A 57,671-nucleotide genomic window follows, 5' to 3' on the forward strand; every position below is an offset into this window, starting at 1 on the left:
CGCAACCAGCACGCCCGACCAAAAACCGGATATGCCACCAACTCCAAGATCCGCCACCCGGATTACCCGTTCAAGGCTGCATGACGAGGCACTAGATCGTCGCCTTGCTGCTCGCCTCGCGTCGGGTCACCTGCTGCGTCGGTCGTCAGGGGCTCCTGCAGGTCGGCGATACCGAGTTGGTGAAGCGCCTCCCGCATCGTCGCGTCGGACACGGTGTCGCCGGTGAGGGTGACAGCGACGAGCGCCCACCGGAACGACCCGGCATCGTCGCCCGGTCCCTCAGCGAGCGGGGTGAGCAGTTCCACGGCCCGTCGCACACTGGCCAACGCCGCGGAGTAGCGGGTCAGGGCGGCGAGTCGGTGAGCCCGCAGGTGCAGAGCCAGGGCGAGTAGCGCGGACGTCTCCGGCGAGGCGGCGGCCACCGCGGCTTCGCCGGCCGCGACGGCCAGGTCGATCTGCTCCAGCGCGGCCTCACGGTCGCCGGCATCGGCCAATCGGCGCCCGTACGCGATGTGCAACCGGGCCCGCTCGACCGGGTCCGGGTCCCGGGTCAGACGGTCAGCGGCGAGGTGAGCCACCAGCTCGCGCGCCACGTTGTCGAAGTTGACGTGACGTCCGGGCGGCAGGAAGGGTTCGATCCGGGCCAGAAGCTCGACGTCCACGTCCGGCAGGTCGATGATCTTCGCGAGCACCGCCCCGCCGGCAGCGGTGGCGAGCGCCGGATCGTCTCGCAGGGCCGGCAGGAGCACTGCGGCGGCCACATGCGGCCAGCCGGCGGCCACCTCGGCGAGCACCGTGAGCGCGCCAGCCCGGACCCGGGCCGCCTGCGCGGTGGGCATGCCCGCACCGCGCAGCAACGCGCGGACGACGCCGACCGCCCACGGCTTCGGAGCGAACGACGACCACCGGTGACCGGGAATTGCCAGCGCCAGGTACGCCTCCCCGAGCCGGTCGGGCTGCAACGGCTCCAACACCCACCCGGCGTTCCGGGGCGGATAGCAGGTCGAGTGGTCGGCCAGGAGTTGGGCCACCCTGCCCAGCTCGCTCAGTCCTACGAGCGGCGGGGAACAACCATGGCGGCGGCGCCGAGTGCCCCGGCCTCAGGGCCGCAGGCGGCGAGGCGAATCTCCGGCGGGTCCACCACGGTGCTGAGTGACCTCACGTTGCGCACTGCACGACGGATCGGTTGGAGCAGCAGGTCGCCCGCCCCGGCCGCCACGCCACCCCCGATTACGACGACGTCGGGGTCAAGCGCCGCGCTTAGCTGGGCGATGCCACGGCCGAGTGCGATACCGGCCGACTCCAGCGCGCTTAGTGCCGCGGGATCGCCCTGGCGAGCCGCCGCCACCGCATCCTGCGCGTTGGTCGTCCCCGCGGATCGCGCGATCGCCAGCCCGCTCGCGTAGCACTCCAGGCAGCCTCGCCCGCCGCAGACGCATGCTGGTCCCTGGTCGTCGAGACTCATGTGGCCTAGCTCTCCCGCGAGGCCATGGCCACCTGCTAGCACGCGGCCGTCGATGACGACACCGCCACCGACGCCGGTCCCGACCGACAACATTATGGACAGACGACTGCCTCGGGCCGCTCCGAAGCGAGCCTCGCCCACCGCAGCGGCGTTACCGTCATTCTCCAGAATGACCGGTACACCGAGCCGCGCGGTTACCGCCTCACCGAGCCGGACGTCACAGAGGCCGAGGTTGACCGCGATGGTCACGGTCGAGCGGTCCGCAGTCAACCAGGCCGCGACGGCGAGGCCGACCGCAGTGACCTCTTGATCGGCGGCGCACTGCAACACAGCCGCGGCGACGAGGTCGACGACCTCCACCTCACCTCGCGCGTGGTGAGTGTCGTAGCACCGTTGCTGCACCGCGCCATCGGGCGTGATCGCGACGGTCAGGACCTTCGTCCCACCGAGGTCGACACCCACGACCACTGGCACGGTCTAAGCCGCCCGGGCCCTTGAGTGCGAGGCCTTGTCGAGAGTCGCACCACGACGGACGGTCGGGCTTGCCCGCCAGAGGAGATGCGCGCGGCCTGCGCTGTCCATCATCCTGTTATACCGGATCCACCGACATTTGAAAGCCCTGCGATCCGTGGTTCTGTCCACCGGGCCGAACGTCCAACTTCTTGGATCGACCTGGACGGACCGTCGACACTCATGTACGCATAGTGGACGCTGGGTGCACACGCACACTTGCGGTATGATCGGCGAGGGAGCAGAGAGTGACCGACCTGGTATCGCGCATCGGATTGGCCGAGGTGCTCGGCGAACTGCGTGACCAGCTCACCCAGGCGCAGGCGCTTGCGATGGGCCGAAGCATGCGGTTCGAGATCCAGGAGGCCGAACTCGAGTTTACTGTCGCGGTCAGCAAGGAAACCAAGCCGGGCGCGAAGGTCAAGATCGATGTCGTCGCCATCGGTGGATTCGAGGCGGGCACCGACGCCACGATTGGAAACAGTACGACCCATCGAATCACACTCAAGCTTGGCGTGGTGGAAGAGCTAACCGGGCAGCGGGCTAAGGTCGCCGAAAGCCGCCAAGAGTCCTGGAATGAATAGTGGAAGCACGTCATCTGGCTGACATCCGCGCCGGCACGGTGGATAAGATGCGCAAAGCGGGCTCGGGATACCGAATCGGGCGCACCCTCGTCCTCACCGCCGACCACGTCGTCACCGATGACGATGGGATAGCCCTCGAACGGATCGAGGTCCGCCTGGGCCACCCCGCGTACGCGTTACCGATCCGCTTCCAGGCGCGACGGGTGTGGTCTGCAACCGACGGTCGGGACGTCGCCTTGTTACGGATCGAACCGGGCCCCAGCGGTCCGCCTCTCCCGCCCTATTCCGGCCGACCGGCGCCCTGGGGACGGCTGACTGGAAATCGTCGCGTGCCTTACACCGGACTCGGCTATCCTACCTTCGCACCACATGAGCAGGATGCCCGCGTCGTCGAGCAGCTCTCAGGCGGCCTAAACCCGCTGTCGGTCAGTCCCGACGGCATCCTGGCAATTGACCAAGATGCGTTTCCCGGATCGAATTCCCGACATCCGGGTGACCGGCGCCGGTGGGCGGGAGTATCGGGAGCAGCCGTCTTCGCAATCGGCGTCGGCGTAGACATGCTCATCGGCGTCGTGGTGGAAGACGACGACCTGTTCGATAATCGGCGCCTGCGGGTACGTGCGGCTACCTCGTTCTGCGAGGATGACGAATTCGCGCTTCATTTGCTCGAGGACGGCCAGCCCGTCCCCCTGGCCCGGCCGGTCGTGCTGCACGAGCAGGACGGGAGCATGGCCAGTGCGACGGTTCCCCGCCAGCTTCCAGCGGACATCCCAGGTCTATTTGTCGGGCGGGATTCGGAACTTTCCACGCTCTCCGACCTTCTCGGCACGACCATCGACGATGCGGACGTTGTCGCGATCTCCGCAATCGGCGGAACCGCCGGCATCGGTAAGAGCGCCCTTGCCATCCGGTGGTCACACCTGAGCAGCGAGGACTTTCCGGACGGCCAGCTGTACGTGAATCTGCGAGGCTTCGATCCGAGCAGCGATCCCCTGACACCGGAGGCGGTGATCCGAAGCTTTCTCGATGCATTCGGCCTTTCACCGGACCGGATCCCGTCCAGCCCCGAGGCGCAGGCGGCGCTCTACCGCACACTGTTGAGTGGACGGAAGATGCTGCTGTTACTTGACAACGCGCGCAACGTGGATCACGTGCGCCCACTGCTGCCCGGATCGCGTACCTGCAAGGTGCTGATCACGAGCCGGGACAATCTAGTCGGCCTCGTGCCGATGGGTGCACGTCTCATCGCACTGGACGTGCTTAGTGTCGCAGAGGCGACCGCTCTGCTGGCCCGGGCCGTCGGCGCGGAGCGCACCGAGATGGAACCAGACGTCGTAGCAGAGATCATCGAGTATTGTGGCCGGCTGCCGCTAGCCCTTGCGGTGGTCGCCGCGCGGGCGACGGAGCGGCCGACGTTCGCGCTGCGTCTGCTCGCCGACGAGCTGCGCGACACGCGCGCGCGGCTGGACGCGCTGGAGATCGGAGACTCGTCAACTAGCGTCCGTTCCGTCTTCTCCTGGTCCGACGGAGTTCTTTCCAACCGTGCCGCATTGATGTTCCGCCTGCTGGCGCTCGCGCCTGGCGTCGACATCGGCCTGAACGGCGCCGCCAGCATCGCCGGATTCGACCTAGCTCAAGCCCGAGCAGCCCTCAGTGAGCTGACGCGCGCTCATTTAATCAACGAAATCCAGCCTGGCCGTTATTCCTTTCACGATCTCCTACGTGCGTACGCAGTAGAGACGGCCGAGCGGGATACCGTACCCGGTCAGCGTGTCGAGGCACGCAAACGAATCCTCGACTTCTACCTGCACACCGCGTTTCGCGCCGAACGCCTTCTGTACCCACAGCGGGACACCATCACGCCGGAACCTGCAGCCGCGGGGGTCAGCCTGCTCGAATTTGAGGATTATTCGCAGGGGATGAACTGGTTCCGGCAAGAACACGCCAACCTGCGCGACGCCGTTCACCAAGCGGCGGCTCTGGGACGCGACAACCACGTCTGGCAGCTCGCATGGTGCATGAGCACCTTCCTCGACCGTCAGGTGAGGTGGAGCGATTACGCCGAAACGCAGCAGGCCGCGCTGGATGCCGCGCTCAGGCTAGATAGTCTTGCCATTCAGGCGCTGACACACCGGCTGCTGGCCACCGCGTACACCTTTCTCGGCGAACATCAAATTGCAGACCGCCACCTTCACTCCGCGCTGTCGCTCTTCATCGACGCCGAGGATGTTCCCGGCCAGGCCCGGACATACTTCAACATCGCCATGTCGCACGAAAAGCAAGGCCAGTTTGCAGAAGCGGCGGAGAACGCCGCGAGGTCGATTCTGATGTACCGATCCGCGGGCCATGCCATGGGGGCGGCACGCGTGCTCAGTTGGCTCGGCTGGTATCAGGCGTTGGACGGGCAACTGGACCATGCGCTGGTTTCCTGCGAGCAGGCGCTGGCTGCGCTGCGTGACCTGGGCAACCGGTGGGAGGAGGCACACGCATACCATCACCTCGGGTACGCACATCATCATCTCGGCAGGCCGGAGGCGGCCACAGAGTTTTACGAACTCGGGGCCAGGCTATTCAAAGATCTCAACGATTCGTACCACCGTGCCCGCGTCCTCATCGATCTCGGCGACGCTCACCTAGCGCGCGGCAACGACACCGCGGCCGCGCTTGCCTGGCACCGGTCGGCGGACATCCTCACCGAGCTCGGGCACCCCGATCTCGGAAAGGTCACCATTCGGATCGGTCGCCTGAACGTTGCGGCTGGTCAGCCGCGCAACTGAGCCGTGCCGTATCGCCCGTCGATCCGCCAGCCGATGTCTTCGGCGGCCAATTGCGAGACCCGCGCGGCCTCCACCCCAACGACCACCTCCGACTTGTGGACGCGCAGGGCCGCGACCGGGCTCGGGAAGTACGAGGTGACCTTCGCAAATTCGATGTCCGGCGGCCAATGACAGTCGCCCACGAGCCGACGATAGTTGAGGTCACCCTTCAGCACGGTCAGGTCTGCGTCGGCGTACTCCCCAATCAGATCCTCCGGCAAATGGTGGAAGGACTGGGGAGAACAGAAAAACCAGTGTGCTGTGATGGTCAGCCGTCCGTCTCGGATGGCCCTAATGAGCCGGCGCCCCACCGCGCCGGCCGGCTCCGGAGGCTGCACTAGCACACGCAGGCAGGTCATCACGTCGGCGGGCACTGCATCCGACACGAAGTGGGGGTATGGCTTGACCTGCAGCGTCACATGGGACGCCAGGTAGTGGCGGAGCAGATGATCAACGAGCGCCAAGTCGGCGAGCAACTCCCGCCCGGCGTTGTCGGCCACGATGCAAATCTGCCCAGGTGCGCCGACATGCAGCAGGTCACAAATCGCACTCGTGTGGTCGACTACGAGCCGGGCGGAGGTGCCGCCCCATCCGGAAACCGCCGCCATTCCCATCCGGAAGCCGAGGTCCAGCTGATTGCCCCACAGCGTCGCCAGAAGCAGCGCCAACGTGCCTTCGGACGCGGGTAGGCGTGTCAACTCCGCCAGCGCCTGCAAGTCGTCGGCCAGGACCGTGCCGCCGAGATCCGCCTCTTTGATCGGCGTGAACGGATCGATGTGATACCAGGTCCCGGGATCGAAGAAGGCCACCGCCTCCAACACTCGACGATGGAAGTAGCTTTCCGCCCACAGCGAAGGAGCGTCCGGCCACGGGAGGCCGTAGCAGCTTGCTCCCCAGGCGTCCCAGGCGGCCCGGTCGTGTGCGTTGTCCGGCAGGTTACCGATCGGACGGTCGACTAGCTCTCGGCACAGCGTCGCGAGCCGGTCCCGAATTGACGGTGGATAGGGATGCAGCTTGATTAGGTGCTCGATCAGCACGGGGTGACGCCGGTGCAGCACCTCCCAGGCAAAGGAGCCCTCAACGTTGGCGAGGATCGCCGGTGCCGCCGGTGTCGTGAAAGCTGCCCTTTCGGGCAGCGGGGAGGGTATCTGCACGAGTTGTCTCCCTACCGGTCAGCGGTCGAACCCTTCCCGCCTCGAACGACCGAGATCGCGAATCCCGAGCTGCCCGGATGCGGGAGGGCACGGACGGTGATGTCTACTATGCTAATCGGCGGCAGGGCATGATAGGCAGATGTCAATGACAGGTGAAGGTTGACGTCGTGCGCCCGCCTCTCCAGCCGATCGGCCGAGCGCAACGGCTCCCGGCCTCGCATGCTCAGGAGGAACGCCTTCTCTCCGGGAGCATGACGCATGTGCAGAACAACATCGTCCCGCTGGGGCTACGGATTTCCGGCCAGGTCCGAGCCAACAGCGTGGGACTGGCTCTCGACCGGCTTGTTGCTCGACATGACGCCCTACGGCTCACGTTCTCGGTGGACAGCAGGGGTGCGCGACTCCACGTCGCGGAAACGCCCGCTTTCGGTCTCGTCGTGCGGTCGGTCGAGCGGATCGCGCCCGCGGAACGCTTCGCCGCCGGGCTCGCCCTACTGGCCCGTGATGCGAGCGATTCGTTCGACATCATCGCTGGCCCGCTCGTGCGCGCGATCATCGTCCGGATGTCCGACACCGATCACCTACTCGGCCTGACGGTCGACCATATGCTCGCAGACGGCCGCTCCTGCGAGATCGTGTTACGGGACCTCTTCGCCCTGCTTTGCGAGGCACAGGCTGGCAATTCCGCAGAGCTGCCCGCGTTGCCGGTGCAGTTCCCCGATTGGACTATCTGGGAACGCCGCTATCTTGAGGGACCGGCTCGGCAGCGCCTCGCCGAATACTGGCGGGCCGCGCTCGCGGGTACCACTGCCCTGCCCGCCTCCGGTCTGCGGGACCCAGCGGCCGACCGGGAGTCCGTAGGGGTTGAGGCGAAGCGGATCACGCTGGACGGCGTCCTGTGGACCCGACTGTCCGCTGTGGCGGCAGACCTCAAGACCTCCCCGTTTACCGCTCTCTCAGCAGTACTCAAGGCGACGGTCTATCGGCGTCGACGCCTTCGGCAGCCCGACGATGTCGCCGCCGACGTAACCGTGTTCGGCGCGCTGGCCAACCGGGCGGTCCAAGCTTTGGACGACGTGGCCGGCTACTTCGCGAACTCGGCAGTGTTGCGGACCGATGTATCCGGCGACCCGACACTCGAGGAACTCATCCAACGGGAGGGCCGGATGCTCTTCGCCGCCATGGCGCACGAGGAGCTACCGCACCCGCTGGTGGCCATGGAGGTGAGTCCGGAACTCTACGGCATCCGGTACCGGCCCGGGGTAGAGATACCGGAGTATCTAAACTTCGACATGCCGCGCTCCCGCCCCCCGGCGCTGTTTTCCAGCCGCGGCCTCCGCGCCGAAGCTGTAAGAGTTCCGGTCGTGGAACTGCCACGCAGCGGTCTGCGGTTGATTGCCCATCCGCTGTCCGATGGCGTCCAGATCGAGGCCCGTTACCGCACAGACCACTTCACCGAGACATGGATGGAGTCCTTTCTGGCCGCCTACCGCCGCCTGCTCAGCGTGTGGCCGGAGGCGCCCGGCGCTCGCCTGTCCCAGGTCACACTGGAATAGGCGCACCTGATCGAGCACCCGTCAGGCCAGCGCATCGAGGATCTTCTCGACCTCTGCGCGCACCGCCCCGCCAGCTGTTCGATGCACCCGCCGCTGGTCGGGTTCCCTCAGGTCACAGTCCTCCCATGCGCGGCGAGCCGCTGTGCACCAGGCCACACGCAACTGTGGTCCGACGTTGAGTTTTCGGACGCCGGCCCCTGCAAGCGTTGCCAGCTGCCCCGGCGCTAAAAAGTCGCAGCCGTGTACCGCGACCGGCACGGGCGAGGACCGGGCCAGTTTTTGAACCCGGGCGTGGTCGACCGGGGGTTTGTCGCGACCGAACCCGTGCAGCGTTCCCAAGTGGGGGGCTACAACCTGACAGCCGGTCTCCGCAACGTACTGCCGTAGGTAGCCCGGCGATGTCAAAGCCGACCGATCCTCCCGGCCCGCTGCCGTGTCCGGGATCGGCGTAGGTGCAGCCTCCACCAGGCACCGGCTCCCGCGCAGGAGCGCCGTGAGCCGGGCGACCCAGGCGATGTTGTCCTCGACGGCGAGATGCGAATAGTCGGCCATGACCAGGTCGAACTTCAGCTCGGCGGCTTGCAGCATCGTAGCCTCGTCCGCACAGTGGTCGAGTTGGATGAAGAGATGCTGCGACGTTCGGCGCCGGTGGAAATTGAAGATCTCGAAGAGAAACTCAAGCCCTCCGAAGGCGATCGCTGTAGTAGAGATCATCAGGATTCCGGGGCGGCCCCTTGCCTCCAGCGCGTCAACGACGGCGGCCAAGTCGAACTGATCGTTGAAGTTGAATGCCGGAATCGCCGGGCCCTCGCGGAGCTGCAACTGAAGGTCCACCCGCGCTCCTCATCGACTAGAATCGAAGATCACCGGATAGCCTACCTAGCAACGTGGCAGCCGAATGTCGTGATATTGACAGACGACAGTTGTCTGGACAGCTGAAGGGGTCATAGAATCACCGTACGATGAGCTTCGGCTGCAGATCCTCATCCCGCAACCCTTCGCACCCCCGACGAAGCGGACAGGGAACATGGACGATGCATCATTCTTCCAATCGATCATCGGTCTACTCGGTGAAATCAACGACGACGCCAGTGCGGTCGCCGCACTGAACGATCCTGTCACCGGTCCGGAGATCAATCTGTTCGACGCCGGCTTACTGCGATCGCTAACCGTGGTCCGACTACTCCGTGCGATGGAGGAGTATTTCAACGTGCAGGTGCCGGTCGAGCAGTACGGCATGGAGGCGTTCTTCACCCTCCGGAGCATCCGACGGATGATGGAACCGCTCCTCGTCGCCGAGGGTCGGGTCGGCGTGACGTGATCGGAGTTCTCGACTTCGCCGACGAGATCTTCCAAACAAATCCCTGGCCGCTGTACGCTCACTACGTCGCACGGGACTCAGTGGCCTGGTCACCGCAAATGAACTGCTACTTCGTGTTCGGGTATCCGAACGTCCGGGCGGCGCTCAACTCGCCGGCGTTCACCACGGCCAACCCGTTTCGGCGCACACGGACAGCGATCGGCCTCTCCGCGCTCGATACCGACGGCGACATGCACAGCCGGATGCGCAGCGCGTTCCTGCCCGCTTTTCGGCCCGCAGCGGTAGCGGACTATGCAACGAGCCTCGTCCTCCCGGCAGTACGGCACCTTCTCGACGACGTGCTCGGCTCGACTGAACCGGGCTGGCTACCGGAGGTCGCCGCGCGCCTACCGGTTAGCGTAGCCGCAGCGATCGTGGGGCTGCCTGCCGACGCACACACGTTCCTGCGGCGGACCATGCGACCACTTGTAGTGTTCATCGACCACGGCCCCGTCGAGTACGCGACGGTCGTCGCCCGACGCGACGAACTGAAGGCGTATCTGCGCGCGGCGATGTCCCGTTCGACGCACACCAGGAGCCTGATTCACCTGCTCGGTGCCGGCGGCTTGTCCGAACCAGAGATCGTCGAGAACGCGCTACTCGCGATCGTCGCCGCCACTGAGACCACAACATCGGCAATAACCAATGTGGCTGCGCGGATATTCGGACAGCCTCAACTGTTCGATCTGCTCCGCCATGTGCCGGAGCTGATCCCTGCGGCCGTCGCCGAGACTCTTCGCCACGAACCGCCGCTACACGTGACACTCCGTTTCACCACGACTGAGGTCAGCATGGGCGAGCACAGACTTCCGGCCGGTTCGCCGGTGCAGGTCTGTCTGGCTAGCGCCAACCGTGATCCGTCCGCGTATCCAGATCCGGACGTCTGGGATTTGCACCGACGGGGCCGCGCTCCTCTGACCTTCGGCGCCGGACCGCACCATTGTCTCGGCTCCGGCCTTGCGCAGGTGGAGATCGAGACGCTAATCCACGAACTGGTGCGCCGCTTCGAGTCCCTACGGGTCCTGTCTCCGGCGACTCCGCGACCACGTGGACGTACCTTCCGCAGCGTCCCCGATCTTGTCCTCGGCTGAAACGGAGGCACCGGCGCGTGTGGGTCTTAGGCATCAACTGGGAATGGCACGACAGCGCCGCAGCCCTCATCGACGGAGATGGACGGGTCTGGGCATGTGTGGAGGAGGAACGGCTGACCCGCGTGAAACACGCATGGAACACGTTCCCATCTCGCGCGGTCGGGGTCTGCCTATCCAGCGCAGGAATCGCCTGGCAGGATCTCGATGTGGTGGCCGTCGGCTGGGATCAACCACATAACCGCCGTTGGTACTATCCCGCCCGCGACCGGGAACGCCTGCTCCAGAACCTGTTCGGCGATTCAGTCGGCGACCGGGCGAAGCCGGAGGTGGTTTTTGTCGAGCACCACCTCGCACACGCCTCGTCCGCTTTCTACGCGTCAGGATTCGACGAGGCCGGAGTTCTCGTCGTCGATGGTAGCGGTGAGTTCTACTCCACCTCGATTTACACAATGACCCGAAGCGCAGCACCACGGGCAATGCGTCACTGGCCCCGCGGCTTCTCCCTCGGTGCTCTCTACGAAGCGACCACCAGGATGTTGGGATTCGGTGAACTCGACTCCGGCAAGACGATGGGCTTGGCGTCCTACCGGGATTCGTCGAACGTCGAGCCACTGCCGCTGGGCGACCTGCTCGGCGACGAGCGACCATTCTTCGCCATGCACGACGCAACCCGATACAAGACCTTCGTCGAGGCATGGATGGGCTACCTGGCCGGGTCTCATGAACCGGTCACGCGGCCGCTTGCCCTGCTACACGAGGACCATGCCGCGATTGCCCTTGCGTCGCGCGCCCAGCAGACGGTCGAGGAGGCAATCTCAACGCTGCACGCCGAGACGGTCCGGCTTAGTGGGTACCAGCAGGTCTGCCTGGCGGGCGGGGTGGCACTCAACTGCGTGGCGAATGGACATCTGCCCGAGCCCGTCTTCATCCCGCCATTCCCGCACGACGCGGGGGTCGCGCTGGGAGCGGCATGGTCGGTTTGCCCACCCGGCAACACGGGCGTGCCGATCTCGCCTTATCTCGGCAGTGAGCTGTCGTCGGTATCGGTGATCCAGCTGCGAGACGCTGGCCTAACGGTGCGTCCCTACTCGCCGGAGGCCGTGATCCGGCTACTGAATCAGCAAAAGATCGGCGCCGTTGCCGAGGGGCGCGCGGAGGTGGGCCCCGGGCTCTGGGGCACCGCTCCATTATCGCGCTGCCCACTGACGAGAACCAGCGTGACGTCATCAACGCGCGCAAGGGACGGGAGCCATGGCGCCCGCTGGCGCCGGTCACCCTGCCGTCGTATGCCTCAGCGCTCTGGGCCGACCAGGGAAACCGCGGGCGGTACATGGTAGGCAACGCCCTCGTATCCGATCACGGCCGACGCGTCATGCCCGCTACTGTGCATATCGATGGCAGCACTCGGCCCCAGGTGCTGCATCCCGGCTCGGCACCGGTTCTCGACAACCTACTCGCCGCTCTCCGCGAGAGCGGAATGCCACCCGTCCTGGTGAACACGTCGTTGAACTCTCGGGGACAGCCGATCGCTGACTCCGTTGACGACGTGATGGCAGCCTTCAAGGCGGTCCACCTCGACTTTGCCGTCATCAACGATCTCATCGTCGAGTGCGACAGTGACTCGCCCACGTAGTCATGATCCGAGGGGGGGACCCGGCCATGCCGTCGGGTCCGTACCGTAGCGACAGACAAAGGCGTAGGTGAAGCGTTCGAGCCCGAAGCCCACGCAGGCGGTGTGGGCTTGTTGCCCGTCCGCAAGCTCGATGCCGAACGCTTCAGAAAACGTCGTACCGTGCAAATTGAAGGAGCCTGCCGCCACCGTCCGCCCGCCGGCCACTGGCAGGTGCAGCTCGTACTTCAGGTGCAGCAGCCGCTGGGAGGTGGCCCGATCGGCGGTCCCAGCATCACCGAAGAATGGATCGTTGGCCACCTCGACGTGGCCGCCCAATCCTAGCTTCTCCACCACCTCCAGAGTGGCGTTTAGGAATGCACGGCGCTGAGCGACTACCCAATCCCGGGGGCCGACAAAAACGGTCTCTCGGATCGTGAAGTCCCAAAGCCGCTCCAGACCTCTGCGGTACCGCGACTCGTGGCGGAACGACTTGCCCCGCGCCGTGTAGACAGCGGTCGCGCCCGGTCTCAACCGGGACCCTCGCAGTTGGTGGTAGACGTGGAAACACATCGTGGGAGGCAGGACGTAGCCGGAGTGCCGGCTGTGCTCCTGGATCGCCCCGGCCAAATCGCCGCCCACGTCCAGTTCTGTCAGGAACTTTCGGTATGACGAGCTGTCCGCGTGTAGTCGGCTGACCGACATAAGGAACTGCGGGAAGGACGTTGGATAACCAGTTCGGCGGATGGCATCGGTGCTGATTAGGGTCGGATATCGATACTCCAGCGCAGAGAATCGACTTAGTGCGACTTCGCTCAGTCGCGCGTCGATATGGGACATCGCGGCAACAAACGGGGGCCCTAGCGCATACTGCCCCTCGCCAGCCTCGAGTACCACGCCTTGGTTCACCAACCTCTCAAATGTGTCTTCTACTACCGCCCCAGGATTGGGGGAGCGCCAGATCAAGGTTTGCTCCGCAGGTCGCGTTCGGAGGATCTCTGTACGCATCAGCTGATTGACGCGCTCGGCCAGGTCAGCGGCGTCCACGGCGGCACTGGTGCGGATCGATACTGCAACGATCTGGTCACCAGACCGCCGAACCACAAAATCCTCGATCTCCTCGGACAGGAAAAAGATCCTCCGGGTTACCTCATCGAGGTACGTCGAAGCGATAGTCTCGGCCAACGGCACGTCGTACTGAGGCATCCTGGACTCCCTCGTCGCAGGTACGAGGTCGCGAGCCAGCCGTCGGTCGCGACCTAGGGCGAAGGGAGAGACGGCCGGTACCGTTCGGTGCGAACGCTACCAGTCCCCCTGCTGGATACGCCGCGGCGTCATTGAGCGGGACGGTCCAGGCAGGTGGGTGCGGGTTTCCAGAATGTTGTCGCGTGCGCTGAGTTGGGTCATTATGGTGTTCGCCCGAGACCACTTCGCTGCGCACCCCCGCAGGTCCGTTGGTCTAGGGCCTGCGAATGGCTGCGAGCCTTGATCTGTTGCGGCTAAGTCCGTGTCCATCTTTGACTGTTCGCGCAAGTTCCCCGACGTCCGGGCAACCACCGAGCGAGGACTTCCCGGCGACCAGGCTCACCGCCCACGGCGTGATCCATCCGCCGCGTTGACCAGCACGCGGGGCGAGCGACGCCACTGCGCGACCGACGCCGTGACCAGCAGCCGAAGCAGCCCGATGCCCTTGAACCGGCGGACCGCGCGGACGGATTCGTCGTACGGCACACCGGTGGGGCGGTCGACGGCCTCGGACAGCGTCACGTGCCGAGCCTGAGCGGAGCGTGGCGTTGCTGAGCCGCGAGGGAGACACAACGCCAGACGCTCAAACTTTAGGTGCGGAGTAGGTGAATTCCTTGCCGCCGCGCTCGGCGACCCCACGCCGCCGGACGAGCGCTCTTGCCGCGACGAGGCGTTTGAGTCGGTTATTCGCATTGGGGGCGCTGATGCCCAGCTGTTCGGCGACCGTCGTCGCGGTGAACGTTCCCAGTGTCCTGGCGAGCTTGAAGGTGTCCGAGAGAACTTCCGACGCCGCGAGCAGCACAAGGTCATCACCGAGTCGCTCCAGTGCGAGAAGTTCGCGGCGTTCGAAGGCGATGACGATCGTTTCGCGGGTGTCGTTGTTGAGTCCGGTGACGAGCACGGAGGTCGGCCCGTCGTCCTGCGTGGCGAGGGTGGAGTAGTACTTGCGGAGGAACTCGTCGGTGAAGCTGACGGTCATCGCCTCCACGTTGGTGAAGTCGATGACGAGAAGGCTGGTGCCAGGCGGGATGTGGTCTTCTAGGTCGTGAAGCACTTTCCTGCCGCGTTCCCTGGTTGACAGGAACGCCCGGTGTTGTCCGACGTCGTAGGTGACGGTCGTAGCGGGATCCGGTTTCACCTGACTGATTGAAACACGTTACGGCCCGTTACGGAACTCGGACGCGGAGCCAGGCCCAGGTGCCGTGCACCGGTTCGGCGACGCGGCTGCAGATCGAGGTGGGTTCCGAGCGGAGCTTCGCGGTGGCGACGGCGTCTCCGCTGCGGAGCATGAGTTCACCTCCCTTGTTGCCGCCTAGGATGGCCTGCCGCCACAGATTCGGTAGTCCGTGGCCTCGCCCTTCGGCGCGTCTAATGCCGCCGTTCAGCGCTAGCTCGAGAGCCGGGGGTCCTTCCAGATCCTGGTTGGTGGCGTCGGAAAGGACCTTTTGGATCCCGGCGCCGGAGTCGCAGACGGCGAACTCGAACCCAGGTGTGCGGCTCAGGGTGCCGCTGTAGAGCTGGGCGGCGGTGAAGGCGCCGGTCTTGCTGAGGCCGTGTGTGGTGGCGTTGCTGAGCAGCTCGGCGAGGCTGCGGAAGGCCGCCCTTCCCGCGTCCGGTCCAAGCTGCGCCTTTACCAATTGGCCGAGTGTCTCGCTGACGTCGTCGATGTTGGTAGGCGTGACCTTGGCAACCTCGAGGAGTTTGTCGGAGTGGTCGCGCCGCCCCTGGGGTGGGACTGACCCGTCGATCTCGGCGAAGGGCTTGAGTAGCTCCACAACGTTCATCCGCACGAGATATGACGCGATCTTCGGATCGTGAGGAACGAGCAGGTGGACGTCGCGGCCGTCGGCAGCGGCGACGGTCCCCATCGAGACGATGGCGGCGAGCTCAAGCGGGCTGACCCACTGCAGTCCTCGCGCGTCGAGCACCAGGTTCCCCGTGTCGCCGTGAAAGTCAGCCCTCAGCTCTCGGCGTCGGAGGGGGTTCCGGCCGGCCAACTCGATACGCACACACCAAGCATGACAGCTGGAACGGGGCCTGCACGCCCTCGGGACGCCGAAGTGGACCAGAGGCCGCTTCGGGGGGTTGCGCCGGACGCGATCACCTGTTTCACTGGTCTCAGTGAAACCGAAAATCTCGGGGACGGCTGGTGCCCTACCGGCGGACTCCGAGACCGCGGAGCCCGTCGACACGGCCCCGCTGACGCAGAGGAGCAAACGTGAGGATCCACAAGTTCACGGCCGGCGAGGCCGTCGCCCAGACCCGCGAGGTCGAGCCCGATGTGCGGCTCGGTGACCTTCTCGTCATCGAGGAGGACGAGAAGGTGTTCGCGGTCGACGACGAGGCCGAGCTCGACGTGACCGTGACGGTCGAGGCGGCTCTGGCCGGGCGGCCGGGTCACCTGGCTACTTCGGCTTGCCGCCAGATCACGGTGACGGTCGGGTACGCCGGAGCCGACAAGGTGGTCAAGGTGCACCCGGCGATCCGGCTGCGTCAGGTCCGCAAGCGGGCGATCGCGGCGTTCGGAATCAGCCAGGCCGCCGCGGCCGATCTGGTCCTGCGGCTCCCTAACGAGACTGAGGACCTGGACCTGAACACGCCCGTCACCACCATCGTTCCGAGGCATACCTGCAGCGCTATGGTCGACCTGGTCCACACGGTCCGGCCGCAGGGATGAGCACGGCGTCCGAGCCCGGCGTCGACCCGAACCTGCGACGTCTGCGCCGGCATCTGTCGGCCGCCGACGTCGAGGCCGGTGTCGACGCCGGGTCCTGGCGCATCGTCGACCTCACCTGGCCGTTCCTGACGGTGGCCATCGCGGTCGGCGAGGACGCGGAGCTGGGCATGCGACTCAACGTCCAGGACTACCCGCTCCAGGCGCCGGCGGGGCAGCCCTGGAACGTCAGCGCGGACACACCGCTGCCCATGTCCGAGTGGCCGGTCTCCAGCCGCGACCCGGAGATCTTCCGCCCGGAGTGGTCGCCGTCGAACAACAACGCGCCGTACCTGGCCTGCGACCGAGCCGGGATCACGAGTCATTCGAACTGGGCCACCGAACGCCCGGAGCGGTCCTGGAACGTGAACCGCACGATCGGGTTCTACCTGCGGGAACTGCATCGGGAGCTGTCCTGCGCGACGATGCCTCAGAGAGGGTTTGCCCGGTGACCGCCCGTCTGACGATCGCACCGGACCTGTTCGACGTCCTGCTCGCCGGGCTGGCCGAGCGGGGGCAGGGACACCGCGAGAGCGGCGCGTTCCTGCTCACCGACCGGTCCCACCCCGAGAACGAGCTGCCCCAGCCGGTCACCGCGATCGTGTTCTACGACGACCTCGATCCGGACTGCCTCACCGGGCGGATCGACTTCCACGCCGCCGGCTACACCAGGCTTCAGGACCTCTGCCGTCGTGACGGGCTGCGCGTGGTCGGCGACATCCACACCCACCCGGCCCACCGCGTTCAGCAGAGCCGCGTTGACGCTGCGCACCCCATGGTCGCCCGGGACGGCCACGTCGCGCTGATCGCCCCGCACTTCGCGGCTGGCGTCACCGACGTGTCCCCGCTCGGGGTCCACCTGCGTGTGAACGGCGACTGGGCGTCCTTCTACGGAGAACAAGCCGGCGAGCTCCTGCTCGTGCCCGAACGGCACATGGCCGCTGAACACAGACCGTGGTGGCGCCGGCTGCTGCCCCGCTTCCGCCGTCGGCAAATTCAGGAGAGACGATGACCATCCCGATCACCGACACCTTCAACCGCACCGCCCTGCTGGCAGTGCACGAGGGAACCCAGGCGACCGTCAACGCCGCGCTCGACGCGCACGTCGCGACGGGAATGGCCATCGTCGCGGACAGCGTGGCCTCGGACGTGCGCGTCCAGGCCGCGCTGTGCACGGCCGTCGCGACGGCGGTCCGCGCGTTCGGCCAGGTCATCGTGATCGCCGACGGCAAGGTGCCACTGACCGCCGGGCCGCACTGCGGGCACACCATCGTGCAGATGACCGGCCGAGAAGGTGCCCGGCACGCCGAGGACCTGACCGACGTCCCGGCTGACTGGCCCGTGCTGTACCTCGGGGACGCTGCGCTTCCGGCGCCCGCAGGCGGCGTCCGGCTCCGGGCCAGGTGGAGCGGTTGGACCGCTCACGTCCACCCGGCCGACACGGGGACCGGCCACGCCGTCGAGGGCAACGTGCTGGCCGCGATCGCCGCCGGGGCCCTCGGTGTGCACGAGGCCTTCGGCGCCCTTCGCAACCGCCCGGGCAGTGACGCCGGCTGGCGCACCATCACCGTCAACCTCTGGCAGCCGGGGACCAACGCCGACGGGCCCGAGCTAACTCACGCACCGGCGGCTTGGTGGATCGTCGGCCTCGGTCACCTCGGCCAGGCCTACGCCTGGGTGATGTCCTGGCTCGCCTACCTCGACCCGTCCCGGGTAGAGGTGGTCCTGCAGGACACCCAGCGCGTCGTGGATGCCAACCACAGCACCGGGCTTCTCACCCCCGTGAAGCCAGAACCGGTCCGCAAGACCCGTCTGGCCGCGGCGGTCCTCGAGCGGGCCGGTTACGACGTCGTCATCCTCGACCGGCGGCTTGATCACACCAGCCGCGTCCAGGACGAGGAGCACCATGTCGCGCTGCTCGGCGTCGACAGTCTCGACGCTCGCAGGCTCATTTCCGGAGTCGGCTGGAAGCTCGCCATAGACGCCGGACTCGGCGTCGGACCGGCCGACTTCAACGCCCTGCTCCTGCGCCGATTCCCCGGTGAGGTCCCCAGCGAGGAGGTCCGCAGCTGGAAGGAGGGCGTTTCGCAGCAACGACGTGCCCCCACGGCCGCCCTCGCCGACCTTGAGCGACGCGATCCCTGCGGATCGGTACAACTCGCCGGGACCGCCGTCGGCGCCGCCTTCGTCGGCGCCGTCACCGCATGTCTCGGAGTCGCTCAAGGCGCCCGCGCCGCCCTATCGGGAGACGGCTTCGACGTGATCAACCTGCACCTGCAGTCCAACGACGTCGATCTCGCACCGGCAACCTGCGATGTCAATGTGTTCGGGGGCCGCCTCTTGCCCATGAGTGACCGGTGACCGGCCATCTCCGGGACGGCGGCGGGAGAAGGCAGTTAGGACATGGTGGCGAGGTGGCGCCCGGCGTCGAGGGCGGCGGCGCAGCCGGTGCCGGCGGCGGTGATCGCTTGGCGGTAGGTGTGGTCGACGAGGTGACAACAATGTGAAGCGCGCCTTAAGAGTGGTTGACGGATGCCGATGACCGAAGTCATCACGCTTCAACGGGCCACGGCGACGATCAGGGAGGGGCCGAAACTGCCGCCAGTCCCACATCACCACACAGCAACGCCGATCAGCATGAGATCGTCTGCACCGTCATCCAGCGGCGCTCCGGCTATCGGCTGCAGGCCCGCCCCGACCACACCGTCGGCATCGCGTCGAAGCCAGAGCCGCCCCACCGCGGCGTCGCCGTCACGGCGGGCGAGGACGACACGGCCTTCGTAGAGGTCGAGTTGCCCGGAGGTGACGGGCTCGAAGACCTCGCCGGGCGCCTCCGTCACCAGGAATCGGCGAGTCGCGGTAAGCGCAGGCCCGACGTCCGAGAGCGAGACCCGCAGCGCCCCGACGGGCGGCTGGTCGTGCTTGCCGAGGAGGCGGCTGAGTACGTCCGCCGCCACGCCGCGACGTAGCTGCTCGTGGTAGCGCTCGTTGCGGAACACCCGCAGGCAGCGGTAGCAGCTGGTCTCCGGGCCGCATTCACAGTCGCGGACCCGCTGCAGCGCCTGGTCGAGTACGTCCCGCAGTCGCTCAGCGATGCGCCGGACGTGGCCAGCTCCTCCGGGCACCGTGTCGTAGAGCATGATCACGCTGCGGCCAGCTTCGGTTCGGTAGACCGTCGCATCGATATCGTCGCGGGAGATCTCGAGCGCGCGTACCGCGCCCTCGACCAGCGCGTAGGCGACCGATCGCCAGGCGTTGTCCTCTACTCCGATCACGACCACACCGTCGAAGTTCAGGTCCAGGACGTCCGTCTGATATTTGTGGGCCAGCGACAGGTTCTCCATGCGGCCACGGCACTCGCGGCCGCTGAGTGGACTCTGGTGGTCAACCCGACCGTCGATGGCCCGGTTGGCGAAGCCACAGGTCGCGCAGACGAGGAAGCCGCGTCCCATCGCGCCGTCGCTGATTGCTACCAGCTCGCCCCGGGCACCGGCCCGGATGGTGATCGCGCCTCCGGCGAGGTCCAACTTGTCCGCGTAGAGCTCGGCGCCGGGAGACACGACATGGGTTGCGCCGTGCCAGGCCCGTCGCGGCGCACTGGTGGGTCGCCGGCCGATACCGCGTGCCGCGACGAATCCGAAGACGGGAATGGCGTACTGACGGGGTACGCCGACGAGGGCGGAGCCGCAGGCCGGGCACTCTTGGTCGAGGCGGTCGATCGAGTCGCGGTAGTGGCCGCATCCGTCGCACACCGCGTAGTAGCGTCGCTCAAGGTCTCGTCCGGGCAGCCGGTACAGGCCAGCCGACTGCCAGACCAGTCCTCCGGCGACGACCTCCGCACCGGGTGCGTACTCGTAGATGGCCGACGAGAGGTCTCGGGAAAGTTCCAGTTGCTTGGCGATGGGGGCGTCCGCGAAGGCCAGTCGCAGCTCGACGGTGTCGACGGGAAATCCGTACTTTGGCAGGACGTTTCGGTTGGCGAGCAACCCGAGCAGTTCGCGGCGAGTGATCGTGTTCATCACGCGGCCGTACCGCGCGGCCTTGTCGTCCTGCCGGGCAGCGAAGGCCTCCTGCCGCTTCTGCTCGTACGTGTCGACATTCTGCTGCAGCTCGGCCCGGACCGACTCCAGCAGGTCGACCAGGTGCTCGACCCACTCTTCGGAGTCGACGCCGATGATGTCGAGCACTTCGGCCGGCAGCACATGCCGCAGCGAGTCGGTGACCTGCGCAGGCACCGGGGCGAGGAAGTCGCGGACCAACGTGACCGGGGCGATCCCGTCGTCTCCTGGCAGGAAGAACTCCCCTGCCGTACGCCAGATGGTGCCGTGGAACCGAAATTGCTGCCGGAAGAACGCGGCGAGCGCGACGGAGTGGGCGTGCCGTCGATCGATTCGCACGTTGGTCAGGGGCACGTACGGTGCCCGGACCTCCCCGGCGATCATCCGGTCGGGCTCCGCGAAACGGGATAGGTCATGCGAGCGGCGCTGAGCATAGGTGAGCACGAGCGCGGCTGAATCGGTTCGGCGGCCGGCCCGACCGGCCCGCTGGACGTAGTTCGCGGTGGTCGGCGGCATGTTGCGCAGCATGACGGCTTGTAGCTCGCCTACGTCGACGCCGAGTTCGAACGTGGTGGAGCAGGAGAGGGCGTTAACTTGGCCGCGGACGAACTGCTGCTGAATTTCGGCGGCTCGCTCGCTGGTCCACTGGGCGGTGTGTTCGAGGACGCGCAGCGGCACTGGGTTCATGTCCCGGTAGACGTTGCGGTAATGGTCCGGGTCGCTGTCCGCAGCAGGGGGCGTCCATGGTTCGAGGTCGCCGGTGCAGGCCATGGTGGGGCAGGTGGCGCGCACGTTGAACGGGGTGAGCTTTCGGCACCTGCTGCACTGCCACATGGTCAGGCCGCCGGCCGTCGGCGTGCAGGTGATCAAGGCGGAGTCGAGCTGGTGGACCTGGCCGATGCCGGCCTCGGTGCCGGCAATCAGCCACTCGGCCTGTGGCCCCCTGGTCAGCAGGCGCCACACGCCCTCCAGCAATTGGATCGGGTCCGCCTGCCGGTCGAGCCGAGCAAGCACGCGGGTCACGAAGTCGGCCCGCCGGTTGGTCCCCTTGGTCGGCAGCCAGCTGAGGACCTTCCGGCGCGCGTCGGAGCCGGTGCCGCGTACGTAGATCGGGCCGAGCCGCGGCTGGAACGCCTCGTCGCGGGGGTCCACGCCGTCGAGGGCAGCGACGGCGCCCTGGAGCCGAATCGACCGAATCAACTCGGAGAGCAACGCCCAGACCTCTTCGTCGCTGAGGCCGAGGGCGAGCAGCGGCTGGGGTGGTAGCCAGGCGGGGTCGCGGGACATGTCCCAGGCGATGAGTCCCCTGCCCTCCAGGGAGTTGCGTTCGTCAACGCCGACGGCCTCGATCTGTGCCCAGAGGGCGACCTGCCTCTCCCGGGCCTGTCGGCTCTGCCGCCGTTCGAAGATGCCGTACCGGTCGGCTACTCGGGAGGTGTGGTAGACGACATCGGTGAGGCGGACCTCGTCGTCGGCGGCCGCTGCGGCGACGGCACCCTCGTGGAGCAGCCGCCGGCGCTGCACCCGCTCGTAGGAGTCTTCGAGGTACGGCGCGAAGTACGCCGCAGACTGCCGGCTGTCGCTGAACAGCAGCAGCTTGCGCCCGCCGCCTCGCAGCCCTCGCTGGATGGGATCGGACGCCACGGGCAGCTTCTGATAGAGGGCGGTCGCCAGGACCGAGGCGGAGGCTTCGTTGCCGCTGGCGAAGAGCCGTATCAGGCCGGCTCCGCGCCCTCCGCAGGAGAGGCATGCGGTGAGCTCGTCGCTGCGCTGCCGTAGGAAACGTACGGCCCGCATGGCGCCGTCCGGGCAGCGCGGGCAGTTGGCCGCCTTACCGATCTGGAACACCCCGCACCGGGTGCACAGCGCGCCCAGCTCGCCGGCCGCCTGCGCAGCACCGCTGAACATCTCCTCGTCCTCGTCGGTCGCCACGTCGTCGACCAGCGCCATCCACACCTGCTGCTCGTCGCGGGAGCGGCGGGACCGGAACACGGTGAAGGTGCCGACCCGCTCCAGCGTGCCCATCAGGTAGACGGTGCCGCAGCGGCGGCAGGTGCCGAACTCGAAGGCGGCGTCGCCGCACCGCCCGCAGCGCTCGTGCCGGGTCAAACTGACGTGCGGCCCATTGGCTCCGAGGCAGGCGAAAGCCCCTTCCGTCGCGCGGGCGAAGAGATGGTAGCGGGCGGAGAGCACCGGGGTGCCGGCCTCATCGTGGATGCTATTGGCGAGAGCGACCATCGACGCGGTCTCGGACGCGCCGCTACCGGGGAACAGGGCCTGGGCGACCTCGTGCAGCGGTATCGGCCCGTGGGCGAGCAGCGCCTTGAGCCGGCGGACGCGCTGCTCGTACGTCAGCGCCTCGGCGGGGTCGTCCCCGGCGTACCCGTGCTCGCGGGCGAGGGCCACGACGGCGCCGGCGGGGTCCGGCGCGTTGAGCAGCTTCTCGTACGCCGTGGCGGGCAGAGGTCCCCACTCGGGCCCGGGCGGCAGCTGGACCCGGTCGGCGGTGATGACGTCCTGCCTCGCCTCATCGGCGGGGTCGTACTCGAAGGGGACGGGGAAGAGGGAGGCAGCGAAGTCGACCACGGCTGACATGTCGCTACCGACGGTCGCGCTCGTCGCGATGCACTGCACCGGCCGGCCCGAATCCACCCGGTCGGCGAGTCTGCGCAGCAGCATCGCCAGCTCGGCCCCGCGAGCCCCGTCGTAGACGTGCGCCTCGTCGACGACAATGAACTGCCAGTGCCCGGCGTACTCACCCTCGAAGAGGTCCATGTCCAAGGGCCGCAACAGCAAATATTCGAGCATGGCGTAGTTGGTCAGCAGGAGGTGCGGCGGTCGCTGCTGCATCTCCTCCCGGCTGAGCAGTTCGTTGGGCAGCGACCGCTCGCCAGGGTTCTGCTGCTCGAAGACCTCCACGGCCTCGCGGCGACTGCGGCGGGTCTCACCCGTGTACCGGCCAAAGGTGATGTCCGGTGCCTCGGCCAGCAAGCCCCGCAGCCGCTTCATCTGATCGTTGGCCAGCGCGTTCATCGGGTACAGCAGCAGCGCCCGCACGCCAGGCCCGAGGGTGCCCGCCGCACGTTCGGCCATCAGCCGGCTCAGGATGGGGATGAGGAAGCTCTCGGTCTTGCCGGATCCGGTGCCGGTGGCGACGACGATGTTGCGCCCTGCGGTTGCCTTCCGGATCGCCCGCTCTTGGTGTTGGTAGAGCGGACGGTCCATGGCCAGCCCGGCACCGAGGCTGGCGATGCCGGGATCGAGCACGTTCGCGTCGATGAGCTGCCGGGGCGTGGCGCTGGTGACGTAGGGCGGGGTCGCCTCGAGCAGTGGCCCCTTGGTGATCTCCTGGTTGATCGCGTCGCCGATCGCAGTTTCGAGCGCGCTCGCGAGCCGGGGATCCTTCGGCTCCACGAGGGAACGCAGATAGCGCCGGTAGGTGGAGACGATCGCGTCGCTGGTGGCGAGGGGGTCGAGGATCATTCGGCTGCTCCGGCTCCGGTCAGGAGGAACTCCGCGAGGAGAAGGTCGATGGCGACGAGACGGGGTGCGCTGCGGGCGAGCGTCGCGTGTAGGGGAAGGATGCGTGGCAGCAGCCCGGCCGGGGCCGCGTGCCCTCGGGCGGCCAGCCGCGCCACGAAGGCGAACGCCAGCGACAGCGCGGGAAGAGCGAGCCACCCTCGAGTCGGGTTGCGGGCCTGCATCGCCGCTACCACCCGCGGCCCACCGCACTCGTCCAAGGGCTTTTGCAAAGCGCGCAGCAGACCCTCCGCGCTGCTGGAGAGCCGTCCCAGGCCGGGCCGCACCCGTACCTCGAAGAGGTGGCGGGCCGCAACCATCCGTTCGTCGGCGTCGAGCAGACCGCCGGGAACGACGCGCATCGCCCGCCACATCCGGTCGCGTTCCTCGGCTGGCAGCAACGCGAACACCTCGGCCGACTTGTCGAACCTGCCGACCGTCTCGTGCGGATCGGGGCCGCCGGCGAGCAGGTGCGCTGCCACCTCCCCGCACACCGCGGCGATCTGTTCGCCAAGATCGGCGTGAGAGGCGATGTCAGGCAGCCGGTGGGCCGAGGCGAGCATTGCGGCCAGCGGGCTCGCCGTCCAGAGCCGCGCCTCGTCGGACTCACTGACGTACCTGTCGGGAGGCAGGGCGATCAGCCCGGAGTGCACCAGGGGCGCGACCACCTGGTCGGCCGACGCGCGGTGCTTGGTGAGCGCGGCCAGCCCGGCGGCGGGATGCGGGCGCAGGAGAGCCGCGGCGCCCCGGATATTGGCCGTGACGCCTCGGGCACGGAGGTCGTCCGCGCGCGGATAAATATCGAACAGCAGCGGCGCGATGTCCGGTCGGTCGGGCAGCGCACCTGCTCCGGCCAGGTACGCCGAGACCGCCTCACCCGCCGGGTCCTGGCCGGTCGGCTGCCACTTCAGCTCGGCGAGGTCGAAGGCGTTGTCGCGGCCGGGCCACTCCGGCCAGTCCGACCGCAACCACGGATCCTCGATGCGCAACAGCGCCACGAGGGGCCCCGCCGTGGTGACACGCGTGGGCAGTGGGTCGCTGACCAGGTCCGCGCTGAGGCGTGCGAAGTATGGCGGCTCCCACGGCGCGTACACCTGGTACAGCGCGGCCGTCAGCCCTTCGGCCCGGACGCCGTCGACCAGCACCAGTCGGTCGTCCTCGAGGTGCACCGCGCTGGCGAGGCGTCGAGGTACGCAGCGCGCTGCCGGGAAGTCCTGCCCGTCAAAGCGGACGTCGAGCTGGGCGAGCCCGTGGGCGCCGACCGTGTCGGCGATGGCCGCGAGCCCAAACCGGGCCATCGGCTGCCCGTAGGTCTCTCCGGACGGAACGGTTTGCAGCTCGCGGCCCCCGGACCGGACGATCAGCCGTGCGTCCGCCGCCCGCGGCAGCCGCACCAGCAGTTCACCCTCGCCGATCGTCTCGGTGTCCAGGCGCAGTGGTTGCAGGGACCATTCGCCGCGGCTGCCGCCGCCGAGCCGTTGGAGCGCCATGTGGGCGGGCGTGACCCGTACTGTGGTCGCGCCGCCCGGGCTGTCGAGCTGCAGTTCGACAGCGGTGTCGGCGGGGCCCAGGTGGGTCATTGGGGGCGTGACCGACAGGTCGGACATGGTGGCGTGGGCTCCTACGGTGGCCGGTTCCAGCCCGTCCGCCGTGATCTCTCGCCAGGCGGGGTGGGAGATGACGGACAGCCCTTCGGCGAACTCCAGCGTGCGGGCCAGGCCGCGGCCGAGCGGACCTCGAACGGTGATCTCGTAGGAGCCGACCAAGGGGCGGGCCAGGTGCCGCCACGGGTCGACCGTCGTGTCGCGGCCGACGGGAAGGCTCTCGGTGTGCAGGAGCTGACCGGAGCCGGGTCGGCGGATCCGGATCGACCAGTCGGTGCTCACGCCGGGCTCGGTCGGCAGGGTCAGCCGTGGGGCCGTCGCGATCACCGGTGCGCCGGCGAGGCTGCTCACTCCGGGCAATGGCTGGGCGAGCTGCAGTTGGGCGCGGCGGGCACCCTTGACCCGGCGGGGCGTTCCGGCACCAAGCCGCAGCTGCGACACCTGGCGAAGGTCGGCGCGGCGCAGCGTCCAGCCGAGCCAGCCGTACGGGGCCGGCACGTCGTACGTGTCGACCAGGTCGCCGTCCACCTGCAGCTCGAGCGGCCCACCGCCGTCGCTCTCGTGCGGGTACAGCAGCCAGACCGGCTCGGGCGGAAGGCCGGTGGTTGCCGGCACCCGTCGGCCGTCCTCGGTGAAGACCAACAGGGGATCCCGCGGGTCGACAGCATCCAGCTCGTACTCCTGGTCGTAGCCGGCCAACTCCACCGTCACCTGGCGGGCAGGGCGCGCGATGGCTACCGCCGTTGCCGGTGTCGTCTCGCTGGTGCCAGGCCAGCGCGATTGGCTGACTACCGACTGGACCTCGCCGTCGAAGCGCAACTGCCACATGACGCGACCGTCCGGTGCGTCGTGGACCGGCGGCAGCCACACCATCAGGCCTCGGCCGAACGGCTCCAGCTCCAGGTGAGGGCGCTGCTGCGCCGCCACCGCAGCCGATTCCATGCGATCTGAGCTGCCCGTCCAGTCGAGCTGCTCCGCCTCTGCGAGCGCCTGAGCTCTTTCGATCAGGTGTGGGGAGAGTCCGAGTCCGTCGGCGGTGAACCCCGGCTGCCGCAGCCGTTCCAACAGATCGAGGCAGCGGTCGACAAGGTCCGCCGCGTAGTCCTCGCCGCGCTGGATGAACCGCTGCACCGGCTTGTCGGTCCCGTTCAGGCGCGACTCACGGCCGGGCGCGAGCGCCCAGGCGAGGAAGCTCTCACCAGTGAGTCCGGGCTCGCGGGCCTGGCGGTGCAGGAGGAGATTCAACAGGTCGCCGAGGCAGTATGCGGGGACCCCGGCATGCATGAGGATCTCACCGACGTAGACCTGCGGTAGACCAGGGAACCGGGCCAGCCGGAAGTAGTCGAGGTTGACGCGGAAGGCCCTCCCCCAGAACGTTTGGTCGATCTGGCCCGGCGCCTCGTTGTGGACGGCGCTCCAGTAGTCGCCGTGCTCGTACCCGACGGCACCGATCCCGGCCAGGCCGACGACCAGGCACGCGGGGTAGTGACGGGTGAGCAGCCGCTGCCGGTCGAGGGGGGACTGAGCCAAAAGACTCGTCCCAGGGCGCGGATGACCTCTTTGGCGTGGTCCTCCAGTGCGTCAATCTCGGCGACCAGCGACACCGCGCGCAGGGCTGGCGCCCACTCGTCTTCCCGGAGCCGAAGTATCTCGGATGCGTGTGACACGGTCTCCCTCTTGTGAATTGGGGTGGTCAGCGCGGTAGGGCGACTATGCAAGCAAGCCAAGGCGTCTTCAAGACCAAACCATCGCCTCGGCGTCCGCCGTGTCCGATCGGTCACTGAGGTGGAACCGGTCGGCGGCAGCGGTGGACAGGTCAGATAAGGCGCCGCCCCACTCAGGGGAGTGAGAAGTGGCGGCGTTGACTTTGCCCGTCTGGCGGGCCGGTCACCTGGCGAGCAGGTGGCCGGCCCCGGCAGTCGGGTCACTGGATGGCAGGCGCGCCAGGCCGTGACGCCTTCGGATCGGCGGGGTCGGCCAGTTCGAGTTGGGGTAGCAGTGCGGTGACGTCCTGGTGCCAGCCGCGGAGCTCCGCGACCGTGGGTGCGAGTTCGTAGGTGTGGTGGTGCATCGCACGGGACAGGCCGTGCCAGGCGGTGCGCGCCGTCGAGGCTGCCTCGGCGCCGGCGAAGGTGGGCAGGACGAGCAGTTGGTTGCGCATGGGTCGGTCGACGACGGAGGGGGCGACCTGGTCCCAGTAGTGCCGCAGCCCCTGTTCGAGGGCGAGGCGGGTCAGGCAGGCGGATCCGCGTTGCCAGCAGCGGCGCATGCTGGATGGCGGGTGGAGCAGCAGCGCACTGGCGGCGTTCAGATACGTGTGTGGGCTCACGGCTGGCTCAGCCTCCCCACCACCGCATGCGCGTCGGACACGAGCCCGGCGAGTTCGCCGGAGCTCCCGCCGTGGGCACCACGGTTGGCGAAGGCGACCACCCGCCGGGCTGCGGGGTGCAGCCGTTCCAGTTGGGCTTTCAATTCGCCCACGCGGCGGTGGTCCGACAGGAGCGTCAGCGCGAGGGTCGGTCGCAGACCATGCGCCTCGCTGATCGCCGCCTCCGTCTCCGCGATCGGCACCCCGGCCCGGAAGTCACGGGTACGGATCCGCTCGTGGCAGGTGAATTCGAGGGCGTCGCGGATCAGGTTGCAGACGACCGGGCGGCGGACCTCGTCGGCCATGTCGTCATCGCGGACGATGGCCGTCGCGTCGTCGAGGTAGCGCCGGGCGGGGTCGCCGTGCGCGTCACCGGTAACGGTGACCTGGGACTGCGCCAGCCTGCTGACGATCCGAATCCGGGCGTCGAGTTGCAGGTGTCGCACCGCGGCCGGCAGGCGGTCGTCGTGGGTGAAGACGATGACCTGCCGGTGCTTCGCCACCTGGTCCAGGACCCTGGCCAGCCCGTAGACCTTGGCCGGGTCCATGGATTGCACCGGGTCGTCGATGACGAGGAACCGGAACGGGCTCTGGGGCATCGTGGCGCGGGGCAGGAAGAGCGCCAGGGCGAGCGAGTGCAGTTCGCCCTGGCTCATCACCCCCAGCGCCGCCCCGGGTACGCCGTCGACGTTGACCTTCAGGTCCACCCGTCGGTTGGTGCCGGTGCCGGCGAGTTGGATCGCGCCGAGGTCGACGTTGCTCTCCTGCCGCAGCGTGTTCCAGATTTCGGTCGCTTCCGCGGCCACCGGTGCGAGCTTGTCGTTGCGGATGCTCCCGCCGACCGTTTGTAGCCAGGTGACCGCGGCCTTCAGGGCCGTGAACATCTGGACGGACTGACGGCTGGCCTGCTCGGTGTCGATCCAGGCGCGGATTTGGTCGGCGAGCGGCTGCCAGGCGGCCTGCCGGCGTTCGAGCGCCTGCCGTGCTGCCGCCTTGACCGGCTGCAGGACGGTGGTGAGCGCGTCGAAGGTGACGAGCGCCGCTTCGACGATCTTGTGCGAGTCGGCCGACCCGATCAGCTCGTCCCAGTGTTGCCATCCGGCCCGGGCGTCGCCGGTGTCCACTCCCTCGGCGGTGAGGTCGACGGCGAGTACGGGCGGCAGCTGGGTCAGCCAGCTCTGCAGCGTGCGGCGCGAACCCCGCTCGATGTCGTGGGCTTCGTCGAGGCGTTCGGCCCGCTCGGTGAGTCGTTGCAGCTGCGCCTGTGCCTGCTCGGCCCACGCCTCGTCCAGGGTGCGACCCCCGCACACTGGACAGGGCTGGCCCGGGTGGCTGTGGTAATGGCGCAGGGCGTCGCTCAGCAGCCGGGCGAGCGCCCGAGCTTCCTCCACCGGCGTACCGGCCAGGTCGTCGATCTGTTGCAGCGCCCCACGGAGTCGCTCCAGCTCGCGTACCAGGGCGTCTCGTTCGGGAAGGTCGAGTACGTCGAGCTGGCGCAGCGGCACGAGGGTCGTGTCACTGGTCGGCTCGTCGGCGGTGGCCAACGCCGCCAGCTCGTCGAGGTCCGCGGCCTTGCCGCTGAGCGCCTGCTCGGCACGGCGGGCGCGCGGGTCGGGGTGGGCGGCAAGCGCGGTCCGCAGCTGCGGCAGCTGAGCGCCGGCCAGCTTGCGCCGGTCGTCCATCTCCTTACGCGCGGTCTTGAGCATGGTCTCGATCTCGACGAGCCGGCCGAGGCCGAGGATGCGGTGCAGCGAGTCGTGCATCTCGCTGGGACGGCCGCTGAGCAGCCCACCGAGTTCGGCGTAGGAGAGGAACGGGCGGTACAGCTCCAACGGCTGCGCCCATCCGAGGTCGGCAACCGACTGCCGGGGCTTACCAGCGATCTGCAGGAACGTCTTGCCATCGTTGAGCCCTGCTTCGGGCTCCCAGTCGCATTCGACGGTAGCGCCGTTGCGGTGGCCTTCGACCCCGAGTCGTACGTGGATGCGAGGGCTTTCGGTGGCGTGCAGGTTGCGCCAGCCCTCCTGCCAGACCGAGCTACGGCCAGCCCACCGCTTGTTCTCACCGGTCAGGGCGAACTCGGCGGCTTCGGCGAAGCTGGACTTACCCGAGCCGTTGCGACCGGTCACGATGGTCAGTCCCGGTCCGGGTACGAGGTTGAGCGTGGCCGTAGGTCCGATGCCGCGGAACCCGGTCACCTCGATGCTGGCGAGGTAGGTCCCGATCGGTTCCGAGGTTTCGGTGTCGGGCGACGGGGGTGTCGGTCGGCGGGGTGTCGCGCCGCCGAGCACCGAGGCGAGCTCTTCACCGCCGAGCAGGGCGGCGATGACGAGGTCCTTGGCGGTCTCGGTCAGGTCGGAAGGGTCGAGGTGGTCGAGGATGAGCTGGTCAACGGTGTCGGCTTGAGGGTCGATGCTCATGTGGTGCCTCCTCTCACGGGAGGGGGCGAGTGGCCGCGCCGGAAGGCGGGGCAACTCGCTGCGTCGGCATGAGGAATCTGACCGGCCGGAAGGGCTGGGCCGGACATGAGGGTGGTGCGCCCGGGCGTCGACACCCGGACAGGAAGCATCGGCGGCAGCCGAGGCAAACCTCGGCCCGCTCACTGAAAACGACACTAGCACACTCGACACTGAAAGCGGTGTCAAATCGTTTACACGCCCCAGGGGTCGTGTAGAGTGATCCGCCAGCAGGACGATGCATGAATTGACAGGACACCGATGCCCAGACATGCCCAGGTGACCGCCGCCGAGATCTCCCGGCTGGCCGGGGTCACGCGCGCCACCGTCAGCAACTGGCGTCGGCGTCACCCAGACTTCCCGGCCCCGACCGGCGGCACGGACACCAGCCCGGCCTACGACCTGGAAGCGGTTCAGGGCTGGCTTGCCGCGCGAGGTCAACTCCCGGCCACCTCGCCCGCCGACGACCTACGCACCGCCATCCGGTCCACCCAGTCGGGCGCCGGCACGCCGACCAGATTGCTACCGCTGGTCCTGGCCGCAGCCCGGATGTCCGACAGCGACCTGAAGCAACTCGTCGACCTCCCTGACAGCCAACTGCCCGAGCGGGCGTTGCGGGCGGTCCAGCCACACGTCGCCGAGATCCCCGGGATTGCCGGCCTGACGTACGACACGGAGGACGTGGCGCTGCTGCGGGCGCTGCTGCGCTGCGTCGCGGACGAGGGAGCATTGCGGGCCGCGGACGTGCTCGCGGAAGGCGACCTGGACGCCACCAGCGCTGGCGGCATGTACGACACCCCCGCCCCTGTAGCCACGCTGATGGCCGATCTACTCGCGGAGCCGGGTGAGCCGTACCCGACGGCCGTCTTCGACCCCGCCTGCGGCGCCGGCGGCCTCCTTCTCGCGGCCGCGGGCCGCGGGGCACGGGAGCTGTACGGCCAGGACATCGTCCCCGCGCAGGCGGCGCAGGCCGCCGTACGCCTCGCCCTTCAGCCCGCGGAGACCACCACTCAGGTGAGCGTGCGTGCCGGCGACAGCATCCGTGCCGACGCGTTCCCGGCCCTGACCGCCGAGGCCGTGTTCTGCGCCCCGCCCTACGGCGACCGCGATTGGGGTCACGAGGAACTGGCGTACGACGCACGGTGGGAGTTCGGCCTGCCGGCGAAGAGCGAGTCGGAGCTCGCCTGGCTACAGCACTGCTTCGCACACCTGGCAGAGGGTGGACGCGCTGTTCTCCTCATGCCGCCAGCCACCGCGGAGCGAGGGTCGGGCCGCCGGATCAGAGCCGAGATCCTTCGCACCGGCGTGCTTCGGGCCGTCATCGCCCTACCGCCCGGGGTCTCCCAACCCCTACACGTCGGCCTGCACCTGTGGGTGATCGAACGCCCGCACCCGCAGGCCACGTTGCCGCTGAGCATCCTGATGGTGGACACCGCCACGCCCGACGTCTCCCGGTCTGACCAGACACCAAGCAAGCGCCAATCGGTGGACTGGCCCGCGCTGCGCGACGACGTACTCAAAGCGTGGAACGACTACGACCGGCATCCAGACAACTTCGATCCCGTTCCGGGCGTCGCTCAAGCCGTCCCCATCATTGACCTGCTCGACGAGACGGTCGACCTCACGCCCGCCCGCCACGTCCGAGCCACCCCGGTGCCGGCGATGCCCGACGAGCTCGCCGCGATCGGCCACGAACTGCGTGCCAAGCTACGGCGGGCAGCCACAGGGTTGATCACTTTGAGCGGCGGCGAGGCCTGGCCGCCCGTCGGCGCCGTTCCCCTGTCTTGGCGCACAGCCAGCATCGCCGACCTCCTGCGCGGCGACGCGCTGGAGCTCCTGCGGGTGCCAGCAGCGATCCGCAGCTCAACACCCGTGGCAACAGACCCGTCCGCGCCGCCCACACTGACCGCCCGAGACGTGATGTCACATCGCGCTGCTTCCGGCCCCGCCGATGAGGAAACCTCAGGCACCGAGATCGAGATCCGGGAGGGTGACGTCATCCTTCCGGAACTGCTACAGAACGGCACCGGCACCGCCCGGGTCGCCGACGCCCGCGACGCCGGCCTCCATCTCGGTCGGCACCTGCATCTGCTGCGACCCGATCCCGCCCGCCTCGATCCGTGGTTCCTGGCCGGCTTCCTGGCTGCCGAGGAGAATCTCAGCGCCGCGTCGTCCGGCTCCACCGTGATCCGCCTTGACCCGCGCCGCCTGCGGGTGCCGCTGCTGCCCCTCCCCGAGCAGCGGCGCTACGGCAAGGCATTCCGCCAACTGCATGCCCTGCGCACCGCGGCCGACATCGCCAGCCGCCTCGCGGACGAGACAGCCCGCACCCTTGCGGCAGGGCTCGCCGGCGGCGCGCTGCAACCACCCGGCGCCGAACAGACGCCATCCTGAACCAGCCCCGACTCCCCCAGCCACCACAGCACCGGCTCTTCGGAAGGACCCCGTTGAACAGCAGCAAGCACACCGAACTGGCAAACCACGCCTGGTCGGTCGCCGACCTCCTCCGCGGCGACTACAAGCCGTCCGACTACGGCAAAGTCATCCTGCCGTTCATCGTGCTGCGCCGCCTGGAATGCGTCCTCGAGTCAACCCGCGACAGGGTCCGAGCGGAGCACGACCGGCTCAAAGATCAGAACGTGGACAGCGCCCGCTTCCTGCGCCGAGCCTCGGGGCACAGCTTTTACAACGTGAGCGGCTACACGTTGAAGTCGATCGCCAACGACTCCGCCCAAGCCGCGAAGCATCTGATCGCATACGTCGGCGCCTTCTCCGAAAACGCGCAGGAGGTGATGGAGCGCTACGAGTTCTCCCAACAGGTCCGGCGACTCGACAGCGCGGGCCTGCTCTACCGAGTGGTCGGCCGCTTCGCCGACCTCGACCTGCACCCCTACCAGCGCGACAAGAAGACGGGCGAGGTGATCCTCGACAAGAAGACCGGCAAGCCCATCCCCAACGTCTCCAACCACCAGATGGGGTACGTCTTCGAGGAACTGATCCGGCGCTTCGCCGAGCAGTCCAACGGACCCGCCGGTGACCATTTCACTCCGCGCGAAGTCATCGAGCTGATGGTCAACCTGCTCATCGCTCCTGACGACGACGCACTGAGCATCCCGGGCACCTCCCGTACGGTGATGGACCCGGCCTGCGGCACCGGCGGCATGCTCTCTGCCGCCGAGGAGCACATCACCAAGCACAATCCGTCCGCGACCGTCACCGTCTTCGGCCAAGAGCTCAACCCGGAGTCGTGGGCGATCTGCCGGTCCGACATGATGATCAAGGGCCAGGACCCGGAGAACATCAAGTTCGGCAACTCGTTCAGCGACGACGGCCACCGCGGCGAACATTTCGACTACCTGCTCGCCAACCCGCCTTTCGGGGTGGAGTGGAAGAAGGTCAAGGACGAGATCGAGACCGAGTACGAGACGCTCGGCGAGAGCGGTCGGTTCGGCGCCGGCCTGCCCCGGATCAACGACGGCTCGCTGCTCTTCCTCCAGCACATGATTTCAAAAATGAAACCCGTCACCGCCGACGGCAAGGGCGGCAGCCGCGTCGCCATCGTCTTCAACGGCTCTCCGCTGTTCACCGGAGCGGCCGAGTCGGGCGAGTCGCGGATCCGGCAGTGGATCCTGGAGGAAGACTTGCTGGAAGGCATCGTCGCCCTTCCCGACCAGCTCTTCTACAACACCGGCATCTCCACGTACTTCTGGATCCTGACCAACCGCAAGGCCAAGGGACACCGGGGCAAGGTTGTCCTCCTCGACGCCCGCGACCAGTTCGCCAAGATGCGCAAGTCACTCGGCGACAAGCGCAAGCTCGTCACCCCCGACCAGATCAAGCAGATCACCCGGCTCTACGCGGAGGCGCTCGACGCTGCCAAAGACCCCGAGCACCCGCAGCACAGCAAGGTGAAGGTCTTCGCCAACGAGGACTTCGGCTACCGCCGGATCACCGTCGAACGCCCACTGAAGCTCCGCTTCGAGGTCACCGAGGAGACGCTCACCGCACTGACCACCTCGAAGCCGATCCAGAAGGCGTCGGACGCCGACGCGCTGGCTACCGCGCTGAAGCCGCTGATCGGGCAGGTCTGGACAACGAAGCGCGCAGCATGGGACGCGCTACGCAAGGCGATGGCCGAGGCCGGCGTGCTCTGGCCCTCCGGCATCCCCTTCCAGAAGGCGATGCGGGACATTATCGGGGTCCGCGACCCCGAGGGCGAGGTCCAGCTCGTCAAGGGCAGCCCCGAGCCCGACCCGGAGCTGCGCGACTACGAGAACGTGCCGCTCGACGAGGACGTCGAGGAGTACCTGCGCCGCGAGGTGCTCCTACACGTCCCCGACGCCTGGATCGACCACGAGAAAACAAAAATTGGGTACGAGATCCCCTTCACCCGCCACTTCTACGTCTACAAACCCCAGAGGCCACTCGCCGAGATCGACGCCGAATTGAAAGCTCTAGAAGCCGAGATTCAAGCTCTCCTCAGTGAGGTGACCGAGTGACTGAAGTTTTTGGAGTACCCCTGCCGGCACACTGGACGGTCTCACCACTCAAGCGGGCAACTCCGTTGCTGAACCGCGGATCGGCACCGGATTACGTTGAGGCGGGTCCGGTTGTCGCTCTCAGCCAGGCATCAAATCAAGACGCCGGGATCGATTGGTCGCGTACAAGGTTCCACAGTTACCGCGGTGACCCCAGCAAGTTGAAGGGTTACCTCGAGCCAGAAGACGTTATAATCAACTCGACCGGCACAGGCACGCTCGGGCGAGTCGGATACTTCCGCGGTTCACCGAACAACACCCCATGCATCGCCGACAGCCACATAACAATCGCTCGCTTCTCCCCAGACATCGTCTATCCACGATTCGGCTACTACTGGTTGCGGTCAGAGCCGTTCCAACGGCATATCTACTCGGCACTCGTCGTCGGAGCCACCAATCAGATCGAGTTGAACAGCGAAAGGCTCGCGCGAGCACCAATCCCCTTGCCGCCACTCGAAGAGCAGCGCCGCATTGCTGACTTTCTTGACGCCGAGACGGATCGCGTCGATAGCATGCAGTTGAGGACAAGAAGCCAGGTAATCCTCCTCGGCGAACGCCTGAACGAGTCGATTCGGCTGGCAACGACAACCGGCAACGGCCCGCGTCGAGAAACCGGCATCGCGTGGATGCCGGAGATGAATGAGCAATGGCAACTCCTTAAGGTGAGCCATGTCTTCAGGTCAGGAAGCGGCACCACTCCTACCTCAGATCGCCCCGAATACTATGGCGGACCCTACCCGTGGGTGAACAGTGCGGACATCAACGATGGCCAGATAGAAGAATGCGACAAGTCAGTGACCGCCGCAGCGCTAACAGACTTCCCGGCATTGAAGATTCATCCGGCAGGATCCCTTGTAGTAGCCCTGTACGGACAAGGCGCAACCAAGGGGAAGGTTGGAATTCTCCGAATTGATGCGTGCTTGAATCAAGCATGCTGCGTCCTGATTCCGACTGGGCCAATCGCCGAGGACTACGCCGCATACTGGTTCCGTGCTCACAAGCAGGGAATCGTAGGACTCGCGCTTGGAGCCGGCCAGCCAAACCTGAGCCAAGAGCTCATCAGACAACTTCGAATCCCTGCGCCCGACCGCCCAGCCCAGAATCAGATTGTCACAGCGCTCAGAAAGCTCGAAGACGAAGTTCGAAATGAATCGACACTTCTTCGAGCTAGAGAGCGGTTGCTTAGTGAACGTCGAATCGCGCTGATCACTGCCGCCGTTTCTGGCCAAGTCGATGTGTCCACCGCCAGCGGTCGAGGAATCGAGGACTGACGCACCTGTCACCCGGCCCACGGGGGCTGCGGCCCCGTCCACGAGACGAAGCTACGGAGAGAATTTCATTGCTTGCCACGCTCGGCGAGGCCGATCTCGCCTTGCTCGCCGCCGACCGAGCCGCCGCCGGTGACTCCACCCATACCCGCACCACCATCGCCGTCGCGCAGGTATTGCGTGCCGCGACCGCCTCGCCCTTACGGACCCCGCCGCCGACGATGGGGCACACGGAACCCTGCTCCCCCAGGCCACGACGGCCGCGTAGCGTGAGCGGATCCCGGCGCAAGCCATGTGCTCAATTCACGACAGGACCTTCTCGGCAGGCCCGGAAATCCACGATGGCCGCTACCATGGGTGGCGCACGCGCGCCAAGATCAATCGTCTTAGTGATCGGCGCACAAGACGCGCGTCGCATGCCAGCCCGGCCAAGACCCATCCGCCCTGCCGCATCCCGGCGCGCTCGGTCCGCCCGACGCGACGTGCGGCAAATGACAGTGACGGTCGGCAGTGAGGGAATTGAGTGATCGAGAAGCCCGCGGCGCCTGACGCGCTGCCCCAAGAGACGGCCCCGAAGACGCAGGTCCGACAGGTCCGGGACGCACTCCTGCGGGAATTCGACGGGCTGATCGACGTCGAGGATCTTGCCAACAAGTCAACCGTCGATCGCGAGCAGGCATTCCTGTCGAGGGCACTGGCCGCGCTGACGGTCCGCGACCTGACCGGCTGCGACTCGGTAGCCGCCGCCGAGGCGGTGATCGACGGCCGGGACGACATCGGCATCGACGCGGTGGCCATCGACAAGAACGCGTCGCATCTCTGGTTGGTGCAGTCGAAGTGGAGTGACAGCGGCAAGGGGAAGTTCGCCGTTGCCGACGCGCTCAAGTTCATTGAGGGGCTTCGCCTCATCGATGCGCGGAAGTTCGACCGCTTCAACGTCCGGTTCCAGAACCTCGCGGACCAGGTCGCCGCCGTCCTCAGCAACCGAGGGTCGAGGATCACCCTGGTGCCGACCGTGATGCGGACCGAGCCACTCGCGGACGATGTCGTGCAGCGACTCTCCGACGCGCAGGACGAGTTCAACCAGTTCGGCAACATGCTCGACCAGCGCACTTACCTGGCCCGCGACATCTGGGGGGTGGTCTACAGCGACTTCGCCGAACCGCCGATCCCGCTGACCGCCAGGATGCACGACTGGATCAGGGTCACCGAGCCCTACGAGGCATTCCAGGGGATCGTCTCGGTCGCCGACATCGCTGAGTGGTACGACACTCACGAGGACCGCCTCTTCGACCGCAACATCCGCAAGCCGCTGGGCATCACGCAGGTCAACCAGGGCCTGATCGACACGCTGACCGCCGACCCGCACAACTTCTGGTTCTTCAACAACGGCATCACCGTGCTCTGCGACACGGTGGATCCCGTGTACTTCCAGCGTGCGGCAAAGCGGGCTCCGGTCACGCTCAAGCTGGACGGGGCCAGCGTGGTGAACGGTGCGCAGACCGTCCACGCGATCCACCGGGCGTTCCGCAAGGATCCCGAGGCGATCACCGACGGCTATGTGACCGTCCGGGTCATCTCGCTCAAGAACTGCCCGCCGGGCTTCGCCGACGCGGTGACCACGGCCACGAACACCCAGAACCGGGTGGAGCGACGAGACTTCGTCGCGCTCGATGCCGTGCAGCGGCGCATCAAACAGGACTTCCTTCTCTCGCTCCAGAAGACCTACGCGGTGAAGCGCGGTGAGGAGCCCGCAGCCGAAAGCGGCTGCTCGGTGGAGGTCGCAGCCGTCGCGCTCGCCTGCGCGCACCGAAACTCCGATCTCGCGGTCCGCGCGAAACTCGGCGCGGAACTGTTATGGGAGGAAGGCTCCCAGGGCGCCTACCACCTGCTGTTCAACGCCCAGGATCAACCTTCCGCCTACCAGATCTGGCGCAGCGTCCTCGTTCTGCGGGAGGTCGACGCCACGCTCTACCGCACGGCGAAGAACCGGCAGGCGCGGGCCGAGGCGATCGTGGAGCGCGGGAACCGGCTGATTGCACATATCGTCTTCCAACACCTGGACCTCGACGGCATCGACGAGCCCGACACCGACTGGGACGCGGTCCTCGCCCAGGTGCCAGAATTGGTCCAGCGTGCCACCGACCTGCTCGTTCACCACGTCGACGCCGAGTTCAAGAAGCAGCTCGTGTCCAGCACGCTCTCCGAGCCCGAGCCCTGTCGCATCCTCGCCGGGCTGGTGCTGCGGGATCTGCGAAGCGGCGCCCCGGTTCCCGACTTGCCGCAGGAGTACCGACCGGTGCGGAACGTCCCGAGGCAGCGCAGGCGCAACGCCGTCCCCACCCTGGTCGACGCCAACCGGCTTGCCGAGGGCACGCCACTGACCTTCCGGGCTATCGGCCAGCCCGAGCGGGAGGCGATGGCCGCCTGGCTCGCCGCAGATCCGGCTCGGTCTACCGCAACGTGGGTCAACCAACGGGTGCGACCACTGCTTTGGGCGGCCGACGGGAAGCGTTACTCCCCCTCGGGGCTGGTGCAGAAGATGTGGCAGTTGGCGGAGTGGAGCAAGGCGCCCGTCGCGGCCCAGGGGCCTGCCCGGTGGTGCGACGCGGAGGGGAAGTCCCTTTGGAGGCTGGCCCAGGACAGCCGAAACGACGACGACCTCAGCGAGGACGCATGAGCGCCATCCATCATGAGGCCACCTTCGGCGACGGGATCGTCGCTTCTCTCCTCGCCGGCGGATGGGAGCTCGGCAACGCCGCCGATTACCGCCCCGATCTCGGCTTGGACACTGGGCAACTCTTCACCTTCATCGGCGCCACCCAGGCCGCCGAGTGGGAGGACGTGGCCACCTCCTACGGCGGTGACCGGGACGCCGCGCAGCGCGGGTTCGTCAAGCGCCTCGACCAGGCGATCGCCACCGACGGGCTGCTCGATGTGCTCCGTAAGGGTGTGAAGGACCACGGCGTACGCATCCGGGTCGCGTACTTCAAGCCGTCCTTCGTGGAATCGGACGAGATCCTCGCCGACTACCGGCGTAACCGGCTCACCGTCGTGCGGGAGTTGGCGTATGCCACGAAGCAGGCCGACCGGGGCAACCGGCTGGACCTGGCCCTGTTCCTCAACGGCATCCCAGTGGCCACCGCAGAGCTCAAGAACCCTCTGACCGGCTCAGGGGTCGAGCACGCCAAGGAGCAGTACCGGACCGAGCGCGACCCGACCGAGCTGATCTTCTCCCGCCGGGTGATCGCCAACTTCGCCGTCGACCCCGACCGGGTCTTCGTCACCACCCAACTGCGCGGCAAGCCGACCCGCTTCCTACCCTTCGACACCGGCTCGGAGGGCCCGGGTCGGCCGGGCGGCAAGGGCAACCCGCCGGCCACGGAGTACGGGAAGTACGCCACCTCCTACCTGTGGGAGGAGATCTGGCAGCGGGACAACTGGCTCGACCTGCTGGAGCGCTTCGTCCACCTGCACAAGGAGAAGGGTGCGGACGGGCGTACCCGAAAGTCCTTGATCTTCCCCCGCTACCACCAGTGGCATGCGGTGAAGAAGCTGACGGCGCACGCGGCGCGGCACGGGGCCGGGCACAACTACCTGATCATGGCCTCGGCGGGGTCGGGGAAGTCGAACACCATCGCCTGGCTCAGCCACCGCCTGTCGTCCCTGCACGCGAACGGTGACGTGGCCAAGCTGCACCCGGACGCGGTGCGAGCCGGCCTGCAGCCTGGCTCGCCTGTCTTCGACAAGGTCATCATCATCACCGACCGTCGGAACCTCGACGCCCAACTCCGCGCGACGGTCGGCAGCTTCGAGCAGACCGCCGGACTGGTGGTGAAAATCGACGAGAACCACGGGTCGAAGTCCGAGCAGCTCGCGAAGGCCCTCGGGCGCGAGACGGGGAAGATCGTCACCGTCACGCTGCACACGTTCCCTGCGCTTGAGGAGTACCTCAAGCAGAATCCGACCGAGATCCAGGGCCGGCGGTTCGCGATCGTCATCGACGAGGCGCATTCGTCCCAGTCCGGCGATGCTGCCGCCTCGGTCCGCGCGGTGCTGCGTGACCTGGGCCTGGACGCCGACTCCGACGACCCGGGCGCGACCAGCGCGCCGGCCGCACCTGACGTCGAGGCACAGCTCAAGGCCAACGCGCGCAAGCGGCAGCGGGCCGCGAACCTCTCCTACTTCGCGTTCACCGCCACGCCGAAGCACAAGACCCTCGAAGGTTTCGGCACGCTCGGCGAGGACGGGAAGTACCACCCGTTCCACACCTACTCCATGCGGCAGGCCATCGAGGAGAAATTCATTCTCGATCCGCTGCGCAACTACGTTACTTACAACACCTACTGGAAGCTCGTCAACGGCAACCCCGAGGAGCGGAAGGTGGACCCGGCCAAGGCGAACCCGCTGCTGGCCAGGTACGCGCTCACCCACGACTCGACCGTCGCTCAGCACGCGCAGGTGATCGTCGAGCACTTCCGGACCCACACCGCCGGAAGGCTTGGCGGACGGGCGAAGGCGATGGTAGTCACCGCGGGTAGGCCGCAGGCCGTACAGATGGCCCGGTCGATCAAGAAGTACATCGGCGACCTGGGCTACCCCGACCCGGGAGTCCTGGTGGCGTTCTCCGGCACCCTCACCTACGACAACGAGGAGATCACCGAGGCGAAGGAGAACGGCGGGCTGCCCGAGACTGCCTTGCCGAAGGCGTTCGCCTACACGCGCGCCGACGACAAGTCCGCACAGGCCGGCGGAGCCGGGCAGCCCGAGTACCGGATCTTGGTGGTCGCGGAGAAGTACCAGACCGGCTTCGACCAGCCATTGCTCACCACGATGTACGTCAACAAGACGCTGACGGGCATCGCCGCCGTGCAGACCCTGTCCCGGCTCAACCGCACCGCCGACCGCAAGAGCCAGTCCGACCTGGCGGTGCTGGACTTCGTCAACGACGCCGAGGACATCAAGGAGTCCTTCCGCCCGTACTTCGAGGAAGCCGCCACCCTGCCCTCGGACCCTAACCTGCTCTACACCGCGCAGAGCAGGGTGATGTCCGCGCCGGTTCTCGTCGACGAGGAGATGCAGGCGTTCGCGGCTGCTTACCTGGCCGCCCAGCGGCAGGCCGCCGGCAACACGGCGAAGTGGGAGAAGCTCCACGCCGAGCTGTACCGGCACCTCGATCCTGCGGTGACCCGCTTCGCCGACCTGCTCAACGGCGACGACGAGGACGACCAGGAGACAGCCGAGACCTTCCGGGCCGACCTGAACGACTACGTCCGCAAGTACAGCTTCCTCTCCGGCATCGTCACCTACATCGACGCTGAACTGGAGCGCCTCTACCTCTACGGGCGGCACCTGCTCAATCGGCTGCCCCGCGGTGAGGACGGCGGCGTGGACATCGGCGAGGTCGACCTGAGTCACCTGCGGGTGGAGAAAACCGGTGAACACGACGTCAGCCTCGTCCCCGAGGGGCCGGCTGACATGAAGGGCTTCGGCGACGGATCCGGCAGCGCCAAAGAGACGGAGAAGTCGCTGCTGTCGGAGCTCATCGACCGGTTCAACCAGAAGTACGGCACCGAGTTCACCGAGCAGGACGTCATCAAGCCCTTCAACGAGGCCCTTGCCGACCCGAAGGTGCGGCTGGCCGCCGTCGCCAACGACGAGGAAAACTTCGGCCACGTCTTCGACCCGGTCTTCGAGGACAAGATGATGGATCACTTCGACACCACGGCCGACCTGGGACGCAAGTACTTCGACCCGCAGCAGAACTTCCGCAGCTCGCTCAACCGCAGCGCCCGCAGCGCCGCCTGGCGGCTGATCCGCCGGCAGGAGGGGGTCGTCAACGACGACGCGGCCTGACCGGCCGTGCCGCCGCGGCGCCAACGTGACGCGCCGCGGCGGCAACTTCTGGACGATGATCGGTTTGACCGCAACACTGACCATCTGGCTGGGACAGTCGCAGGGGTGGAGGCAACGTGCGGACAGAGCCGATCGCCGGGCGATACGAGAGGGTCGAGGAGATCGGCTCCGGCGGCATGGGGCACGTGTGGCGCGGCTACGACAGTGTCCTCGACCGTGAGGTCGCCATCAAACTCATCCGCGTCGAGGCCGTGCAAACCCCGCAGCAGGCGGAAGAGTTCGCCAAGCGATTCCGCCGCGAGGCCCGCGTCACCGCACGCATCCAACACCACGGCGTGCCCCAGGTGTACGACGCGGTCCTAGACCGCTCCTACGACCGGCTCTACCTGGTGATGGAGTTCGTCCGTGGCACCGCCCTACGGGCCTTTATCGACCCACAGCATCCGCTGCCGGTCACCTGGGCAGCCGCTATCGCCGCGCAGATCTGCACCGTCCTCTCCCACGCCCACGCCATCCCCGTCGTGCACCGCGACCTCAAACCCGACAACGTGCTGGTCACCGCGGATGGGGCGATCAAGCTCCTCGACTTCGGCATCGCCGCCATCCTGCGCACCGACGTCACCCGCCTCACCGCAACCGGCAGCGCCCTCGGCACTCACCACTACATGCCGCCCGAGCAGATCCAGAACGCACAGGTCACGCCACAGAGCGACCTATACGCCCTGGGCTGCGTCCTGCACGAACTCCTCGCCGGGCAGCGGGTCTTCGCCGGCGGCAGCGACTTCGAACTGTGGCACCAGCACGTCACCGAGCCACCACCACCTCTGCGGACGCTCCGCCCCGAGGTGCCCGTCGCGATCGAGGAACTGGTCCTCGATCTGCTGGCCAAGGCCCCAGAGGACCGGCCGACGGACGCCTACGACGTCTACGAGCGGCTGCTGCCCTTCCTGCCCCTACCCGGAGCGGCACCGCCCGCCTCCGAGCGCGCGAGCAGCACCATGCCCGACCCAACGCTGGTGTACCGCCGACCCAACGCGCCCCGACGCCGGCCCGCGCCCGACCCCGTCGTCCCGGCGCCGCGCAGTGGCACGTCGAGCGCCGATCCGGCGGCGATTCTGCGGACCGAGGTTCGAGACGCGATCAAGGCCGCCGTTGCCCAATCCGATGAGCTGCTGGACGACGAACGGTTCGCCCAGGCTGCCGAGGTGCTCGAGGGCGTGATCGGCCCCGCCAGCGAGGCGCTCGGTGCTGAAAGTCCACGCGTGCTCGTTCTGCGATCACGGCGAGCGGCCATTCTCATCATCGGCGGGGACTTCCGGCGCGCGCTGCCGGAGTTCGACGCCCTCGCCGCCGCGTACACCCGTACCGCTGGCCCCACCAGCGAGGACGCCTTGGAATGCCTCCGGCAGGCAGCCCATTGCCGGGCGGAACTCGGCCAGGCCACTACAGCCCTGCGCCAGTTCCGGCAGGTGCTGACGCACGTACGTGCCGCCTCCGGCGACGTCTCCCCCACGGCTCTCGACCTACGTTTCAACATCGGCATACTGCTGGTCTCCGAAGACAAGCCCGCCGAGGCCGCGGACGAGCTGCAACCGCTGCACGACGACCTCTGCGTGGTCTACGGCCCAGACCATGAGCTGACCCGGGAAGTCGCCGACCTGCTTGCTCGGCTCCGACTCGCCGCCGACGGATAGTTCCGCCACCGCCGTCTGCTCAGGTCTCCCCCGCGTGTTGGCCGGGGTTGCTCCCGGCCTCGATGATCTCTATGCTTCCTGGGCGTCAAGAGTGGTCAGCGTCAAGCCTCCCGGCTTGCTGACCCGGCAACCGCGCCACCCGCGCACGGTGCCCCCGGGGGAAGACCAGGCCGACCGCAAGCTGCGGTACGGCAAGAGCGGGTGCCTCGGGCACCGGAGAGCGAGTTCACCGTGCCATTCGAAGAGCTGGACCTGGCCGCTTTCGCGGTCTGCCTGACCTGCGGGCACCTCCGCGACGGTGCCCCGCGCGAACAGCGGTGCCGCTGCCAGCCACGTACACCGGAGTGGGAGCGGCAGTGGCAGGGCCAGGACATCCCCAGTGACCTCGCCCTGTGCCTGTTGTGCGTCCGAGAGACCGTGACCACCCGAACCCGGTGGTCGTGGCTGGCCTGCGAAAGCTGCCGACACGTCTCGCAGGTCGTCGGCGAATGGTACGGCCACCGCGCCGCACTGCCGCTGGGCCGGCACTCGATCATGAACGGCGACGTGGTCCAACCGCAGACGGCCACGACCACCGTGGTCGCCGCCTCGCTGGTGGCTTCCGCGCGGCGTGGTAACGAGCTGCGCGAGTGGCAGCAGGTGGAGTTCGACCGGCTCGCCGAGCCACTACGCCCAGTCGGACCAAGTGTGCCGCTGGTCGAGTGGCAGCGACGGTGGCCGCCCTCGCTCGGAGCAAGCGTCGACGCTTTCGAGCGCTACGGCGTCATGCCCGTCCCCAACGACCTCAGCAGCCTCCGGCAGGCGCAGAACGAATTCTTGGCCACCGCTCGTTGATCGCCAGTCCAGCCGGCTGCTGTTGGTGGTAACCGATCTCGCCAACAGCAGCCGGCTGGTCATCGCCCATCGACGGTCCGGTGATAACGGGCAGCTCGGATGCCACGCCGTTCGATAGCATCCGGCCATGATGGACAGTAGCGGGCAGCGACGTCGGTGCCCAGTGGTCGAAGCATGACCATCATCAGTGGTTGGCCGGCGCTGACCGTGGCATTGAGCAACAGAGCCTCGCCAGCGAGATTGTTCATTCAGGAGCGGTTCGGCCGCTGGCAGGCCCTGCAGGCACGGTATCGGGAATCCGTGGGCTCCCTTGTCGTGCCTGGGAGTCAGGCGAACCCTGGCACCATCGGCTCGGCCTTCGACTGGATGGTGCGCTTCATGGTGCATCCCAGGCCGGACCTGCGCTTGGCGCTGCTCGGCGCGCGCACTCCCCCGCTCCGGCACGCGGTCCACGAACTGGCACGCACGCTGAATTACCTCCAAAGCGGCGACAGCATGGGGACCTCCCGGTTCACCGGGCCGGCCGCAGGCAGCGAAGCCGACCATCGACTCGTTGCCCGGGCCTGCTGGGCGCTGGCGCTCCTCACCGACCTGTACCGGGTCGGTCCGACACCCGGATCCCCGTTGATGGCCCTGGCCCCAAGGTCCATCACCGCCGAGAAGCTACTTGATCTCGCCCCATCCGCGGCCCTCGACGAGCTCCAGGCTCTGCGCGCCTTCGCCGAGCGGAGCCTCCTGCCGTCCCTGTCGGCGCGGCATGGCGCTTGGGCCCTCGGGCCGACCTTCGCCGGATCATCGCTGATGAACGCCGACGCCGACCTGATCGCCGCAGGTCTGCTGCTCGAACTCAAGACGGGCCTCGGCAGCAAGCGCCGCGATGGGACGCGGCGGTCAGCATTGGAAGCGCCGACCATCATGCAGCTGCTCGGCTACGTACTGCTGGACTTTCCTGACGAGTTCGCCATCGAAGCCGTCGGCGTCTACAACGCCCGCTACGCACACCTGACGACGTGGCGCCTACCGGAACTCCTGGCTGAGTTGGCGGGCCGGCCCGTTGATCTAAGGGAGGAACGTGTGGCCTTCCATCAGCTGCTCGCCAGGGGCGATCACGTTAGTCCTCACGTCGGAGACCATCTATGTAGCCCTGGATGAGGGCGGACGCGTCGCGGAAGTCGAGGTCGAAGAACTCGCGGTCCTTGCGGACCCGGTAGTGCGCCAATCGATCGTGCAGCTCGGCCTCTACCGACGGAGCATCCGCGACCACCCACAAAGCGCGCACGCCATACGGGATAACAACGCCGGTCGCCCGGTTGATCTCCCTCACCCTCTCCTCGACGGTCCGCTCTGTGTAGCCGATCTTCAGCATCCGAGGTTGCTCGCGAGTCGACAGCACGTAGATGTAGCCATCTCCTGGCGTTTCACGCGGCTGTTCCCCGACAAGTCCGGCCAGATGGACCTGCACGACAGCGTCAGTCAGTAGCGTGAGCTGCATCGCAGCGGTGGCATCGTCGCCATCCCTGATCGCGCTCCGTAGGCGACCGAGCGCATCACCAGCTTGTAGGCAGCGCTTACGTCCGGGGCGGCCCAGCTGTTGCCACACGGTGAACCAGTCCCACTGGTCCTGCCGGTGACAGCGCGAGTAGAGCCCTTTGACTTCCGACAGGGCCTCCAGCAGTGAGGCGTTGGACTCAATCGGGTCGTTCTGCAGGTAGCTCAGCACGGCCGCTACCGACTGCCGTCGTTTCTGCTGGACCTCGGGCTTGACGGGGGCCATCCCGAAGCCCCACTTCTGCACGACCTGCACACGGTGGTCTTGAACTGGAGATGCCACGACCGCCCTCTCCTCCCATAGCTGCATGCGCCGTCGGATGCGGCGATCCCGGCCACCTCAGCAGCGGCCGGAATGAGGGGGAAGAGTATCCAACATGACTCGCTGGCCGCGGAGCCGGAGCCCAGGCGGGAGGCCGCCCGTCGGCGGCGGAGAACAAGCGACTCTGGGCCGAGAGGGCCGGGCGAGCAAGACTGATCTTTGCGACGTCTACGGCCCAGACCGCGAGGACACTTGGGAGATCGCCGACGCACTGACCCGCCTCCGGCTCACCGGCCGGGGGTAGGTGACAATGGCCAGGCTGTTCCACCGCCCCGGATCATCGCGACGAGTCGCTGGCGGCGTTCGTTGGAGGAGGAGTCCGTGGGGTTGGCAGCAGACTCGGATGCTGTCTCTGCAGCCAACGCCGTTCGCGCGTCAATCAGCTTCGACGAGCTACGCATCGTCGGGGATGCGCTGTACTGGCTGGAGTCCCGTCCGAGCTCCGGGAGCGGCCCGGCCCTTGTGCGGTGGTCGGCAACCGACGGCGCGGCCGACGTAACTCCATCGAGGTTCGGCGTGACCAGCGGTGTGCACGCCTACGGTGGTGGCACATTTGCCCCAAGCAGTCACGGGGCGTGGTGCGCCGGCGCAAACGGTCTCTACCGGGTGAACGGGGGCGACGTCAGCCTCGTGGTTGAGGACTCGTCATCCTTCGGTGACCTCACAATCGGTGACGGCGAGCTACTCGGTGTACGAGCGAGGGCTGCGCCGAGGTGCCGTTGCGTCTGCCTGGGCTGGCCGAGATCTTGGAAGCAGTGGGCGAGTTCGTCGGCCAGGTAGGCCGCAGTGAAGTACCGGATCCAGGGGCGGTTCCTGCCCGCTCGGACACGGGCAAGCTGCCGTTCCGCGACATCGAGGTGGGCGGCGCAGGCCGCTTCACGCCCGAGGCGGGCCTGGGCGCGGGCCGCCACGGCGTGCAACGCGGCCCGCACGCCGTCGTGGCGTTAATATCGCTACCCGTCAACGCAGCGAGCGCCATCCGGGGCGCGAGCAGTCCGGCGGCCCGACCGCTTACCGGGCAGACCAGCGGTGACATCGCGAACTTCGGAGGGCATGCAGGGGCCGTAGGACGCCGGCCGATCGACATGCCGCAGCGCCGTGCGCCGACATTGTCGGCAGATGCCGACGTCAAACTGTGACAAAACTTCGACATTGTGGTCCTGCCACGGGCTGCCGCCACGCTCGACAATGGGCACCTGACGATGCTGCCCGATCTCGCAGCGACCATCGGCCGCACTGGTGCTTGGCCAGATGCTCGGCGCTGCTCGGCCGGCCCGAAAGATTGTCACAGGTGGCAGCTATCGTCTGCACACATCGTGACTGCGCATCTGCAGTAGACCGGGGGTTAGCGATGGCTGACAGCGACGAGACAAAGGCCGCCCACCGCGAGCTCGGCCGCCGGCTCGCGCAGTTTCGCAGGGCTGGCGGTCACACCCAGCACGACCTGGCGCGGCTCGTGCAGTACGGCCGCAGCTCCGTGGCGAACACGGAGACCGGTCACCAGCACCCGGACCGCGCCTTCTGGGCGCGCTGCGACACCGTGCTGCAGACCGGTGGCGTGCTCGTCAGCGAGTATGACCGCATCACCGAGCTGAACCGTCAACGACGACGCTCATCGGCGATCCAGGAGGCCAGGAGCACGTCGGGGCCCGCGACGCCGATCGACGCTGGCCACGACGCCTTTGTAGCGAATGGCGGTGCTGTTCTATGGGAACGCGAGGACAGCATCGATGCCCGCCGGCTGGCGCTGAAGTCCTCCGTCGATGACAACATCCGTCTCACGTATCTGGAAAACGAGGTCCGGCAGGCGATCGCCGACAACGAGCGCCTCACCCCGCTAATCCTCATAGCGCGTATGCGACCGCTGCGCTCCTACGTTGACCAGCTCATGGCAGGCAGGCAGCACCCACCACAACGCGCCCGGCTCTACGCCGTCGCCGCTCACCTGTCCGGACTTCTCGGCGCACTCGCCCTCGACCTCGGCGCTTTCGGCGCGGCGCACGCCTACGCCGCCGAAGCGTTCGACCTCGCCGAGGCTGCCGAGCAGTCCGACGCGCAAGCCTGGGCACGGGCCACGCAAAGCCTGATCGCCTTCTACTCCGGCGACTACCATGACGCGCTGGCCTACGCCCAGGACGGCCTGCGCCGTGGCGGCACCAGCGGGCACCGCATCCGCCTCACGATCAACGGTCAGGCGCGGGCCCTCGCCCGTCTCGGCGACCGGTACGGCGTCGATCGTGCCGTTGACCACGCATTCACCATGCTGGCCGACTACCCGGCCGGCTCGTCGGTCAGCGCTAGCCTCGCCCTCGGCCCGTACTGCCCGGCCAGGACCGCGGCCAACGCGGCGACCGCCTACCTGGCGCTCGGCCGTACCGCAGGCGTCACCAACCACCTCACCACCGCGATCACCGCGTTCGACACCGCAGGGTTGGCTGGTCCGCGTGCACTCTGCCGCCTCGACCTGGCCACCGCGCACCTGCATGCCGACAGTCCCGACCCCGAGGAAGCAGGCGCACTGGCGGTGGAGGCGCTCACCCTCACCGCGGACCAGCGTTTCGAATCGGTCCACCAACGCGCCCGTCAGTTCCTCGCCGCCGCCCACCCCTTCGCCCGCCACCCGCAGCTACGGCACGTCGCCGACCTGCTCGCCGACCGCACACAGGTCGCTGCCACCGGACAGGCCGCTCTACCATCGCTGTCATGAGCAGCCGGGAACTGGCCAGCCTGCACCAGCGCTGGACCGCCTACCAGGACCTGCCCGAGCTCACCAACCACTGGTACTGGCGCCCAGGCTGGCGGGCCGACCGCCAGTTCTACACCTGGCACCTCACCTTCGAACACCAACCTGAACTCCATCACCTCGTCACCGACGTGCAGCGCCAACTCACTCTGCCCGGACTGGACTTGGTGCCGCTCGACGGGCTCCACCTGACCATGCAAGGTCTCGGCTTCACCGACGAGGTCACCACCAGCGACATCGGAGCAATCGTCGCCGAAACCCGGCGACGCTGCGCCGGCCTGCCGCCGCTGGAGCTGTCACTTGGTCCGGTCGACCCCGACGCCGAAGGAATCGGCATGCTGGTCCGTCCTTGGGACCGGGTCGAACACCTGCGCGCCACCATCCGCGATGCCATCGGCGTGGTGTGGCAGACCGTGCCGGAGGCCGCAGAAGGATTCCGGCCGCACGTGACGATTGCCTACAGCGGCTCGGAAGCACCGACCGCACCAATCCGCGACCGCCTCAACGCCTTCCGTCACCAGCCGTCCGCCCGGGTGACCATCCGACAGGCAACGCTGATCGCGCTGCGCCGCGAACACCGCAGTTACCGGTGGACGACGGTAGCAACCGTGCCCCTCGGCGCGTGATGCGCCGAGACGCGCTGGCCGTGCTCCACTTGAAATGAACCTGCGATTCGGCGGCGAGGACACCACATCTTGTAGGTCCACTGCTGTACTGTCCCCATAGCTTGTATTGGTCGTGAACCCAACCGGGAGATTTCATGCCGGAAGCCGCTGCGATGCCGAACAGTGGACGCACCACGCGAAAGATTCCTCGTATCCGCCGGGCGGAAACGACTCGCTTCACCGTCGACGACCAGAAGGGTTACCTGACTACCGCCGATGCGGAGGACGGCTCCGTTGGTGAGGTGACGATCCGGATGGCGAAGCAGGGGTCCACCCTGGCCGGGATGATGGACGCCCTGGGCGTTGCGATCACGCTCGGCCTTCAGGCCGGCGCGCCAGCAGAGGTGTACGTGTCGAAGTACTCCAGCATGCGGTTCGTGCCGGCGGGCCGCACGGACGATCCCGAGCTGCCGATGGCGACGTCGATCATGGACTATGTGGCAAGGCGCGTGGCCCTGGACTGCCTGCCCCCGGAACGTCGGGTGAGGATGGGCATCCTCACGGCGGCTGAGCGCACCGCGTTGGCCGACGAGGATGCTGGCTGGGTCGACTTGCCGGGTTTGGCGATGTCGGCTCCGCATGGGCTGCATCAATAGAGGCAGGACGGGTTGCGCTGCGAGGCGTGACGGATCCGCGCCAGCGGTAGGCGGCGACCTCGTTGCCGCGGCGAAGGGTGCGTCACGCGCACGCAGAACCAGGTTGGACCGGGCGCACACGCCGCCTGCAGTGTCAAAGTCAGGCGTCAATAGTTACTCACGGTCGGGGCAGGGTTCGCTCCAGTGCGTGCGGGAAGCGCTGCTTGAGCTCGGCAAGCCGGCCGAGCACGCACCGACGCCGGTCCTGACTTCCGGCGTACAGGGCGGAGCCGCCGTACGTGTCGCTGGTGGCCCATTCGGCTTGAGTGCGGCCGTCGTCAAGCGTCTTGCCGTAGACCGTTTCGTACAGTTCGGTCGACGGGAACGGCATGAAGAAGTGGTGCTTCTGCCGGTTGTGCCGAAGGACCGCCAGTTCGGTGACCAGCTGGCAGGTCTGCTCGCTGTCGTCGTCGGTCTCTCCGGGAAGATCGTGAATCCAGCTCGTCAGTTGGATGATGCCGACACGGTCGAGCAGCTGGCAGGCGGCCCGGGTGTCGGCGACGGTCGCGCCTTTGCGGAGCACTTTCAACATCCGGTCGGAGCCGGATTCGCAGCCGAGGAAGATCGCGGAGAAGCCGACCGCGTGGAGCCGTTCCAGGTCTAGGAATCGGGCGAGGTGGACCACGTCACGGGTTCGCATGTTCGCCCGGAGCTCGATGCGGACGCCGTCGCGTTCGAGGAGTTCGACGATCTCCACGACGCGGTGGATGTTGGTGGAGAAGTTGAGGTCGAGCAGGCTGATCTGGTCGGGTGAGTAGGTGTCCCACAGGTGACGCAGCTCGGCCACGATGCGTTGCGGCGCGAGCGGTTTCCATTTCCTGGTGCTGGTGGTGGGTTCGGAGCAGAAGGCGCAGGCGTAGGGGCACCCGTAGCTGGTGATGTACGACAGGTCCCTCATCGCGGAGGTGTAGTACCGGGTCGGATCGATGAGGCCGTAGTTCACCGGCGGTAGCTGGTTCATGTCGCCAACGAACTCGTAGGTCGTCTTGACGGTGTTCGGTGTGATGGCGCCGGATGCGGCGATGGCGGTGCGGCCGTCGAGAAAGGCGAGGTTCGGCAGGTCGCCGATCGTCTCCGGGCTGAGGCGCTGACCGGCGGCAAGTCGCTGGGCGAGCCCGAGCGCGGCGGACTCACCGGGCCCGGTGACGACGACGTCGGCTAGGCGTTCGCGCAGGATGGCGCGCCAGGCGAGGGTCGCGTGGTAGCCGCCCCAGATGATGGGTACCTGGGGTGCGGCGGTGCGGACGATGTCGATGGCGGCCAGGACGTTGCCGATGCTCGGGCCGGTCATGCAAGTGACGCCGACGAACAAGGCTTCGGTGGCGTGCTTGGCCAACCGGTCGCGCCAGTCGTGGTCGACCTGGCAGTCGATGATGCACACGTCGAAGCCGTGGGCTTCAAGGACTGAGCCGATGGTCAGCACCGACAGTGGGTGCCAGGCATAGTTCGATTCCGCGGTGGACAGAGGGTCGACGCCAGCGAACAGCACAATCTTGTGCACCTGTCTGTTCCTCTCGCTGAGTACAGTCGCTGCGCGCGGGCCGCGCCGGCTCGTGTCGCGACTCTGGCTGGATGGTGTTGCCGGTGGCTGGAGGCGGTGCTGCGGGCTGGTCATTCAATATGTCTCCCGCAAAGAGCTGGCAAATGTCGTTGCGGTGGCGAGGGCTTGGTCGAGGTCCGCCACGATGGTGACGTCGGGCAGCATGTCGAAGGAGCACAGCGGTGGACCGATCATGATCACGGGAATGCCGCGGGAGAGGGCCGCGCCGAGCTCGACGCCCAGGCCGTGGCTGCGGCGGTGTTCGGCGAAGGCGATCATCAGGCGGGAGCGGGCGACGTCGGTGAGGCAGAGCCGGGCGGCGACCTGATTGAGGGCGGGTCCGGCGTCGAACTGGCAGCTGGCTCGGGTCAGCGGATCGATGTCGAGCCAGCGGCTGGTGGACACCAGTGGCGGCGGCAGTGCGTCCCGGATTCGACGGGTCTGGTTGCGGTATCGCAGCGTGGCGGCGAGGTAGACACCTGCCTGACCTGCGGGTATGGGTTCGGGTTGGTCGGGCGGGATCGGGGCGTCGGGCTCGGGGCGCAGGTCAGGCAGGCCTTCCGCTGGCCAGGCGTTGGTGGGGCACATTCGGGCAACGCCGTACGGGATCATCGGCGAGTAGGCGTACTGGGCATCGTCAGCGAGGCGCGGCAGGCCGATGGCGGTGCGGTCGAGGTTGGTCCGGGTGTCGTCGGTGGCGAGCGGATACAGCAGAACGGGCTGCTCATCGCGGATCAGGCGTAAGGTGCCGTACTGCTGCGGCTCGCCGCGTACGACGCGCTCACGGTCGGTCAGCATGGCCAGGTGTCGAGGGTCGGCGCTGCCGTGGTGTACCGCGTCGGCGACGGTGGGCAGCAGGGCGCGGCGTTGGTCGTTGAGGTGGTCGGCGTGCTGCAGCAGCAACCATGCCGCATCCGCAGCGGCCGGCCCGATTGGCCAGCCGTATTCGGCGATCACGTCGACCGCCTGCCGGCCAGCTGTGGTGGCGAAGGCGAGGTAGCCGGCGAGTTGGGATGTGGTGGTGGTCAACTCGGGGACGAGGTCGGGCAGCAGGGTGAGCGGTTGCGGCCAGTCCGGATAGCCGAGTGCGCGGCTGATCTCCTCGTCGAGGGCGGGGCGGCCGAACAGCGAGCCGAGCGCGGCGGTCAGCAGGGCCTGCTCGCGGCGGGCCAGTGCCGTGAGGTCTGCGTGGGCGATGGCCGTGGTGGCGGTCTGGGTCATGCGGTGCCTCCGGTGTGCTGGGCGGCAAGCGTGTGGGCGGTGGTGAGGTCGGGCTTGCCGGCCCCGGTGCGGGGGATCGCCGGTACGCCGACGACGATGGTGGGGGCCTTGAATCCAGCCAAGTGGGCGCGGGCGTACTCGCGCACGTTCTCGGTGGTGGTGCCAGGGGACAGTTGGACGAGTGCGGTTACGGTCTGCCCTAAGCGCGGGTGCGGGACGCCGAGGACGAGCGCGTCGCGGACGCCGGGGTGTCGGCGCAGAGTGTCGGTGATCTCCGGCGCATAGACCTTCTCGCCGCCTGTGTTGATGCATTCGCCGGCCCTGCCGAGCAGGAGGTAGCGCTCGTCATCGAGCAGGCGGACGTGGTCACCGGACAGCAGGTAGCGGTGCCCGGCGTGGTCGGTGAACCGGTCTGCCGGGAGTTGTCCGGACGGGTGCAGGCCAGCAGGGTGCGGCCAGCTGACCCCGATGGTGCCGGTATGACCGGGCCGAGCGGGCTCGTTGGCGGCGAAGACACGGGCGTGGCGGCCGAGAACGAACTCGCCGGTCCGCGGCACGTTGCTCGCCGTGGCCACGTTGAACCCGAGGCCGGTGGCCTCGGTGGCGCCGAGGGACTCCAGCAGTCGAACCTGCGGGAGGTGGTGCAGCAGCCTGCGCTTGACCTCGGCGGTCCAGGACACACCAGAGGACGTGATGGTGGCCAGGTCCGGTAGCTGCCAGCGGCCTGGTTCAGCGTCGAGCATGTCGACCAGGGGCAGTGCGTGCGCGTCGCCAACGATGGCGAGGCTGGTGGCGTGGTGCCGGGCGAGCCCGTTGAGGAGCCGCAGTGGCTGGAATCCGCGTTGGGTGACGACGGTGCCGCCGGCGCAGAGCGCGCCGATCGCCCGGGTAAGCCCGGAGCCGTGCATGAGCGGGCTGACGACCAACAGCCGGACCGGCTCAACGGGCGCGGGCTTAGGACCATCATGCGCAAGGTCGTGCTGGTGCCAGGGATTGTGGTCATTGAGCTGGGTGAGGACGTCGCCGACGAACCAGCGCACGGCGGTCGGACGGCCGGTCGTGCCGCCTGTGCACTTGAGCAGCACGTCGTCAGGCCTGGAGTCGAGTTGGTCCCGGTCGCCGCCGGTTTCGAGCAGTAGCCGGGCGAGGCTGCCAGCGTTGGCACGGTGGTCAACGGCGTACCAGCGACGGACTTCGGTCAGCTGGTCGCGGATCCGGTCGAGGTCCTCCTCGCTGTCGAGGTCGTGACAGACCACTGCGGGCTGAAGGTGACGCAGGAGCATGGCCAGCTCGTGGGACCGGTAGCGGTAGTTGACGCCGCAGGGTGTGGCGCCGCAGCGCATCGCACCGGCGACAAGGATCAGGTACTCCAAGACGTTCGGTAGGCAGAGCGCCACGACGTCACCGCGGCGGATCCCAGCCTGGCGCAGCCGGGCGGCGAAGCCCGCGGCGGCGGTGTCGAACTGTCGCCAGGTCAGCGTGTGGCCGTCGTGAATCAGTGCGGGGAGGTCCGGCTGTTGCTCAGCCAACGCGTGCCACAGCCGGGCGAGGTCCCAGCTCATCGTCGTCCGACCCCCGCCATGACCGGTTCGGCCGGGCTACCGGCGAGGTCGTTGACGGTGGTTCGGATCAACGCCGGAAACGGGTTCCGCTCCCAGTCCCACGCGCGTGGGCTGACCCGCGGGTCGAACTGCGCGACCAGTTCTCTCAACCTGATACGCGGCGACGCGTCGTTGGCGACCGGATAGATGGCCAGCGGTCGACCGGGCTCATAGACGCTGATGTAGGAGCTATCGCTCTCGGTGGGCAGGTGCTCCATCGATGTGGCCTCGATCAGCGGTAGGTGCCAACGCAGGAACTGCCGCAGCGGCGCCCCGGCGGTGGTCGGCAGGAGGTGCAGGTGGCCGTGCTCGATGCGCCGGGCCCCGGGCGCGTTCAGCCCGTACTCGAAGCCCAGGACCGGCATGCCGTAGAGGTTGGCTAACCGGTCGGCGAGGAGTTCGGTCAGTTCGTGCACGCCGCGGCGTTCGTCCTGCGCTAGGCGGCCGATCGAGGTGGCGTGGGTGGTGGAAACGACGAGCAGGTAGCCGGGTACGAACGCGCCGATGGTCGGTACGGCGGCTGCGGTGGTGGTCCGGGCCACGACGTGCTGCTGACCGGCGAACAGGTGCTGGTTGAGTGTCCCGCCGCGACCGGTGGAGTCGATGGCGGCGCAGAGGTCACATGGAGCGGGCATGGTCGGTTTCCTCGGCGGTCGGCTGGTTGGGAGCGTTGATGTGCAGGTGGCGAGGTCGTTCGGCTGGCCGTAGGTGGGTGGCGCAGTAGGCGTGAAGCGCCTCGGTGGTCAACGGCCGGAAGGTGGTGAGCCGGGCCGAGATCACCTGGCCGTGGGTGTCGTCGGGGATCGGGATGACCTGGCAAGACCGGACTTCCGGGTGCGCGGCGATCACGGCGTGGACGCGGCCGAGCGCGACGTTGACGCCACCGACGATCGCCCGCCCGCTGGTGTCGACGCTCGTGACGGTCAGCCGACCGGTCGAATCGAGGGTTCCGTGGTCGCCGACGGTGCGCCACGCGTCGGCAGCAGTACAGGGCTGACCGGCGTAGTGGCAGACCATTCCGGCCGTGCTGGCCCCTTCGATGACACCAATCTGTCCAACTGGCGCGGGGCTGCCAGTGGCGTCGACGACCCGCAGCAGAGCGCCAGGGATAGGCCGTGCGCCTGGATGGTTCTCGTCGGCACGGGCGAATGTGCCGTCGTACTCTGCGGCCCCGTAGAACTCGGCCACGACGTGCGCGTCGACCAACTTCAGAAGTCGGGCGCTCACTTCGGGCGGGCAGGGGGCGGCCGAGTGCATCAGCGTCTGGGCACTGGTCAGGGCAGTGCGTAAGTCATGCGGGTCAGTGCCGTCGAGGAGCCGCCTGATCTGGATCGGGGCGAGGAACACCCAGCTGGGCTCCAGGGCGGCGGCGAGCTGGACCCAGGCGCGCGGCTCGAACCGGTTGAGCATCGCGACGGTGCCGCCGAGGAGCAGGTGCCGTGCGGCGAACTCGAAAGGGCCGTTGAGGTGCATCGGAGAGGCAAACATGGCTACCGTGCGCCCGCCCCCCGTACTGCCGGATTTGGGTAGGCGGCCGAGGCCGACGGCGTGCGCCTTGCGGGCAACTGTCGGCGGCTCACCGCCGGTGACGAGCGGGCGGTAAGTGCCGCCGACGATGCTGAGCAAGGCCTTCCACGGCTGGCAGGTGTGCGTGCCGGTGGACGCCCGTCGGGTCATCGCGGTTCGCAGCGGTGGAGGAGTCGCCGGATCCAGGGGCATCGGTACGCCGCCGGCCAGCCAGATCGCGGCGACATCGGCGAAGAACGCGCCGGTGGACGTAGCCGAGACCGCACAGACCCTGCCGGGTCGCGGACCGAGCAGGGCGGCTCGGGCGCGGGCCTGCTGCCAGAGCTGCGCAAAGGTCAGTGCCGTCGTGGCGTCGATGACGGCGAGCCAATCGCCACGCTCGCGAGCGTGGGCTTCCAGGGCGTCGCAAATCTGCAGGGTGGTGGACGGCGATGACGGCGGCACCGGCCTTCTCCTATCCACGGTCGTTCAGGCCGACGGGCGTCGGTGGGGTCCAGATCCCGGCGGCTTCGCGTTGCTGCTCGTCGGTGAGCCAGCCGAAGCGCAGCGCCTCATCGACGAATCCGGCTCGCCGGCCGGTGTAGTGCGGGAACGTCAGCCAGCAGCGCAGCAGGTGCCGGGCCTGCTCGACGTCGTCAGGATCGGTGTAGGCGGTGCGGGAGTGCAGCACCGTGTGGTTGTTCACGATCTGCAGATCGCCCGCGCGCAACTCCATGTCCACGCTGAGCCGGCCGGCGATGTCCTCGATGAGGTCGAACGCGGTCAGCACCACCTCGGGCAACACGACCCCGGTTACCTGCTGGGTCTCCAGCAGGGTGTGCCGCACAAACCTGGTACTGAAGTTGCCGCGGTAGAGCGAGAAGATCGGCGAGGTGAACGTGGCGGGCAGGCCAGGCACGTTGCCACCAGCCATGTGGAAGTGGAACGGCTCGTAGAGCACAGCCACCGCAGTCGGGTCACGCAGTAGCATCGTGTTGTGCACCGCGGCGGCGCAGGCGAGCCGACTCAGCCCGCCGACAGCGGCTGCGCGGCGGCACAGCAGCACCGCGGCATCCGCGCCGTCAGTGTGGAACCACAACCGCTCGGCGGTCTGGTGGCCGCGGGTGACGGCGTCGCCAAGGGGACGACCCGTGCTGCGCACGTGCCGGATCAAGTGCCGGTCCCGGCTCTGGGTGGCTATCGGCCCGAGGTGGGTAACCAGGCCTCGCACCATGACGGCGGCCTGCTGGTCGTCCATGCCGTCGAGCGGCATGCCCCGCACGACGGCGAAGCCCCGGCCGTCAGCCACCTCACGGGCGGCCTCGGCCAGGACCGGGCCGACCGACGGCAGCGGGAAGTCGTCGCGGCACACGTGCGGGTCGAAGGTCATGTCCCGACCACCGAGCCCGCGGCAGGCGGCCTCCGTGGCGTCGGCGACCTCGACGACCTGGCGCCCATCGAGGGCGACGGTGTAGTCGTCGGTCGTGAGGTCGGCGCCAGACCACAGCGGGGCGTTGTCGGCGCACAGAGGTGTGGGGACGGGGGTAAGAGGCATCGATTCTCCCGGAAGGGTCAGAGAAGGGTGACGGCGC

At 67.7% G+C, this 57,671-nt stretch carries 41 protein-coding genes, 2 pseudogenes and 1 riboswitch (1 of these 44 running past the window's edge); of the genes and pseudogenes, 22 read left to right on the forward strand and 21 right to left on the reverse strand.

Annotated features, from left to right (window positions below; genetic code table 11):
* Window positions 1-62: 62 nt before the first annotated feature.
* Together ABZS37_RS22995 and ABZS37_RS23000 are read right to left on the reverse strand one after the other, a co-directional pair.
* Window positions 63-1,031 carry a hypothetical protein gene (locus ABZS37_RS22995; protein WP_355171994.1) on the reverse strand — a complete coding sequence of 323 codons (969 nt, stop codon included), beginning with the start codon at window positions 1,029-1,031 and terminating at the stop codon, window positions 63-65.
* Between the two features lie 20 nt (window positions 1,032-1,051).
* Window positions 1,052-1,927, reverse strand: a complete 876-nt coding sequence (locus tag ABZS37_RS23000) for an ROK family protein (protein WP_355171996.1) — start codon at window positions 1,925-1,927, stop codon at window positions 1,052-1,054.
* Between the two features lie 296 nt (window positions 1,928-2,223).
* Here ABZS37_RS23000 and ABZS37_RS23005 point away from each other — a divergent pair, with 296 nt between their 5' ends.
* Together ABZS37_RS23005 and ABZS37_RS23010 are read left to right on the forward strand one after the other, a co-directional pair.
* Entirely contained in the window at window positions 2,224-2,559 is a 336-nt protein-coding gene (locus ABZS37_RS23005; RefSeq protein ID WP_355171998.1) for a trypco2 family protein, read from the forward strand.
* The gene (locus ABZS37_RS23010; protein ID WP_355172000.1) at window positions 2,559-5,336 is read left to right on the forward strand and encodes a tetratricopeptide repeat protein; all 2,778 of its coding nucleotides are present in this window, start codon (window positions 2,559-2,561) and stop codon (window positions 5,334-5,336) included. Before ABZS37_RS23005 ends, ABZS37_RS23010 begins: the two co-directional genes overlap by 1 nt.
* Here the strand turns inward: ABZS37_RS23010 and ABZS37_RS23015 are convergent.
* Window positions 5,321-6,529: a damage-control phosphatase ARMT1 family protein gene (locus ABZS37_RS23015; protein ID WP_355172002.1), complete on the reverse strand. Its 1,209-nt coding sequence runs from the start codon at window positions 6,527-6,529 to the stop codon at window positions 5,321-5,323. The genes ABZS37_RS23010 and ABZS37_RS23015 overlap by 16 nt on opposite strands.
* Before the next feature lie 167 nt (window positions 6,530-6,696).
* On the opposite strand from ABZS37_RS23015, the gene ABZS37_RS23020 reads away from it, so the two are divergent.
* Window positions 6,697-8,085 carry a condensation domain-containing protein gene (locus ABZS37_RS23020; protein ID WP_355172136.1) on the forward strand — a complete coding sequence of 463 codons (1,389 nt, stop codon included), beginning with the start codon at window positions 6,697-6,699 and terminating at the stop codon, window positions 8,083-8,085.
* A gap of 21 nt (window positions 8,086-8,106) precedes the next feature.
* On the opposite strand, the gene ABZS37_RS23025 is transcribed toward ABZS37_RS23020, so the two are convergent.
* Window positions 8,107-8,919 carry a class II fructose-bisphosphate aldolase gene (locus ABZS37_RS23025; RefSeq protein ID WP_355172004.1) on the reverse strand — a complete coding sequence of 271 codons (813 nt, stop codon included), beginning with the start codon at window positions 8,917-8,919 and terminating at the stop codon, window positions 8,107-8,109.
* Window positions 8,920-9,112: 193 nt separating this feature from the next.
* Between ABZS37_RS23025 and ABZS37_RS23030 the strand changes: the two genes are divergently transcribed.
* The 4 genes and pseudogenes from ABZS37_RS23030 to ABZS37_RS23045 all read left to right on the forward strand — a co-directional run bounded on the left by ABZS37_RS23030 (window position 9,113) and on the right by ABZS37_RS23045 (window position 12,169).
* Window positions 9,113-9,406 (forward strand): phosphopantetheine-binding protein, encoded by a 294-nt coding sequence (locus ABZS37_RS23030; RefSeq protein ID WP_355172006.1) that lies wholly within the window; start codon window positions 9,113-9,115, stop codon window positions 9,404-9,406.
* Complete coding sequence (locus ABZS37_RS23035; protein ID WP_355172008.1) at window positions 9,403-10,536, forward strand: cytochrome P450; 1,134 nt, start codon at window positions 9,403-9,405, stop codon at window positions 10,534-10,536. The genes ABZS37_RS23030 and ABZS37_RS23035 overlap by 4 nt, the downstream gene beginning before the upstream one ends.
* 17 nt (window positions 10,537-10,553) lie before the next feature.
* Window positions 10,554-11,495 (forward strand): annotated as a pseudogene (locus tag ABZS37_RS23040) (carbamoyltransferase N-terminal domain-containing protein); the annotation flags it as partial.
* Window positions 11,496-11,731: 236 nt separating this feature from the next.
* Window positions 11,732-12,169, forward strand: a complete 438-nt coding sequence (locus ABZS37_RS23045; RefSeq protein WP_355172138.1) for a carbamoyltransferase C-terminal domain-containing protein — start codon at window positions 11,732-11,734, stop codon at window positions 12,167-12,169.
* Here the strand turns inward: ABZS37_RS23045 and ABZS37_RS23050 are convergent, their stop codons facing one another.
* The 4 genes from ABZS37_RS23050 to ABZS37_RS23065 form a co-directional block, all read right to left on the reverse strand.
* Complete coding sequence (locus ABZS37_RS23050) at window positions 12,170-13,351, reverse strand: hypothetical protein (protein ID WP_355172010.1); 1,182 nt, start codon at window positions 13,349-13,351, stop codon at window positions 12,170-12,172.
* A 378-nt stretch (window positions 13,352-13,729) separates the two neighbouring features.
* Window positions 13,730-13,912 carry a hypothetical protein gene (locus ABZS37_RS23055; RefSeq protein ID WP_355172012.1) on the reverse strand — a complete coding sequence of 61 codons (183 nt, stop codon included), beginning with the start codon at window positions 13,910-13,912 and terminating at the stop codon, window positions 13,730-13,732.
* A gap of 61 nt (window positions 13,913-13,973) precedes the next feature.
* Complete coding sequence (locus tag ABZS37_RS23060; RefSeq protein ID WP_355172014.1) at window positions 13,974-14,528, reverse strand: hypothetical protein; 555 nt, start codon at window positions 14,526-14,528, stop codon at window positions 13,974-13,976.
* 28 nt (window positions 14,529-14,556) lie between these two features.
* Window positions 14,557-15,399, reverse strand: coding sequence for a hypothetical protein (locus ABZS37_RS23065; protein ID WP_355172016.1), 843 nt, complete (start codon window positions 15,397-15,399; stop codon window positions 14,557-14,559).
* A gap of 209 nt (window positions 15,400-15,608) precedes the next feature.
* On the opposite strand from ABZS37_RS23065, the gene ABZS37_RS23070 reads away from it, so the two are divergent.
* Genes ABZS37_RS23070 through ABZS37_RS23085 form a run of 4 tightly spaced genes read left to right on the forward strand, consistent with a single transcriptional unit; the run spans window position 15,609 to window position 18,464 of the window.
* Window positions 15,609-16,067 (forward strand): hypothetical protein, encoded by a 459-nt coding sequence (locus ABZS37_RS23070; RefSeq protein WP_355172018.1) that lies wholly within the window; start codon window positions 15,609-15,611, stop codon window positions 16,065-16,067.
* A complete protein-coding gene (locus ABZS37_RS23075) occupies window positions 16,064-16,555 on the forward strand; it encodes a hypothetical protein (protein WP_355172020.1) in 492 nt (163 codons plus the stop codon). Before ABZS37_RS23070 ends, ABZS37_RS23075 begins: the two co-directional genes overlap by 4 nt.
* Entirely contained in the window at window positions 16,552-17,115 is a 564-nt protein-coding gene (locus ABZS37_RS23080) for a hypothetical protein (protein WP_355172022.1), read from the forward strand. The genes ABZS37_RS23075 and ABZS37_RS23080 overlap by 4 nt, the downstream gene beginning before the upstream one ends.
* A complete protein-coding gene (locus tag ABZS37_RS23085; protein WP_355172024.1) occupies window positions 17,112-18,464 on the forward strand; it encodes a hypothetical protein in 1,353 nt (450 codons plus the stop codon). The genes ABZS37_RS23080 and ABZS37_RS23085 overlap by 4 nt, the downstream gene beginning before the upstream one ends.
* A gap of 251 nt (window positions 18,465-18,715) precedes the next feature.
* On the opposite strand, the gene ABZS37_RS23090 is transcribed toward ABZS37_RS23085, so the two are convergent.
* The 4 genes from ABZS37_RS23090 to ABZS37_RS23105 form a co-directional block, all read right to left on the reverse strand.
* Window positions 18,716-23,644, reverse strand: coding sequence for a DEAD/DEAH box helicase (locus ABZS37_RS23090; RefSeq protein ID WP_355172026.1), 4,929 nt, complete (start codon window positions 23,642-23,644; stop codon window positions 18,716-18,718).
* Window positions 23,641-26,814, reverse strand: a complete 3,174-nt coding sequence (locus tag ABZS37_RS23095) for a hypothetical protein (protein WP_355172028.1) — start codon at window positions 26,812-26,814, stop codon at window positions 23,641-23,643. Before ABZS37_RS23095 ends, ABZS37_RS23090 begins: the two co-directional genes overlap by 4 nt.
* Window positions 26,815-27,208: 394 nt before the next feature.
* Window positions 27,209-27,613, reverse strand: coding sequence for a hypothetical protein (locus ABZS37_RS23100; protein ID WP_355172030.1), 405 nt, complete (start codon window positions 27,611-27,613; stop codon window positions 27,209-27,211).
* Window positions 27,610-30,072, reverse strand: coding sequence for an AAA family ATPase (locus ABZS37_RS23105; RefSeq protein WP_355172032.1), 2,463 nt, complete (start codon window positions 30,070-30,072; stop codon window positions 27,610-27,612). The genes ABZS37_RS23100 and ABZS37_RS23105 overlap by 4 nt, the downstream gene beginning before the upstream one ends.
* 297 nt (window positions 30,073-30,369) lie before the next feature.
* On the opposite strand from ABZS37_RS23105, the gene ABZS37_RS23110 reads away from it, so the two are divergent.
* The 8 genes from ABZS37_RS23110 (at window position 30,370) to ABZS37_RS23145 (ending at window position 45,450) form a co-directional block, all read left to right on the forward strand.
* Window positions 30,370-32,502: an N-6 DNA methylase gene (locus ABZS37_RS23110; RefSeq protein ID WP_355172034.1), complete on the forward strand. Its 2,133-nt coding sequence runs from the start codon at window positions 30,370-30,372 to the stop codon at window positions 32,500-32,502.
* A gap of 53 nt (window positions 32,503-32,555) precedes the next feature.
* Window positions 32,556-34,607 carry a class I SAM-dependent DNA methyltransferase gene (locus tag ABZS37_RS23115; protein ID WP_355172036.1) on the forward strand — a complete coding sequence of 684 codons (2,052 nt, stop codon included), beginning with the start codon at window positions 32,556-32,558 and terminating at the stop codon, window positions 34,605-34,607.
* Window positions 34,604-35,917: a restriction endonuclease subunit S gene (locus ABZS37_RS23120; protein ID WP_355172038.1), complete on the forward strand. Its 1,314-nt coding sequence runs from the start codon at window positions 34,604-34,606 to the stop codon at window positions 35,915-35,917. Before ABZS37_RS23115 ends, ABZS37_RS23120 begins: the two co-directional genes overlap by 4 nt.
* Before the next feature lie 520 nt (window positions 35,918-36,437).
* On the forward strand, window positions 36,438-38,594 hold the full coding sequence (locus tag ABZS37_RS23125; RefSeq protein WP_355172040.1) for an AIPR family protein: 2,157 nt from the start codon (window positions 36,438-36,440) through the stop codon (window positions 38,592-38,594).
* Complete coding sequence (locus ABZS37_RS23130; protein WP_355172042.1) at window positions 38,591-41,770, forward strand: DEAD/DEAH box helicase family protein; 3,180 nt, start codon at window positions 38,591-38,593, stop codon at window positions 41,768-41,770. The genes ABZS37_RS23125 and ABZS37_RS23130 overlap by 4 nt, the downstream gene beginning before the upstream one ends.
* A gap of 116 nt (window positions 41,771-41,886) precedes the next feature.
* Window positions 41,887-43,464, forward strand: a complete 1,578-nt coding sequence (locus tag ABZS37_RS23135; protein ID WP_355172044.1) for a serine/threonine-protein kinase — start codon at window positions 41,887-41,889, stop codon at window positions 43,462-43,464.
* 83 nt (window positions 43,465-43,547) lie between these two features.
* A riboswitch (SAM riboswitch) is annotated at window positions 43,548-43,668 on the forward strand.
* A 27-nt stretch (window positions 43,669-43,695) separates the two neighbouring features.
* Window positions 43,696-44,298 carry a hypothetical protein gene (locus ABZS37_RS23140; protein ID WP_355172046.1) on the forward strand — a complete coding sequence of 201 codons (603 nt, stop codon included), beginning with the start codon at window positions 43,696-43,698 and terminating at the stop codon, window positions 44,296-44,298.
* A 174-nt stretch (window positions 44,299-44,472) separates the two neighbouring features.
* Window positions 44,473-45,450 carry a hypothetical protein gene (locus tag ABZS37_RS23145; protein WP_355172048.1) on the forward strand — a complete coding sequence of 326 codons (978 nt, stop codon included), beginning with the start codon at window positions 44,473-44,475 and terminating at the stop codon, window positions 45,448-45,450.
* Here ABZS37_RS23145 and ABZS37_RS23150 read toward each other — a convergent pair.
* Entirely contained in the window at window positions 45,410-46,102 is a 693-nt protein-coding gene (locus ABZS37_RS23150; protein ID WP_355172050.1) for a GIY-YIG nuclease family protein, read from the reverse strand. The genes ABZS37_RS23145 and ABZS37_RS23150 overlap by 41 nt on opposite strands.
* 764 nt (window positions 46,103-46,866) lie before the next feature.
* Window positions 46,867-47,156 (reverse strand): annotated as a pseudogene (locus ABZS37_RS23155) (XRE family transcriptional regulator); the annotation flags it as partial.
* Between the two features lie 363 nt (window positions 47,157-47,519).
* On the opposite strand from ABZS37_RS23155, the gene ABZS37_RS23160 reads away from it, so the two are divergent.
* The 3 genes from ABZS37_RS23160 (at window position 47,520) to ABZS37_RS23170 (ending at window position 50,172) form a co-directional block, all read left to right on the forward strand.
* Window positions 47,520-48,875: a helix-turn-helix transcriptional regulator gene (locus ABZS37_RS23160; RefSeq protein ID WP_355172052.1), complete on the forward strand. Its 1,356-nt coding sequence runs from the start codon at window positions 47,520-47,522 to the stop codon at window positions 48,873-48,875.
* Window positions 48,872-49,537: a 2'-5' RNA ligase family protein gene (locus ABZS37_RS23165; RefSeq protein WP_355172054.1), complete on the forward strand. Its 666-nt coding sequence runs from the start codon at window positions 48,872-48,874 to the stop codon at window positions 49,535-49,537. The genes ABZS37_RS23160 and ABZS37_RS23165 overlap by 4 nt, the downstream gene beginning before the upstream one ends.
* A 134-nt stretch (window positions 49,538-49,671) precedes the next feature.
* A complete protein-coding gene (locus ABZS37_RS23170; RefSeq protein ID WP_355172056.1) occupies window positions 49,672-50,172 on the forward strand; it encodes a hypothetical protein in 501 nt (166 codons plus the stop codon).
* Window positions 50,173-50,329: 157 nt separating this feature from the next.
* Here the strand turns inward: ABZS37_RS23170 and ABZS37_RS23175 are convergent, their stop codons facing one another.
* The 7 genes from ABZS37_RS23175 to ABZS37_RS23205 all read right to left on the reverse strand — a co-directional run.
* Window positions 50,330-51,712 (reverse strand): radical SAM protein, encoded by a 1,383-nt coding sequence (locus ABZS37_RS23175; protein WP_355172058.1) that lies wholly within the window; start codon window positions 51,710-51,712, stop codon window positions 50,330-50,332.
* A gap of 114 nt (window positions 51,713-51,826) precedes the next feature.
* On the reverse strand, window positions 51,827-52,972 hold the full coding sequence (locus ABZS37_RS23180; protein ID WP_355172060.1) for a DUF6624 domain-containing protein: 1,146 nt from the start codon (window positions 52,970-52,972) through the stop codon (window positions 51,827-51,829).
* Window positions 52,969-54,534 (reverse strand): AMP-binding protein, encoded by a 1,566-nt coding sequence (locus tag ABZS37_RS23185; RefSeq protein ID WP_355172062.1) that lies wholly within the window; start codon window positions 54,532-54,534, stop codon window positions 52,969-52,971. Before ABZS37_RS23185 ends, ABZS37_RS23180 begins: the two co-directional genes overlap by 4 nt.
* Window positions 54,531-55,208, reverse strand: coding sequence for a hypothetical protein (locus ABZS37_RS23190; protein WP_355172064.1), 678 nt, complete (start codon window positions 55,206-55,208; stop codon window positions 54,531-54,533). Before ABZS37_RS23190 ends, ABZS37_RS23185 begins: the two co-directional genes overlap by 4 nt.
* Window positions 55,192-56,544 (reverse strand): AMP-binding protein, encoded by a 1,353-nt coding sequence (locus tag ABZS37_RS23195; RefSeq protein WP_355172066.1) that lies wholly within the window; start codon window positions 56,542-56,544, stop codon window positions 55,192-55,194. The genes ABZS37_RS23190 and ABZS37_RS23195 overlap by 17 nt, the downstream gene beginning before the upstream one ends.
* A 10-nt stretch (window positions 56,545-56,554) precedes the next feature.
* On the reverse strand, window positions 56,555-57,634 hold the full coding sequence (locus ABZS37_RS23200) for a TauD/TfdA family dioxygenase (protein ID WP_355172068.1): 1,080 nt from the start codon (window positions 57,632-57,634) through the stop codon (window positions 56,555-56,557).
* Window positions 57,635-57,651: 17 nt separating this feature from the next.
* Window positions 57,652-57,671, reverse strand: partial view of an FAD-dependent protein gene (locus ABZS37_RS23205; RefSeq protein ID WP_355172070.1) — the end only. Its footprint extends 1,540 nt past the window's final position; only the last 20 of its 1,560 coding nucleotides appear in the window; the start codon falls outside the window, past its right edge; its stop codon occupies window positions 57,652-57,654.

Source organism: Micromonospora sp. NPDC005413 (assembly GCF_040606435.1).
Taxonomy (GTDB): domain Bacteria; phylum Actinomycetota; class Actinomycetes; order Mycobacteriales; family Micromonosporaceae; genus Micromonospora.

What these genes read in the sequence shown, in the direction of transcription:
- ABZS37_RS23130 (WP_355172042.1), top strand. Translation starts at nt 38,591, where the DNA reads ATGAGCGCCATCCATCATGAGGCCACCTTCGGCGACGGGATCGTCGCT.
- ABZS37_RS23085 (WP_355172024.1), top strand. Translation starts at nt 17,112, where the DNA reads ATGACCATCCCGATCACCGACACCTTCAACCGCACCGCCCTGCTGGCA.
- ABZS37_RS23180 (WP_355172060.1), bottom strand. Translation starts at nt 52,972, where the DNA reads ATGACCCAGACCGCCACCACGGCCATCGCCCACGCAGACCTCACGGCA.
- ABZS37_RS23050 (WP_355172010.1), bottom strand. Translation starts at nt 13,351, where the DNA reads ATGCCTCAGTACGACGTGCCGTTGGCCGAGACTATCGCTTCGACGTAC.
- ABZS37_RS23170 (WP_355172056.1), top strand. Translation starts at nt 49,672, where the DNA reads ATGCCGGAAGCCGCTGCGATGCCGAACAGTGGACGCACCACGCGAAAG.
- ABZS37_RS23160 (WP_355172052.1), top strand. Translation starts at nt 47,520, where the DNA reads ATGGCTGACAGCGACGAGACAAAGGCCGCCCACCGCGAGCTCGGCCGC.
- ABZS37_RS23145 (WP_355172048.1), top strand. Translation starts at nt 44,473, where the DNA reads ATGACCATCATCAGTGGTTGGCCGGCGCTGACCGTGGCATTGAGCAAC.
- ABZS37_RS23200 (WP_355172068.1), bottom strand. Translation starts at nt 57,634, where the DNA reads ATGCCTCTTACCCCCGTCCCCACACCTCTGTGCGCCGACAACGCCCCG.
- ABZS37_RS23090 (WP_355172026.1), bottom strand. Translation starts at nt 23,644, where the DNA reads ATGATCCTCGACCCCCTCGCCACCAGCGACGCGATCGTCTCCACCTAC.
- ABZS37_RS23185 (WP_355172062.1), bottom strand. Translation starts at nt 54,534, where the DNA reads ATGAGCTGGGACCTCGCCCGGCTGTGGCACGCGTTGGCTGAGCAACAG.
- ABZS37_RS23030 (WP_355172006.1), top strand. Translation starts at nt 9,113, where the DNA reads ATGGACGATGCATCATTCTTCCAATCGATCATCGGTCTACTCGGTGAA.
- ABZS37_RS23105 (WP_355172032.1), bottom strand. Translation starts at nt 30,072, where the DNA reads ATGAGCATCGACCCTCAAGCCGACACCGTTGACCAGCTCATCCTCGAC.
- ABZS37_RS23110 (WP_355172034.1), top strand. Translation starts at nt 30,370, where the DNA reads ATGCCCAGACATGCCCAGGTGACCGCCGCCGAGATCTCCCGGCTGGCC.
- ABZS37_RS23165 (WP_355172054.1), top strand. Translation starts at nt 48,872, where the DNA reads ATGAGCAGCCGGGAACTGGCCAGCCTGCACCAGCGCTGGACCGCCTAC.
- ABZS37_RS23190 (WP_355172064.1), bottom strand. Translation starts at nt 55,208, where the DNA reads ATGCCCGCTCCATGTGACCTCTGCGCCGCCATCGACTCCACCGGTCGC.
- ABZS37_RS23075 (WP_355172020.1), top strand. Translation starts at nt 16,064, where the DNA reads ATGAGCACGGCGTCCGAGCCCGGCGTCGACCCGAACCTGCGACGTCTG.